Genomic DNA, 57,671 nt, shown 5'->3' with positions numbered 1-57,671 from the left:
TACTTTCTCAGTGATTAGCTTAGAAAGACCTGGGTTACAGAACTTCAACCAACGACGAGGTGTGATACCGTTCGTTACGTTGTGTAGACGAGTTGGGTACATCTCGTGGAACTCTGGGAATAGGTCTTTCTTAACCAATTCAGAGTGAAGTGCTGCTACGCCGTTTACTGCGTAAGAACCGATTACACATAGGTTAGCCATGCGAACCATGCGGTTGAAACCTTCTTGGATGATAGAAAGCTTCGCTTGCTTCTCACCGTCACCAGGCCACATCTTACGAACTTCTTGTAGGAAGCGGTGGTTGATTTCAAAAATGATTTCCATGTGACGTGGAAGTAGACGCTGGATTAGCGACTCTGGCCATGTCTCTAGTGCTTCAGGAAGTAGCGTGTGGTTAGTGTACGCGAATGTCTGAGAACTGATTTCCCAAGCCGCTTCCCAAGTAAGACCTTTTTCGTCCACTAGGATGCGCATTAGCTCAGGGATAGCAATTGTTGGGTGCGTATCGTTAAGCTGGATAGTCTCTTGCTTTGGTAGATCCGCTAGCGAGTAACCTGCTGCTTCGTGGCGACGTAGGATGTCGCGTACAGATGCTGCTGAGTGGAAGTACTGTTGCATTAGACGCAGTGTTTTACCTTTCTCGTGGTTATCGTTCGGGTAAAGCACTTTAGTGATGTTACCTGCGTCGATCAGCGCGTGCTGAGCTTCGAAGTAGTCACCGTTGTTAAAGCTTTCTAGTGAGAATGGTGCGATTGCCTGACATTCCCAAAGACGTAGAGGGTAAACCGTGTCTGATTCGTAACCTACGATAGGTAAATCCCAAGGCATTGCTTTTACAGACATGCCAGGAACCCATTTACGAACTTCTTTACCGTTCTCGTTTACCACTTCAACGTGACCGTAGAAGCCGATTTCTTGCGCAAGCTCAGGGCGAGCTACTTCCCAAGGGTAACCTTCAACACCACGCCATGCGTCTGGTGCTTCTTGTTGACGGCCGTCTTTGAACGACTGCTTAAATAGACCGTATTCGTAATGCAGGCCGTAACCTACAGTTGGGAATTCTTGAGCCGCACATGAATCCATGAAACATGCTGCTAGACGACCTAGACCACCGTTACCCAATGATGGGTCGCGTTCTTCTTCTAGAAGGTCTGTTAGGTTGTGACCTAGCTCAGCCATAGCTTCAGTGATCTCTTCGTAAAGACCCATGCTGATTAGGTTGTTACCAGTCAAACGACCGATAAGGAATTCTAGTGAAAGGTAGTTAACGCTTTTCGCTTCTTGGATGCGAGCGTCTGCTTCAGTAGCAAGCAAATCACACGTTGTAAACTCAGCTAAAGCGCGACCCATTGCTAGGTACCATGCGCGGCTGTCTGCATTTTCAACCGTGTGAGCGTAAGTAACAGATAGGTGTTTCTTTACGCTTTCTTGGAACGACTTCTTGTCAAATTGTTTCTGTTGAGTAGGTTTCATTAAGAAATTCTCACGTCTTTTAGTAATTCATCTGCCATACATCGTGCATTTCCCTCTGTGAATAAACATCCTCCCATTTATCCTCCCTAGAAGGAGGAGGGGGTAGGGCGTAGAGGGCGTAAGGTTGCAAACTTAGTGATCCAAATCGCAACACAGCAGCCTATAACCCTATTCTTAGTGATTCGGATCACAGCCAACTTTGAGAAAGGTTAAATTTTGTTCATGACGTTTTTTATTCGACAACTCTCATCTGATGTAAAAACTGTCTTAGTGATCACATTAAGCCTTTTAACATCGATAAATTTTCCGTAATAGATGTGCAACTCTTTCTACATGGGATCAATACCACCGGCTTTTAAGTGACCAGAATCACAAATACAGGGCGTAGTTGGTGGCATTTGCAGCAACCCTTGAGAATTAGGAAGTGGATCAAAGTAACAACCGATTCTGTTGTCGTAACATCGCAAACGACTCACCAGCCTGTACACTTTTTACACAAACTAGAATTTAGTGGTGTGAGTCAGTTTCTAGTTTCGCTAGCTCAAAAAATTTAAGGACAGAATTAATAATGTGGATTCCATCTAAACTTACTCGCCCTGGCCGCTTGCATAATGCGATCGTCCGTCCGCGAGTGTTGGACTTACTACAACAAGCGCCTTACTACAAATTGGTATTGTTCCGCTCGCCTGCTGGTTACGGAAAAACCACCATGGCAGCACAATGGTTGTCAGATAAACCCAACGTAGGTTGGTACAGCATTGATGACAGTGATAACGACGGTTTTCGCTTCGTTAACTATTTGCTGCAAGCTTTAAACAAAGCCACCAACTACAACTGCTCTAACGCTCAGAAATTGGCTGAGAAACGTCAGTTCTCTTCTTTACGCTCTTTATTCAGCGAAGTTTTCGCTGAGATGGCGGATTTTCAGCACGAGTGTTACGTCGTATTAGATGATTATCACCTGATCACCAACGACGAAATCCATGAATCGATGCGCTTCTTCTTAAAGCACATGCCAGACAACCTAACTGTTGTTGTCACAAGCCGTGCAGCTCCGCCGCTGGGGACGGCGAACCTGCGTGTACGTGATTTGATGATCGAAATTGGCAATGAAATGTTGGCATTCGATACTGAAGAAACCACGCGCTTCTTCAATCAACGCATTGCCGACGGCATCGATGAAGACATGGCAAACAACCTACGCACCTATGTGGAAGGTTGGCCATCAGCGCTGCAGCTTATTGCGCTGCAAGCTCAGCATCAAAACCGCACATTGGCGCAAACCGTAGAATCTGTTTCTCAATTCAATCACGCTCACCTTTGGGATTACTTGGTCGAGGAAGTTTTTGATCTCTTAGATAAAGAGACACGTCACTTCTTAATGCAGGTGTCGGTACTGGACCATTTCAACGATGAGTTAGTGTTTGCACTGACCCAGCGTGAAGACGCTCTTGGCATGATTGAATCACTCAACCGCTACGGCTTGTTCATCTACCCACTGGAAGGTGAGCAAAACTGGTTCCGTTTCCACAACTTGTTTGGCGAGTTCTTGTCGCATGAGCGTCAAGCGCGTATTCCTCAACAAGAAAAAGACCTTCACCGCAATGCCGCGGTTGCTTGGCTAAAGCAGAAAGCACCACATCAGGCGATCCACCACGCTCAAAAATCTAACGACACTGATTTGATCGTTGAAATTTTGAATGAGTTCGGTTGGAAGATGTTCAACCAAGGCGAGTTAACAACGCTAGAGTCTGCCATCAACCAACTTGATAAAGATCTGCTGTTCAGCCATCCGAAATTATCGATGCTACGAGCTTGGTTAGCGCAGAGCCAACACCGCTATAACCAAGTTGGTAAGCTACTAGCAGAAGCAGAAGAAGAGCATAAAAAGCGTAATATCGAACTCGATACGGGCTACCAAGGTCAAGCCAATGCCCTACTCGCTCAGGTCGCGATCAACAGCAACCAACCAGAGCACGCATTGGAACTTGCCGAGCTTGCGCTTAGCCAACTTGACCCAACCGTATACCGCAGCCGTATCGTGGCGACATCGGTCGTTGGTGAAGTTAACCACGTATTAGGTAAGCTCGACCGCGCATTGCCAATGATGCAACAAACCGAAAAGCTGGCTCGCCAGTATCAGGTTTACCACCAAGCCTTATGGGCAATCCTGCAGCAAAGCGAAATCATGATTGCGCAAGGTTACGTTCAAGCAGCATTTGAACTGCAAGATTCAGGCTTCCGCCTGATCGAAGACCAGCAGCTTCAGCACGTACCTCTTCATGAATTCTTGCTGCGTATTCGCGCTCAAGTTTTGTGGTGCTGGAACCGTTTGGATGAAGCAGAAGAATGCGCGTACAAAGGTTTGCAGATTCTGGAGAACCACTCGCCAAGCAAGCACTTACATAGCTACTCAATGTTGGCTCGTATTGCGATTGGTCGTGGTGAACTGGACAAAGCAGGCAAATTTATTGAGCACATCCAGCACTTGATGAAGCAATCGACTTACCACGTTGATTGGACAGCCAATGCCTCACTTTCTCTGATCTTGTTCTGGCAAGCTCGTGGGAACACAGAAGCGATTCAAGAATGGTTGAATACCGCCGTTCGTCCTGAATCAGCATGTAACCACTTCCAGCAACTGCAGTGGCGTAACATTGCTCGTGCTCATATCAACCTTGGTCAGTACGATGAAGCACGCCAAGCTTTGGACTTCCTACAAAGCGAAGCGCGACGTACGAACCTAGTGACAGACACAAACCGAAACTTAGTCGTAGAAGCGGTATTTGCTGCGCGTCAGAAAGATGAAGAGCAAGCCAAAGCATTACTAAAAGAAGCACTAGTGATGACTAACCAAACCGGTATGGTTGGCAACTTCCTTATCGATGGTGCAACCATTGGCGGCTTGTTAGAGAAGCTAAGCCTTCGTCACGAACTGGGGGATTTGGAACGTCACCGTGCTCAGCAGTTAATGAAAGACATTTCATCTAACCAGCGTAGCCGTTCTATTCACTTCGATGAGGACTTTATCGAGAAACTAGTCAATCACCCAAATGTGCCTGAGCTAGTTCGTACTAGCCCACTGACTCAACGTGAATGGCAAGTTCTTGGTCTGATCTACTCTGGCTTTAGTAACGAGCAAATCGCACAAGAGCTGGATGTGGCAGGCACAACGATTAAGACTCACATTCGTAACTTGTACCAGAAGCTCAACATTGCCAATCGTAAGGAAGCAATCGTGACAGCAGAGAACTTGTTGCAGCTGATGGGTTACTGATCAGGCTAAATAAATTAGTGCTAAATACTAGGGTTGACGTTATGCGTCAGCCCTTTTTTATTGCTAATTAAGCGTTGAAAAGTGCAAATTGCAAAGCACGTAGGAAACGTTGTACATATATACCCAAGTAACCTCGAGATGCTAGGTTCAGCGAGAATGACTTGGTTTGTAGACGCGGCGGCGATTTAAAGGTCTAGTGGGTCTAAATCAAGAATCGGCAACAAAGTATACAAGCCAAGTCCCTTACTATTTGTAAAGAGTGCCCTTCGGGAGCGTGTCATTGACTCGCTTTTTTATTAAACCAATGGTTGCATCAAACAACTTGGAAAGAGCTAGTGTTTTCCTTGCTCCCGAATCAATGACAACGCTCTGAATCCTGCATCTTGAAGTCACTTGGGTATATTACAGGCAAAAAAATAGCCAACCGCAATTAAGGCGATTGGCTTATGTATGATGTGAACAATGTGTATTCACTAACAACGTCAGTTGGCTAGGTGACCCTCGGCTTAAGAAGGGTCGAAAAGAATTATGCATTAATCATGCCAATTTGAAAAGCATTATTTTTGGGCACAAGATCTCATATCAAATCTTGTTGCAGCCTTGATTTTTGCATTATGCAAAGCCAGAATGCAAAACGCAGTTGCAAGACGCAATCTAGTCACATAAGTGATAAATAAATCATCAATTAGCCAGATTCACGAGATTTATTGTTTAATTAGGTTAATTTAGACAGTGTTGAGCGATTTATATTTCACTTTATTCACCCCAACAAATCTCGTTTATCGCCCTGTTTTTATTTGTAGGAAATCACTAAAGCTCTTCTGTTTCTCTGATAAGCAATCATTTCGATATCTTCCGAAACACTATTTCATACTTTTTTGACATCAATGTTTGTATACTCACTGCCATCAACATGACTTAGTACTTGAGAAATGAACTATCTAATCACCTACTTTAAAGGAATGGCCATGGGTGCAGCCGATGTTGTCCCTGGCGTATCAGGCGGCACCATTGCATTCATTACCGGCATTTACGACACGCTGCTAGAAAGCATTCGACGTATTAACCCATCACTTTTCTCGATTTGGAAAAAAGATGGCTTCAAAGCCGCATTTAACCATATTAACGGTTTCTTCCTGATTTCACTGTTTGCGGGCATTTTCACTAGCATCGCAACATTGGCAAAACTGATCAGTTGGCTATTAGAAACTCACCCGATTCCAATTTGGTCTTTCTTCTTCGGCCTGATTTTGGTGTCGGTCTACCACATCATTCGCCAAGTAGAGAAACGCGATGCGATTCGCTTTGTTGCTCTCTTGATTGGTATTGGCTTTGCCTACAGCATCACGGTACTCAAACCACTTCACATGGAGCCAACTGCAATCAACACCATTCTTGCAGGTGCGATTGCGATTTGTGCAATGATTCTACCGGGCATCTCAGGCAGCTTTATTTTGCTGTTGATCGGTATGTACGCTCCTGTGCTAGGCGCAGTGAAAGGGTTCCAAATTGATATCCTTGCCTTGTTCCTTGTTGGCTGTGTGGCTGGTCTATTGTCTTTCTCTCACCTGTTATCTTGGTTACTGCGCAAGTTCCGCGATTTAACGTTGATGTTCCTAACAGGCTTGATGATCGGTACGCTACCAAAGATCTGGCCTTGGAAGGAAACGCTGACATGGCGTACGAACTCAAAAGGCGAGCAAGTGCCATTGCTAGAGCAAAACCTGTCACCGTTTGAGTTTGAGCACATCACGTCTCAGCCATCGCAACTGGTGTTAGCTGTGATCATGATGCTAGCAGCTATTGCTCTGGTACTTGGTTTAGAAAAGTTTGCGGATTCAAACAAGTAAATCAAAACCACCATTTCATCATTTAAGAAGCGGAGCCATTGGCTCCGCTTTTTTTATTTACGCCTTACAAACGATAAGTTTCAAGATAGTGCACAATTTGTTGAAGTTACGAGTTTTCGTACATCCCATCTGTGCTAGGATGCAGACAATGTTAAGTGATAAATACTGAATCTTAATGAAAGTGTTACAAATCGCAGGGATAGCCGTTGCACTGGTTGCTGGCTTTTACGCGCCTACCCTGATCAAAAACTTCTCTTCAGCGCCCGAGCCTAAGTCGCTCGATGAATACTGTTTCCTCTCTACTGAACCTTGCATCCAACATGATGTTGCGATGACGCTTAGCGTCGATACTGCTCAACCTCTGATCCCAGCTCAGCTCGAAGTCGAATGGCAAGACAGCGAAGCCGATCAGCTTGTATTAAGTTTGGTTGGTCGAGAAATGGAAATGGGCGAGCCAAAATTCATGCTGAAGAAAGTGGCGCCGGGTAAATTCGTGGGCGATGTGACATTGCCCGTTTGTACACAAGATTCGATGACGTGGGTTGGTGAGCTTTCCGACGGTAAAGACACCATCTACCCAGCCCTCAAAATGCAAAGATAAGGAATTGATATGAGCCGTAATTGGTCTCTCTTTCTCGTGGTTGCTTTTGTCCTCGGCTTTGGTACCAAAACGTATCTAGATGGACAAAAAGACGTAGAGAAAAAACAGCAAGTCACGACCGAACAAAGCGTGTTGTTCGGCGAAGGTAATAAACCTGTCGATATCTTCGATACCAGTGATGATCGCATTCGCATTGTTTACTTTGGCTTTACGCGTTGCCCAGACGTGTGTCCGACCTCATTAGCCATGCTAGCAGGCGCACTCAACCAAATCGACGATGCGCAAAAAGCACAGTTGCGCCCGATGTTCATCTCGCTTGATCCAGAACGTGACGAAGCAGATGCATCCGCCAAATATGCGCACTACTTCCACCCGATGATTGAAGGTCTATCAGCGCCACTTGATGTGACTACCCCACTTGCTCACAAGTACGGTGTTATTTTCCGTAAAACAGAGCTAGAAGGCTCAGAGCTGAAATACACACTCGACCACAGCTCTTACTTTTACTTCTTGAAGCCTGACGGCACACTCATCACTAAAGTGCCACATACCTTAACGCCTGCGCCAATTGTCGAGGCGATAACCAAACTGACTGCAGAAGGAAAAACCAATGAAAGCTAAGCATGCAATCAAAACGTTAGCCCTCTCCGCCCTACTTCTAAGCCCTTTGGCACAAGCAAACCTCAATGTCATGCCACACGAGCCGTATGCACGAGCCATGGCGCCTGGTGCTGTGACAAGCGCTGTGTTTGTGACCTTTGCTAACCGAAGCCAAGAGGACATCAATATCGTTGCAGCAGAAACCCCTGCGGCAGGTAAAGTTGAGCTGCACGATGTGATTAAAGAAGGCGATGTGATGAAGATGCGTCAAGTAGACCACATCACACTAACTGCAAAAGAGACTACCGAGCTAAAACCGGGCAGCCTGCATATCATGCTATTCGACCTTAAAAAGCCGCTTAATGAAGGCGACGAAATCGAAGTGACAGTGACTTACGACAACGGCCAAAAGCAAAGCTTTACCGCACCGGTCAAAAAAGTCATGGCAGGAATGAAAAAGCACGAACATCATCACTAGTGCTTCTTCACTTCATCGATTCAAAGCTCCTCCAACGTGAGGAGCTTTTTTATTCCTCTCTCCTTTCTCTAAGCAGTATTCGCCAAACTATCAATGCATGATTTTGTGTCCTAAATCAGAGCGAAGCAACCGCAGCTGAGATATAAACAAGGCTTTGCTGCCAAACGAGTTTCTCGCGATGTTAAAAGCCCTTTCTCGCGTCTTCAAAATGCTGACGCACGTGAATCCAAATCTGGAACAAGATGTCGACACCATCATTGACGCTATCGGTGGCATGGATAATTTGGTGGAAACCGGAGCTTGCGCGACAAGGCTACGCCTCACACTAAAAGACACTGCAATCGTGAATCAAAAAGCATTGAAAGCACACGGAGCACATGGCGTGGTGATCATCGATGAGCGACATATCCAAATCATCTACGGCGTAAAAGCCAATACCTATTCACAAGAGATGGAAGAACGTCGAATAAAGCATTTATACCCAAGTGACTTCAAAATGTAGGGTTCAGAGCGTTGTCATTGAAGTGAGTTCAAGAAAAACAACGCCGTGTAATAGCCAGCTATTTCCAAGTTGTTTGACATAGAAATCGCTTTAATGACACGCTCCCGAAGGGCGAGTTGACTTGGCTTGTATACTTTGTTGCCGATTCTTGATTTAGACCCACTAGACCTTCAAATCGTCGCCTCGTCTACAAACCAAGTCATTCTCGCTGAACCAATCATCTTGAGGTTACTTGGGTATATCACTCTAAAAAAACGCAAAGGAGTTGTAAGAGTCGAATCACAGCCGCTATACTCCGGCCGTTAACTCACCAACTAAGAGGAAATATGATGTTAAATATAGGACTAACTGTAACATATGATATATAGTGATTAATACCTAACTCATAACGATCACATATTGAAGGTGCACATTATATGATTTCAGTTAGTTCCACATCAGAATTTAAGATCAAGGGTTTGGTATATCCTAACTTCCCTCTGTTGCTTTGGTCTCACACAAATGAAGATATTGGTACTGAGTCAGGCGCTCTCTTTTGTGAAGGTCATCAGTTCTTAGAATTTTTGTTAATTAAAAGTGGAAGAATTAATAGTAGAGAGTCATGGAAGACCTATGCGGCACACCTAGTAAGTTTCTTCACCTTCATTGAGGATAATGGGCTGGATTGGACTGATATTGCCGATGATGGCATTACTGAAATGATTCTAGCTGTCTACCGTGATGCCTGCCTTGATGACGGGATGAAGGCTAACTCTGTAAATCAACACCTCCGAACCATTGTGCGCTTCTATCAATTTGCGGTTGGTCAAGGTTGGGTGTCAGAACTTCCTTACTCACTGGTTAGTATTAAAACAAGCAAAAACAAGAATCACTTTCTTGCACACACCAAGAATGATTCTGGCGAAGTTCAAAGCCCTGACATCATGCTAAACACGCCTAAAAAGCTTCCAAAATTCCTGTCAAAAGAAGAAGTGCAGGAACTTTTAAGTGCCATCAAAAACCCAGTAGTCAAACTCATGACAAGGCTCTGTCTACAGACAGGAATTCGAAAGAAAGAGTTACTCCTGTTTCCATTGAACCTGATGCGTAAACCAGTAGAAGGTAGAGCCATCTACAGGGTTGAAATTAACCGAACCAAGGGTGAAAAAGAGCGTGTCATACACATTCCTCACCGCCTTATGAAAGACCTGTGGAATTACACTCAAACCACTCGCCACGAGCAAGTGATGTCACACGGTACAGATAAAAAAGGCAACCCTGTATTCCAGAGTGATTTGTTATTCCTCAACACAAATGACAATAAAGAATGGGCGCTAGGCTCTGGCTTCAATAAGGCTCTGAATGATTTAGGGTTAGATTTTAAGGTAAACCCTCACAAATTGCGTCATTCCTACGCATGTCACACGCTAAAGGGTTTGCAAGAGCGTAAGCAAGGCAAATTTGAACCGCTGATGTATCTACAGAGAAGGCTTGGGCATTCAAGCATCACTACCACTATGATATACCTCGAAATCGTGAATGACTTGATGGACGATTTGGCGCTGGAATATCAAGACCAAATCAATGAAATTTCTGTTCAAGAGTTATGCGCATAATAAACATGTCGTAAGCCAATATAGTTTGACCACAAGTGGGCACACCGAAGGTGAAGTGTTGATAAACTCGAATTTGGACAATTATCATTTTCGGAAAATCGAATATTAGCAATTTATGAATAACTCTATGTATAGGAAACCACTCCCGAATTCATTATTACGGTTGATTTAAAACACCGAGCCCTCATATTCTTAAAATCCACCCACAACGCTACCTTGGCTATGCAAATCAAACGAGACTTTGACTACTACCACAACCTTCACAACCTCATTACCCACGCCCTGCTTCATTTGCTGTGTCAGGTATCCGCATCTTCCCGTTTTGTTCCAGTAACATCACGCAATGACATACTGATAAAGTACCTTAAGCCAAAGCTCAACGATAAGTCGTTATCGAATATCAAAAAAGACATCAAACTAATGCTCAGCGTGGCAAGAAAAAAAGGTGGGAACCTAGAAATGAAACTGCATCAACTTAATTCACAGTCGAAGCATGCAAAACTCGTCGGTGCTGAAAAGCTTTATAACCTACTCGTACACCTTTATGACGTAGAGGGTATCGAATCAAGACTGTTTGAGGAGGGTAGTGAGGCGGAGCCTGGGATTCTTTATATGCTAGAGGAACAAGTCGAACACGGTTTTGACCAAGAACACAATCAAGTCACCCCACTATCGATGCTTATCCAACTAGAGCGTGCACCAGAGCTTATCAATTCGATTAATGCTCACGGCCTATTTCTTGCCGAAATGAAAGAGTGGAACAGCGAGATACATCAAGCCCACATCTTAGTACACCCTGCTTAAAAAACTGGCTACCGCTCATTTAAACCTCCAATCATTCATCCCACATGAGCTGGCTTCACCAGCTAGCTCATGTGGGACAAAAATGAGTTTTGGGGAATAGAATGTTGGGAATCCGTGGATAACTAAAAATATTGTCAACGCCAGTTTAAAATTGACCCACTTATCGACGTTATCGCCGAAGTAAAACTGACCCACCCACGTAATTAACTTCTGTTTTCTGATTGATTTTCTAGAACCGTAGGTATGGTTCCAGCCGCCTTCTTTCCTCGTAGTCGGTAGCTTTCTCCGCTGATTTGTACGATGTGCGAGTGATGAAGAAGCCTATCCAGTAATGCCGCCGTTAGTGTCGTATCGTCAGCGAACGCATTTGACCATTGAGAGAACGGCAAGTTACTGGTTACGATAATGCTACCTTGCTCGTATGCGTATTTTCATCCAAGCAGATCACCCAATAACATCCATCGAGATCGCTTAATACCATTCATGGAGATCACCAATTACCATCGATGAAGATCACTTTTCAGTGTCGATGTTATTACCTGATCTCCATCGATGTTATTTTCTCCCGCCTCATAGATGTGTGAAATCCTATCCTAAATATCGTTATTTCGATTTTTTAGGAACAGTATGCCTACACCATCTATCACTATGAGAAAACTTAAAGAAATCCTGCGCTTAAAATACGGTGCAAAACTTAGCCATCGACAAATAGCTCGAAGCTTGTCGATCTCTGCATCCGTTGTCTCTCGGTATGCTAACAGAGCCTCACAACTTGGTATTTCCCAATGGCCTCTGCCAGAAGGCTGGGACGATGCCACGCTGAACCGAGAGTTCCTCAAAACAACAGTGACCCCTAAAAAGTATGCGTCACCAGATTGGGCAGATGTTCATAAGCAGCTTCGCTCTAAAACGATGACACTTCTGCTTTTATGGGAAGAATACGCCGAACGTAATAGCGATGGTCACTACAGCTACAATCACTACTGCCGCTTATACAAGGCTTGGAGCAAAACCATGTCGCCTTCGATGCGTTGGGTTCATAAGGCTGGCGAAAGGCTATTTATCGATTACTGTGGCCCGACTATGGACGTTGTCGATCCTGATAGCGGAGAAGTAAGAACGGCTCAAATCTTCGTGGCAACGATGGGAGCTTCAAGTTACACCTATGCCGAAGCCACTTGGTCGCAAGGGCTTGAAGACTGGGTCATGAGTCATGTTCGATGCTTTGACTACCTGGAAGGTACCCCCGAAATCGTGGTTCCTGATAACTTAAAAAGCAGTACAACAAGAGCATGTCGGTATGACCCCGATATTAATCCTACTTACCAACAAATGTTGGCACATTATGGTGTCGCAGTGATGCCAGCAAGGCCAAGAAAACCTAAGGATAAAGCAAAGGTAGAAACTGCCGTCCAAGTCGTAGAGAGGTGGATAATGGCTAAGCTCCGTCATGAAACCTTCTTCAGCCTGAGTTCACTCAACTACCGTATTAAGGAGCTCTTGGTCGAACTCAATCAAAGACCGATGCAGAAGCTAAAGAGCTCTCGATACGAACTCTTCACCCAGCTCGATAAACCTGAGCTTAACGCGCTCCCACAACAAGCGTATCAATACACCTACGTAAAAAAGGTGCGCGTTCATATGGACTATCATGTAGAGCTCGAAGGGCATTACTACTCAGTACCATATCGCTTACTGCGAGAGCAGTTAGAAGCGCATATAAGCGGTGAACTGGTCACGCTTTACCATAACGGTCAACTTGTCTCTAGCCACCCAAGAAAACGGCAGTTCGGTTACAGTACATTAGAAAAGCACATGCCAGAAAATCACCGTCAGTACGCACAATGGACACCGGAACGCTTCTTAAAATGGGGGGCAGTAAGTGGTGATTCGACAGTAAAACTGATGAACCATATCCTCGATAGTAAAGATCATCCGACCCAAGCGTATCGTTATCTTATGGGGTTAATGCAACTACATAAACCTTACGGTTATCACCGGCTGAATGACGCGTGCAAACGAGCGTTAGCGACCGGTGTCTATCGACTCAAAGGAATTAAATCAATCTTAGAGAAAGGACTCGACCAGAGGCCTCTCCCTCAACCTACTTCAGATCATCTAGCGGATCTAGAACACTGCAACGTACGAGGCAGTGAGTATTATCACTAAGCACAGGAAATCGATATGCAAGCCATACATAACCAACTGACCCAACTGAAGCTCTCGGGCGTGAAAAGCGCTCTAGAGCATCAGAATGAACTCCCTAGTACTTACCAAGAAATGAGCTTCGAAGAACGGCTTAGCTTACTGTTGGATGAAGAACTGACACAGAGAGAGAATAAAAGGATCGCGCGCCTGCTTAAGCAGGCGCACTTCAGGCTTCATGCTGAGTTAGAAGAACTGGATTACCGCTCAGGAAGAGGGCTAGAGAAATCCGTGATACGAAACTTGGCAAGTGGTCAATGGTTAAGCAGGAAACAAAATATCCTTCTTACAGGAGCGACAGGATGTGGAAAAACTTACTTAGCTTGTGCTCTAGGTCGGCATCTCTGCCGACAAGGCCATAGCGTTTACTACTTCCGACTAAAGAACCTCTTAGAAGAGTGTTATCAAAGTCATGCTGATGGTAGTTATCCCAAGCTTCTCGGAAAGCTTGCAAAGAGCGCGCTCCTCATCATCGATGACTGGGGGCTAGAGCCACTTGCTGCCGATCAGCGGAGTGACTTACTGGAGATCATAGATCAGCACTATCAAAAAGGTTCAATCTTGCTCATCAGCCAGCTCCCAATAGAGGAATGGCATAGGATGATCGGAGATGCTACTCACGCAGATGCGATCTTAGACCGTCTCGTTCACGGAAGCATCAAAGTGAACTTAGCGGGAGAATCAATGAGAAAAGTCTGTAGTCAGTTGACGGAAGGAGATCAGTAAATGTAAGTTAAAAGAGGGTCCTATGACGCCGGAGAAAACTGATCTCCATCGATGTTATTACCCGATCTCCTTCATGTTAATACGCACTCGTATCGTTTAGCGATGACATTGAAGAACAAGTTCGCTTCTTCTCTGCCGAACGGTAGATACCCGATCTCATCGACGATAAGGAGCTTTGGCGCAAGCACGCTTCTCCTCAAGTAACTTTCAAGTTTGCCCTGAACTTTCGCCGTAGATAGTTGAAGCATTAAGTCTGCTGCTGTGATGAACCGTGTTTTTAAGCCTTTTTGTACGGCTATTTGGCCAAGGCTCACGGCAAGGTGGCTTTTACCAACACCACTTGGGCCAAGTAGTACGACGTTTTCTTTTCGCTCGACGAACGCCAACCCTGTTAGTTCCTTGAGCTGCTTCCGTGGGGCACCCGTTGCGAACTTGAAGTCATAGTCATCGAACGTTTTCTCCATAGGGAAGCTGGCGAACTTAGTCAGCGTTGCTCTTGTGCGTTCAGCTCTCGCTTCAAGCTCAGCGTTTAGAAGTGATTCTAAGTAATCGGCTAGGCTCAACTCACGAGTGCTAGCGACTTCTGCCAACCTCGGCCATTCCTGAGCCATTGCTTGTAACTTCAGCGTTGCGCAGGCAGCTTCGATGCGATTCATTTGAAGGTTCATACTCGCACCTCCAACAACGCGTCATATATTGATAGAGGATGTTGGAGGCTCTCAACTGGCATGACATTATCACCCATTGTTAGCGATGCTATCGGGCGTGTCGGCAACGGAAGAGGTTGAAGTGTAAAACGTTCTTTCTCTAGAAGAACTTGAGGCTTTTTGCCTGTTGTGCCGTGCATTCTCTGGTGAGCGACGGTTTCTAACCACGCGCCGATATGACCGTTAAGGACATCGGCTGTGATTTTCAGACCGTGTTGTTTAAGTGTCGCAGCAAGCGGAGTGACGAAGCTACTTTTCAAGTAAGAGTTAAATCGCTCCACTTTCCCTTTGGTTTTTGCGCGATAAGGGCGGCAAGCTCTTGGCTTAAAGTTGTATTTCTTGGCGGCGGTGAGCAGCGCGGGGTTCCAGCGGTGCTCACCTTCACCGTATGCATCACGCTCTATCATGATGGCTTTCGCATTATCAAATAAAACCTCTTTAGGGACTCCGCCGAAGTATTCAAACGCTTCTTCAAGACCGTCTATCCAGTCTTCTTGACGCTCTCGTTCACTAAAGCGAACGAACGTCGCTCTGCTATAGCCAAGAGTGGCTACGAAGGCTTTCACACGTACGCCGTAATGAGTGATGGTCGTGAAATCGACTTGCATCTGCTCACCTGGCAATGTTTCGAACCGAACCACAGGGTCGATAGGCGCACTGGGTTTGTACTGTTTGATGTGCTCTTTGAGCATCGTTATACCGCCTTCGTAACCGAGAGATTTTAGCTCACGTAGTAAGACGGTTGCGGGTATCCAATAAGGCTTTGCGGCTTCAATGCGAGTGCGCAAGTAGTCGTGGTAAGGCTGTAGTTTGGTTGGTCGAGATTGCCGTTCTCGATACACAGGCTCTTTACTTCTGTCTCGAAGATAAGTGCGAACGGTATTTCTAGAGATACCTAAATCTCGCGCGATGCGGCGGATGCTTTGCCCTTGCTGATGTAAAACGTGTATTTCCACTAGTTGCTCCTGATTGATCATAATCCGCCGCTTTGTCCATTTTACGAACGGATAGTTTGCCTCAGGTGGGTCAATTTTAAATCGGCGTTAGTGGGTCATTTTTACATCGGCGCTGACAATATGGAAAAGCTTTTGCTTTTGCAGTGTTATACCGAAGTCAATCACCTGCGTATTTTCATCCTAGCAGAGCAACCAATAACCAGAACTCCTTTATGTTAATACGCAATCACCTAACTTCTGCCTAAGAATAACATAGAGACAAACTTAGAAAGCAATCACAAAACACCAATATGCACTTAGGTTTATATCATGCGTGATTGTACACTATCCAAGCCTCATTACTTCTACTAGATTGACGACGAGGGAAAATGAATGAAATCCCCCCAATTACATAGGATGTGTATAATGCTTGCTAAAAAAAGCTTGTTCTCTAGTCTGGCTGTTGCGATGTTGATACCGTCACTCGTCCATTCATCAGACAATGTGCTATTGTTAGATAAATCATTTGCAACAACTCACAATAGTTATTCCGGTAGTCTAAAAGGCTATGGTAACAGCGGTTCCATTATTCAACAGTTAGACAATGGAGTTTATGGCCTTGAGTTCGATATTTACCCCAAGTACGATATGGGGGGAGTTGGACACGACGGCGTTGGAGACGAAGTTTACCACCAATACAATGCTAATCCCTTTTCGTATGATCTGCGAATCTGGTTTAACCTGATTAACGACTGGTCCAACTTACATCCATTGCACCCTCCTTTGTTCATTACGGTCGATTTTAAAAATAGCGATGGCTGGACTGAGCCAGGTTTATCTGATTTTCTCGATGGGGTGAAAAGCGTGTTTGGTAACAAGCTTGTTACCCCAAATCATGTCCCTGCTGTCTCAGAGATGACCATTACTGACGCTAAAGGCAAAGTCTTTATTATTTCGAACCATGCTAAATTTTATGACGACGGAAATCGTGGTTTATACGATAAAAGCAACGATGTCCAATTTTTATATGGTAACCATCGAGAGTTCGCTAACTTCAAAGGCAGTGACACCTCGGCAACATCGAAGGTAAAAGACAATAAATCCAAGCGTTTTTCACGGGTGTATAAATGGGATAAGTACGGACACCGATTTTACGACGATAATATTCAGGTAACGTTTCCCGCTAGCGACTACCCATTCTACAGTCAGTATCAAAAATTGCTTCAGCGCGAGCATCAAAATGTCTGGCGCGAACAAGATTTTGCGACCTTCACTATCAAACACAGTAGCAATTATGATCAAGGGCGTGAGCCAGCTGTATCGATCAACTCTCGAGTTGGCGGTAATCGTGTCGTAGAAGTCCACCGCTCACAAAATAATGACGGTTTATGGTACCGGTTGGGCACACTGGATAAAGCTGAAGACGGCATTAACTGGAAAGGGCATGGGCGATACTCTTCGGGGGTTAGACCGAATGTATCCCTTAACGATAATGGTATGATTGTGGCTGTACATAAATCGCAAAACAATAACGCTATTTGGTTGGTGGTGGGTGAGGTCATCAATGATGACATACGATGGGAAAGTCCTCAAAAATCACCTTTTCAAGGATACTATCCAGACGTAGCTTTAACTGATGATGGTCAAATTGTTGTGGTGTTCAGTGATACCGATTACGACAATATATATTATGCTGTTGGTACTTTGACAAGTGATAGAACGATCGATTTCCCTGATGTCCATCACTCGGTGGTGAATGATGAAGGCAGTTCATTGAGCCGCCCCCAAGTCGATGTCAATGACTCCCACCAACTTATCGTCAGTTGGGAACAAAGCAAGTCGGGAGAAAGGGAGGGGTGGACTCGTATCGGTCATTTAGACGCAAATAAATTAGATATTGAATTCAATGTTGATTCTTCCGTAGAACGTGCCAGTATATCAAACCGCGTTCGACTGGCCACTACCTATCCGTTTATTTACGACACTGCCCACTTCCCTTCTGTCGCGCTATCACAAAACGGCAATACTGTCACCACACATCGTTCACCGAGTGGTGATAATTTGTGGTATCGCGTAGGGAAACGAGGGCGATCGACGCAAATTCAGGACATAAGTGTCAATTACACCAAGGGGCGAGAAGCGAAAATCGACATGAACGATGAGGGTTATACTGTTGAAGTACATCAATCTCAAAATAACAACGGCCTATGGCTATCTATAGGGGAGCTTCAGGAGTAGAAACGGCTGTGCTGCCCACCTTATCATGGGAGGGCAGCGCTAACGAACAATGCTTTCGTCCAATGACAATGGAACTAGTGGTACGTTCTGCTCGATTGTTGCCGATTACAGGCATCAAGATAAGTTTTGGACAAGAATGAGTTAGTGAGTTTCTTAACTTAGTAGACTTCGGATTATTTCTAGTACGGTAACGTTCCAAGCACCGAAATTAATATCTGGATATTGGGTTGTTTTGTTTCATTAGTAACAGAATTTAATAGCTCACTCGTAGAGTGAGCTATAGTTATTTTCTAGCCTGCCTCAGTAATTCGGCTGCGCGCCTGCGCAGTATTAAACTGAGTATTGCTTGCGAATGGCTTTTTTAACAGGGCAACGCTGGTTACGACCATTAAGACTAACCAAACCATCGCTTAAGAGCTTACTAGTCAGTTTTTCTTGGCGATCCTTTGCTTCTTCCCAATCATTGAAATCTTCTACACGAGACTTCCACTGCTCAGATTCCGTTATATTTGCTAATTGGGTCATGAGGTGATTACGGTTTGCATAAGACTTCCAACTTGAGTGCGTTGCTGGCTGGGACGCACTGCGACAAGTAATATGAAAAACCGTCTCATCAAATACATTTTCTACTACCTGAATGTCCAACTGAACCATAGTATCTACCTCCTTGTGGTTTGTTAACGGTGGCTATTAGAAAGCTTTCATGGTTCGTCTGTCAAGCCTGTAACTAATTGTTGTAAAAAATGGATATTTACAGGACGTTCAAATGTATGCTTTGACGCTAACAAAATTCAGTCAAGTTAGAGATAACTGTACAGAGGACTCTACCGCGCCTGACTTGAAAATGGACATTTATTGCTTAGTGTAAACACCAATTTCCTGAGAGTTTTTTGCTCAAACCAATATAAGCCCCACTCATAAAGATGACTACTTATTCACTTTGCAGATGGCTCAATTATTCTGAATGACTAATAGCGCACTTTTAATAATCCACATCTTCAATCGTTATATGCTGGGCACCAAGCAATGATCCATAGCTCAAGGTTTCACCACAATGAGGACACTCAAACTCTTCATTGGCCTCGATACATTCATCTTCGCTCGAGTTTGACTTTAGAAGTGGCCTTAGTAAGGTTAGTGGATGGTATACAGAAGAAGTGGTGCTGGTAATTAAGAAGATGCTTGACGGTTGGTTGTGGCTACTCTAGTCTCGCTTTCCTTCTTGGCGCCTTTTTTAAATCCGCCCAAGACTTTCGATGAGGCACCTTGAGGAAGAACAGAGGACGTTTTGTTCTCTTTGGCGGCTTTTGTACCATTCTAATGCAGCGATTGGCAGGATTTGCAAAAGCCGCTTCTTGCTAATAGGTAGTATTCATCGTTTAAGGCTTTGTTTATATATCTTTCGCAATGTAGAACGATTCATTCCAAGCATTCGTGCGGCCTGTGCCTGATTGCCTCGGGTATGCAGCAAGAGCACTTCGACAATAGTGCACTTCACTTCTGGTAGTAATTGGCTGAGATCGGGCGCTGCATGCTTTTTATCTGCAATACCTGTCAATTCAAGCTCTTGTTTCACACATTGAACCACCTCATCCCGCGTTATCAAGGTCGTCATACTTTTTCCTCTTACTTTTTTCTTCTTTGAACGATGTATAGCAATGTGCGATTAAGAACCCTTGTTGAGTTTTGTAAGGCAAACCAGAATTACCAATGTTGATCCTTTTTCGCCAGACTACAAGTGTCTCTAATGAGCTCGCAGCGTTCATTTTTCGCTGTATTTTTTCGAAGTATCCGTCAAAGCTCATGAATTAAGCGCAGCTGTATAGAAAATGAATAAGCTCGGAGTCCGAATTAACGGGAAAGTTCCCTAAATCTTTTGTTAATTGGGATGAGAGTAAGATCACAGCCTTTGTAGGCAGAGTGCTCATCCGTGCCATAGATTAAGATGATTTCTCTTACCGCGATAGCTAATAGCCTTATTGTTACCTGAGTCACACTTTTACAAGGTCTGACGTGCAAGGTTAAAATCACAAAATAACGAACCCTTCCTTCGCTTTAAAAGCCCTAAAAGTGCTTTGAAAAGGAAATATCGTGCAATTCACTACCGCGAATCACTTTTTCACTGCATAAAGAATAAGCGCCTTGATTCATTTCGATTGTTAAAATCCAAAGTTATTTGGTTTATGGAAACAGCAATGAAATCGTCGCAACTTGATGCTTCAAAAGAGGTCTACCCACGAATCGGTAAAGTCTATAAAGTTCACTCAGATAAATCTCGCGTTAAAGTCAATTTTCACGGGAATCCAATCGGTCAGCCTATATGGGCAGTCATAGGTCGAGCGTTTAAAGCTTCTGACATAGATCTCGCTATTGATAACCAATTGAACTGCCAAATCAACTTTATGGATGGCGATCTTAGCCTTCCTATCCTTGTTGACATCTTCACCTCTCTACTAGAGGAAGACCTATTGATACTCCGAGCCAAAAACATGGTTGTTCAAGGCGATGAAAGTGTCGTCCTACGCTCAGGGGAGACTCAAGTATCAATGACGGCTAAAAGTGGCACGGTTAAAACCACCGCCCAAACCATCAATACTTCGGCAGATAAATTACAAAAAATTCAAGCGACCAAAGTGCGTTTAAACTGATTGAAAAGGAAAAAATTATGGCATCAACCATCGGCGCTAATGGGCTGAGTATCGTTCATAAAGGCTCAGGAGGTGAAGCGAACGCTTCTGTACCGGACGTTTGTTTAACCAAAGTCGGAAAGCCTGTCGTTCCTATTCCGTACGGCAATAACGCTAAATCCGCCGATTTGGTGGACGGCTCAACCAGTGTCACTGCCGATGGTGGCAACAGTATTGCTTTGCAAGGCAGTAAGTTCTCAAAAAGTACTGGTGATGCCGCTGGCGATAAAAAAGGCGTGAGTTCAGGAACCATTGAAGGAGAAGCGCAGTTTGTGACGTCTTCTCCGAATGTCCTTATCGAAGGAAAAGGAGTGGTACGCCAGAGTGATCAAATGACCATGAACAATGGCAATACCATGTGTTTTGGCGTACAGAACCCATCTTTCTCGGTCGAAGAAGATCTTGAAGAGACCTTTATCATGGACGTTTGTGTGCGTCACCCAAACGGTCAACGGCTGGTGAATGCGCCATTTAAACTCAGTGATGAGCAAGGCTCGACGGTATATGAAGCCACTTTGGATGATAAAGGGCGCAGTGATGCCGACCCGCTCAAAGGGGGGAAAGTCAAGCTGCTGGTCGAAGAGAGTCAAGACCCGTTTGTGGTGGCTCCGATTCGTCGCGAGAACCCTCGCCATGTAGACAGCCAGTCGGATGATGATTTTTTCAATATCGCTTCCAAAGGTCAGCGCGGCTTTTGGCAGCCAACCAGAATTGAGACCGTTGGCACGGCTTGGGGCAGTATTGGTCAAACGTTGAGTAGCGATCGCTATTTCCAAGGCATGGTCAGTGCCGAGGTCATTCAGCACTTTACCCATTATCACCCAGATACGACATTCGATGTATCAAAGACCTGTGATGCGCTCATTGGCAACCTTGATCAACCCTTGCCGCATACCACCGAATCGCTGCTGGCTTATACCCTGCCTCAAGTATTAGAAGAAGGAGAATTGCTGTCGGTACTGCTGAGGCTAGCACCGCATGAGACCACTGACCGAATGCTGGCGTACATACGTGCGCGAGGTAAAGGCAACCCACAAACCTATTTGGCTGACTACGATTGGCAAGCAGCAGAAAAGAGCATCAATAGTGAACTAGACGCGCTGCTTAACAAGCTGAAAAGTCGGTTAACCTTCTTACGTGATGAAGCCAGCAAACTGCAATACGCGTACCTGTCTGAGGATGTGTTCGATAAGCACATCGATACGTTAAGCTCGTACATGAAGTTACTACCCGACCTCATTTCTGGTGTGTTCAATAAAATGCAAACCAAAGCCAGCGAGCTTCTGGCGAACACAGATAACGTAAAGGTCATCAAAGCGGCAGACGACTTACACTCGATTGAGAGTGAATCGATTGAAGCCGTTGTCAACACCACGAAAACCATCGACACGGTCGAGCCATTCATGAATGAAGTGGCTGGTGTGATTGAAAATGTCATTCCGATTTATCCGGTGCGTTATGGCTACGCAAACTTCTTTGATGAAGTGATGCCAGCGCAAGCCCCGCCAAGCATGTTAGAAATGAATGGTGCTACCGGGCTGAAAGACACCGGTGGCTACCTGCTTCGCCTTCTGCGTGAGGGTTGGTTGTACATCAAAGAAGAGAGCGAAGAAGAGACCGCTCCTTTCCACATATTCAAATATGCGCAAACCCAAACGCCGACCGGTGTGATTGAAAAGTTTGAGAAATACTATTTCACCAATGAAGAAAACGCTCAAGAGGGATTAACGCTCGATACCTCATCGGGCTCCACGTTCTATCCTTTTGCGTTTGTGACGCCGAAAGCGAAAAAGATCTCCATCGTTTACTCTGAGCACGAATGGTCTGCCGCCATCATTGATAACATGAACAACGATGAAGAGTTGCGCAAAAAGGCGATGCAGCAGGTGGATTTGACTGCGCAACAAACCGAGTTTAGTCAAGCGGCAACACAAGACAACCTCAGCGCCTTGGTGGAAGATTACCGCAATAACGATGAAAAGTGGTTGGCAGACAAAGACAGCGCGAAGCCGATGCCTCATGGCCTTGATTTGGCAACCACCACATTAAGTTATCATCTTGATGCTGAAGGCATTGTCGAAACCATGCAAAAAAGCCATAGCGAGCATAAAGATGGCGCTTTGGTGGTTTTGTTTGACCCTGTTGGTCGTCAGCGCGATATCTCCAAAGTTATCTCGAAAAATGTCGCTGAGCAACAAGCCTATGTTAATGTCAACAAATACCCTTTGACGATTGGTCAGTACGCACAGTCATGTATTGAGAGTGATATTCCAGAAGTCAAGAAAGCAGCGGAGGAGAATCTAGCGATAGAGGAACTTCGAGAATACTTAAAAAAGAATAAAGAGAACATAGACAAGTGTAAAAGTGAGCGTGAGAAGCTACTTGACTTAATGGACTACTTTGTAGCGGGTAAAGGCGCTGAAGATGAGATTGGCTCGCTCACTTGCTATCTAAGACACTACTTTGATATTCGTCAGCAAGGCATTATCGACCCTGCTGCTGAGATGGGTAAATTGCTGCTCCTTCTAGGGTCGCTTTTTGAAGGCGTAACCGCAAGTGAAGAAGGCATTGAAAACATGGATAGATGGGTTGGTGAAGCCTTTCATACAGAAGAGCTCACCCCATTAGATAAGGTGTGGGGAGTTTCTCTAAAGGCCATTCAGCTCGTATTTCTTCAGCCCCAAGATCAAATAAATTGGCATCATGCTGTTCCTCCAGTATTAACTTCGATAGGTAATTACTTGGCTCGTATACAAGCTGAGTTCACTTATGGCACTAAGTTACTGGGAAATTCTGGGTTAGAGTGCTTTTATAGAGCAACCTTACCATCATTATTTGATGCCTTATTAGGGGTTCGGTTTACGGGGAATCGACTCAACATGGCGCTCGATGACATCGAAAACTTAATCGATAAACAAACAGGTCAAAAAAGCTCAATCAAATCAAATGTGCACTTTGGCGAAAAGCTTCTCAATTGGTCTGAAATGAAAGCAAACCAATCAGAGCAACGTATTTTTGAATTACTGGAAGCAGAGCCAACAGCATCAGCGCCTGAATGGCTCAAAAAGCTGGCCGATAGGCTCCCTACCAAAACACTTCTCCATTTCGCACAAGAAAGTGCAGGTTTAGGGCTGACCTATTGGTCGTATCAAGCAAATGTGAATACCATCAATGATCTTTTGGCTCAAACACAATTCGATACACTCGACCCCGTGAATGATGACAAAGAATATACATATCGCACGGTAAAAATGTTGTCCACGCTCGCGGCGATCAGCGCAGACAGTATTACTCTCAGCCAGTACAGTGCCAAGGGAGTAAATATTGCAGCACGTGAAGCTGAAAGGGCGCTTCTTGCCCTTCAAAAGCAGTTACCGAATATGAGTAAGCAGTTAGCTGAAAAGCTCGGAGTGCGCAGTTTACAAGCTTACAGTCAGCGTTTAGATACGCGTCTATCGGCAGCGCCGATAAAAGGACTTGTTGTCGGTGCAAACGTGGCAATGTCATTTGTTTACTTCTGGGATGTTTTTACTAGTTATAGGTCAGGCAATAAACAAGCTTCTCTGGGCTACCTGACCGGTGGCGTCTCCAGTCTATTGGTTGCATTTTCGGCCGTCGGGGGGCCTGTTGGAGCCGTATTGCTCTTCGTTGGTCTTACAGGGCTTTTATTTAGCGCATATCAGATAGACCGATTTGGCAAAAATAGTTTTGAAAACTTGCTCTACAGCTCTTTCTGGGGAACAAGTGAGTATTACCCGTTTTGGAATGATTTTAAAAAGCAAGAAGACATTGATACTGTTCAAGAGAGGCTGGATGTTATCACCGCTGTGACATCTGATAACATTAAGTACTTTGATGCGGCATTGAACATCGAGTCTCAGGAGTTTTTAAACTATTTTTACGCACCCAAACTCACTATCGTGGACAGCAGTATTCGTCCTTATGGCTCAGAGCCGTATCGATACAATCTCAGTTACGTATTCGTCTTGCCGGATTTTAAAATGAACGTATCTCAACTGCATGGCTCGATTTATCGTGAACTGGATGATACCAAATACGCGGCCTACTCAGTACCTGAGCCCGATAAGGCCATGACCGAAACCTTCAGGAGTGCGTTGGCGGCGGCATTTGAAGATAGGACATTATGTATCGCCAAAGAAGACGGTCTGCATGTCACGGTTAATGTCGAGTTTTCGCATCCGGCTCGTCTGATCTGGTGTTACGAACCGACACCAAACACTGTGGTGCCAAAACGTTATTTAACTAACAGCGGCTACATAAGCACGAGTCAAATAGGCATGCTTGATGAAAAACCAAACACTACACCTTGGGGAAAATAATGAACCGCGGCTCTCGAGGAATATTCACAACAAAAGCGCAACCTTTTTCAAAGTGGTGGGCGCAATTTCGAGCAGAAGTGATCGTTGTTCCGATGAAAGACCCACTCGAACCTTTTATGAGGGTCAATGATAATCTGTTGACGTTAAGGACTGGCTACCATACTCGCCGCAATACCATTATCGTCCCATGGATGCTGATGCTAACCGTATTGACTCTGTATTTTATCTACGATTCTCGCTACCAATATGATTTTGAAGCTCACAAGGCTCAGGCTGCGCGTATGATTGACTTCCACAGAGACAGAACCCCCGATTACAAACGATGGATTCTAGATGCTCAAAAGACTGGTGATACAGAAGAAGAGACACATTATCGCCGAAGGCTAGCTGAGAATGAAAGCCAAATTCAAGGCTACAGCATCTATTTTGAGCAAGACGGTGATGTGTCATTGTTTACGCATATGAGAGCGCTGAAGCAACTTGGACAGCTAGATCATTTCCTTTTCGGTATTGGCCTTTTTTCTTTCATGGGCGCTTTATCTTTAGGTATGTGGTTGCTTTTCTTGCTGAAACCTCAAGACGCGGAAGTTTACTTTGATCGAAACAGACAAATTGTCTACTCGTGGCGACATGGAAGGGTTGGCGCGGCGTCATTTGACAAAATGGGTATATTAGAAAATCACCTTGGTTTAAATATCGTATTGCAGTTTGAGAACAAAAACCTGACAGGCTACCGACCGATGGGGATCGTGGGCATTGATATCGGAAAGCATTCTTTTCATCGAGAGAGTGATATGACTTACCCATTAGCTCAAATCTTAGCGTTTATGGAGCATGGCAAAGAAGCTGTGATTACAGGTGAGTCATTTACAAGGGAGCCAGCAAAATACTTCTTACGCAAGGATAAAAAGCCGGATAACTTTGAACAGCGTGTTGAAGCGGCCCTCGCAGCTCAAGATGATCTCGTTTCCCACTACCAAACGAACCGAGTGAGAGGTCATGCGATTTAAGGTTTGAGAGTAATCTCATTAAGGTTAGTTAGTGCGGCAGGACTAACTAACCTTTATTTACTCTCCAAAATACATATTCACAATACCTAAATATAAAGTCACACTTAATATTATGGACATGTGTGGCGTGTATAGACAATAGCCACACGTGTCGTCATGCTCGAAAACAATAAAGGGGCAAAGGTGTTTTAGCTGACTTTCCCATCTGACTGTGACTTTCTCATCTGACTTGATACAGCCCAAAAGCGATCAAACGTTGTCCTCTGACAAAAACAAAAAAAGAAACTTGTAACAACATTCAAAGCAACCTATTGTGTATAAAGTTACAAAAATCAAAGGACACTATTGTGCCGAAGAAAAAATCACGCAAGATCGACCTAGATAAGTTCGTATTGCCGCACGTAAAGGAAGACACTATTCAGGGTACTGACAATCTAGAAGTTGTTCGACCCATCAGTGCGGTAGTGAATTTTCCTGCCTTGGGGTCGAAAGGTGGCAATGGGTATAGTTTCGACTTTGCACCCTTTTATGGTCAGGGGTTTGATGATCTGGTTAATCGTGCCTATTACACAACTAAAGCCTTGCTGGACTCTGCCATCTCAAGTGGAAGCTCTCAAAAGACTATTCTAGCTTATTCATATGATGGATTTAAGATTCTAGCAGGCTACCTTCCGCTTTATCGTCAGCATAAAGATCATGATTTATCTCAAGCAGATATATCAGTAGAGCTAATGGACAACTTTCGTATCCACTTAAAGACGCTTAAGAAAAAAAATGGCGATGGCAATCTATCCTACACTAGTCAAAAAAATCACTACACCTTGGTAAAATCACTTTTACATGCGATGAAAACCCAAGGGTATTGGGATGCCTCACCTGAGTACGTGAGAAGCTGTTTTAAACCCAACCCCTACCCAAAATCAAACCAACGTGGCGGTGGCGGCGCAAGTCCCTTCACTCAGCATGAGAGAAAACAACTTGTTATTACCTTAAAGCAAGCCATTCCACCTATCATCAATAAAGATCGAGAAGCGCCATTGACAGCGTATGAGTTGACGGTAGTGGTTTTGGCGATAGCGATGCAAACAGGGATTAATACCAGACCTCTTTTGGAAATGTCGGTGAACGCCTTGTCTGAGCACCCATTGAAGGCAAACAGACGATTGTTGACCGTCTTTAAACGTCGGGGGAGTTCAACTCAGTTACACAATTTACGCAAGAGTGAAGAAGTTGATATTATTCAGGGCGTTAAATTGGATGTGGCGCTGCTTATTGAAACCGTCACTAAACTCAATGCCTCAACCAGAGAAGCGCTAAACACGGATTTATTGCTCACCTATACCTCTACTCGTAATCGTACCGCTGGAACAGCCACCTCACTGTCAGAAAATGTGCTTTATTACTACACAGAATCATTGATTAAGGAGTACAACCTAAAAGATGAAGATGGCAACCCAATCACGGTGAATGCAAGTCGCATCCGCAAAACCTTTGTGAATGGCATATACGAGCTGTCAGGCGAGGATTTAGTCGCGGCAGCACACGCTGCGAGGCATCAACACCAAAGTACCACAGACCATTACCTGCGAGCGCCAGAAGAGGCAAGAAAGAATCTTGGTCGTGCCGCTGAAATCAGAGTGGTCAATATCTTGAATGAGGACGAAGAAAAAACGCCAATGGGTACATGTAAGGACACCAAGTATGGTGATAGAGCGCCCAAGGATGGGAGAATATGTACTGATTTTTTGGCGTGCTTCCGCTGTAAATCTTTTGTTATCACGCTGGACGACCTTTGGAAACTCTACAGTTTCTACTGGGCGATTATTCGCAACAGGGATAGCTTTGGTCGCAAGAACTGGAAAAAGTATCTCAAAGACATTCTGAGAGTGATTGACGAGCATATAGAGCCGCGATGCATTGAATTAAATGCGCTGCCACAAGTTCAAACCATGAAAGAAAAAGCAAGAACAACACCGCATCCCTACTGGAAAAACTTAGACATGTTGAGGGTTGGAAAATGATAAATGTCCAGAATACGCTAAGCGCAAAAGAGCTAGAAAAGCAAAAATGCCCCACGCTAGAAATGCTGGGCAACAACCCAACACAGGTACAAATTGAGGCGTTAACGGGCGTCGTTGCCTACACCACCCTCGAAGATGGTCAGTGCCTTGTGTACGCTCGATTTGAAGAAGATGAATGGGAGTTGACACCTGAAGAGTTCACTAAAAGTGCTAGGCTTAGTGAACATATCCTAAGGTTCAGCTCAATCCAAAGTCATACTCTGAAATCACTGGCGAAATGGGTGATGTGGTCGAAGCGCCAAATGGGGTTAAGAGGTAGTTCTTTGGCAGTGGCTTGCAAGCATGTTCGGTCATTTCTAACGTGGGTAGAGTCCGAGCCACTTCGCTCTCAGCGGGATTTTGATGCCTTTCTGGCTCAGGAATATGTTCAGTATGTCGATGGGGTAATGGTTAAACGTAAAGGCGAGTTGCAACCCCTAAAGCCAACTTCAAAAATACCAAGGTATTTCTCACTGGAAGCGATATATCGCCACGGCAGAATGTTTGCTTGGGTTAAGGGGCATCCTTGGATAAGCTCAAGTGCTCATGAGCAAGCAGGAGCGCTTGGCGAAGGAGCCCCTCGAAAAACAGCAGAAGGTAAAACCCTAATCATCCCCGATGAGGTGCTAAAGCCACTGGCGACTTACACTAAGGGCTATCTAGACCGAGCAACGGAATTGTTAAACCTACGCGATAAACTTGACGCTTTTGAGCCAACAGCTAAAAGTGTGAGAGATCAACCGACACAAAAACGCGAATACCTGCAAAGTATTTCTGATGAATTTGATAAGCTCAATGATTTCAATGACGCCTTACTCTTACTCAGAGATAGCTGCATCTTCTGGCTTTTGTTTACTACAGGAATGCGTATCCACGAAGTCTTGAATATCAAGCGTTCACTGCGTGGGAAAGGTGGCAGAAACTACCGCACAGAAACGAAAGACGAGGAAACGTTTTACTACATTCAGTCTCGCTCGGATAAAACCCATACAGGCGAGACGGAATGGATAGCACCTAAAATAGCGATTGATGCGATTAAGATTTTAGAGCGCTATTCAAAGCCCTATCAAGCCAAGCTCGAAGCAGAATTGAAAGAAGCGAAAAGTCAGGGCAATTATAAGGAAATGGCGCGTCTAAGCGAGATTAATAATCACCTGATTTTAGCCAAGAGTCCTCGCAAGAAAGGCGCTCCAATTACCATACCATCAGGTACGACTATTACTGGACTTAGGCTAAAAAACCTCTGCGCAATGGCAGGCGTTGATTGGAACTTAACCGCCCACCAACTAAGGCGCACCTTTGCAAACTACGTTGTGCACAGCGAACTTGGTGATTTACGAGCGCTGAAAGAGCACTTTAAGCACTGGTCAATCACGATGACCGCCCTCTATGCTGCAAATGATGATTTAGACCAAGAACTGTTTGAAGAACTCCTACGTGAAAAGCTGTTCGTAGAAGAAGAAATATTTTCGGATTTTTTCAATTTAGACCATCCAATTACAGGCGGTGCAGTGGCAGAGAAAATCAAAGAGTTCAGGTCAAATGAGGAAAACATTAAAATCTATGGCAGCCATAAGGAAATGGCTCGTGCAATGAAGCTGCCAATTCGCTCAACAGGTATTGGTTGGTGTACCAATGACGATGATGGCTGTATGGGTGGAGGTTGTGATGAATGCGACCACGGGATCGTAGATGAACGAAACGTCAAACATTGGGAAGGTATGTTAATTCAACAGCTTGAACTTGTTGACCTCGATGACATTGGTGATGCTGGTAAGAAGGCTGCTCAGGACGGCTTAGTGCGTGTAGAGAAGGTTCTCACCGATTTGGGTTATGACTATGCAGCCATGAAAAATGAATTGAGCAACAATAATCAAATTAAGTCAATATCATCATTAGACTGAATGCTGTAACAACTTTCAAGCGGGATAAAATGGCAAAGAAAGCAACCAATAAAAATAAACTAAATCAGATGTCTATTGGTGACATCGATGGCGTTGAACTTAAGATGGGTCGAGGGGGCGCTCGCAAGGGCGCAGGGCGACCAAAAACAAAACCAGACACCAAGGTAATGCGGGTGCCAGTTGATCTTGTAGAAGAGGTTCAGCGCATAATTGATGACTACAGGGCGAGGTTAGAGAATGAGCAGCAAAAATGAATCACCTAGCCATAAAAAGGTGCGATTGGCTATCGTAGCCATTGAGAAGGGTAAGCCTAAAGACCCTAAAAACAAGAAGCTGACAATGTCTTCTGTTGCGCGAGAAGCTGGCGTTAGCCGAGCGTTAATTCAACGTGATATGCCTGATTTATACCAACGTGTGATGGGTAAGTCAGGCTCAGACCAAGCGAAGGACAGAATAGAAACCTTACGCGCAAAGCTCAAAGAAGAGGAGAACAAGCGCAAGGAGCGAGACGAGGAAATCGCTGAGTTGAGGGAAATGTTAGCTAATAATGCCTCGATAAATGCTACGCTTATGAGAGAAAATAAAGAGTTAAGGTCAAGATTGGGGTTAACGGATAATGTCACCTCATTATTTACATAAGAGTTTGATTTTAAATAATTAAAACCTTGTTGTTAGGGAGCTTTATGACACCGCATGGTGATAAAAAGTGTAACAAGAAAAAATATCATACAAATCAGTCACTCACTCACTGTTACATGAAACAAGGTATATTTAAGCTCTGATTGTAATGAATAACACTAACTGGGCAGTGAAAGGGTAAACGTCCAACTTTTTTCTCGTGGCTAAGCCACAACTCCTCCCTTCCTTGCCCGGTTTTCACCGGGGTCAGCTCTATGCGAATTAGACCCTAATGCGATTTGTATTAAGGCGCTTTGTAGCGTCTGGGATAATTCAACAATGAATAAAACACATTCTTTTTGTGAAACACTACTAACTCAACATAACCCATTAAAGCTATTAGGTTGGAAACCGTTTTTTCAACAACAACTGACGTTAGACGATTACGAGAACACGCTTTTCGCGCGAGTGATTGCTCACCATCGTAGTGGTTACGTTGTGGTTAGCGAACAAGGTGAAACTCACTTACCTATCCATACCTCGTTACCCAGCATGACCGTTGGTGACTGGGTGATACTCAACCACCAGCAGCAGTTTTCTCGTTTACTTGAGCGCCGCAGCTTATTCAGCCGTAAAGCCGCTGGCAGCAAGGTCGCTGAGCAACTTATTGCCGCCAACGTGGATACGGTCTTTATCGTTTGTTCACTCAATCACGACTTTAATCTCAGCCGCATTGAGCGCTACTTGGCACTCATCAATGAAGCCGATGTAGAACCTGTGATTGTGCTGACAAAAGCCGACTTATGTGACGACGCTGACGAGCTCAAAGCTCAGGTACAAAAGCTCGATCCACTGCTTATGGTAGAAAGCGTTAACGGTCTGGACGAGTCAGACGTCGCCAAGTTGATGGGTTGGTGTGGCGAAGGTCAAACCGTCGCCTTTATCGGTTCTTCTGGGGTAGGAAAATCGACCTTAGTCAACACCCTACTTGGCGAGCAAGAACAAGCGACTGGCGGAATTCGTGAAGATGACAGCAAGGGTCGACATACGACGACCTCGCGCTCAATCCATCTATTGCCTTCCGGTGGGATCTTAATGGACACACCGGGAATGCGAGAGATCCAATTGGCAGATTGCGAAGCAGGCGTGAGCGAAACGTTCGCTGATGTTGAAGCACTAGCAGAAAACTGTCGATTCAGCGATTGTCAGCATCAAACGGAGCCGGGTTGCGCGGTTCAAGCCGCAATTGAAGATGGCACATTAGAGATGCGCCGCTTTACTAACTACCAAAAGTTACTGCGAGAACAAGCCCACAACGGCGCGACTCTCGCGGAGCAACGAGCTCAGAGTAAACAGTTCGGAAAAATGGTACGCAGTATCGTTGGCGAAAAGCGCAAACACCAACGAGGTTATTAACTTGTTGCATTTGCGTAATCAATAGAACAAAGGAGGCTAACGCCTCCTTTTTTAATAACTTAGTGAAAAACCATCATTCATACTTGGCGACACAAATCAACATAAAAGACCAATAACAGCAACATTGTGCAAACATTTAAACTAAGAACAAACTAAAACTAGACACAAAATATTACCAAGCTAAGATATGTGATATTCAGCAAGAAAATAGCTGGATTTATAAAAACAGGATAATTGATAATCAGGACGTCTTAGCAACACAACAACAAGGTTCAGCCCCTTCATTCGAGGGAACATTACGCCGTGTAATGACTGAAACTTACGCTGCTGCTGAGGCAAAAATTGCAGGAATGATGTATGCAAATGCAACACAACAGTCTCGTTGCCCGATACGCTCGCGGTAACCTCGTTCTCCAGATCCTCGTCGGTATTGTTTTGGGTATTCTGCTTGCGACTATCTCACCAAGCCACGCTGAAAGCGTTGGTATGCTGGGTAGTCTGTTTGTCGGTGCTCTTAAAGCGATTGCTCCTATCTTGGTATTCATTTTGGTTGCGGCTTCTATCGCCAACCAAAAGAAAAACCAACACACTTACATGCGTCCAATCGTCATTCTTTACCTAGCGGGTACCTTCTTTGCGGCGCTAACCGCAGTAGTACTAAGTTTCCTTTTCCCGACCAATTTAACGCTAGTAACGGGCGCTGAAGGTGCAACGCCACCACAAGGCATTGCAGAAGTTATCCAAACCTTGCTGTTCAAGCTGGTTGATAACCCAGTAAACGCACTAGTAGAAGCTAACTACATCGGTATTCTTGCTTGGGGTGTAGGTCTTGGTCTTGCACTTCACCACGCATCAGCAACGACGAAAGCGGTATTCGAAGATCTAAGCCACAGTGTTTCTCACATTGTTCGCTTTATCATTCGTCTTGCGCCTTTCGGTATCTTCGGTTTGGTTGCATCTACATTTGCAACAACTGGTTTTGGTGCACTAGCGAGTTACGCTCACCTTCTAGCGGTACTACTGGGTTCAATGTTTATCATTGCGCTAGTGGTTAACCCAGCGATCGTGTACTTCAAAACAAAAGAAAACCCATACCCATTGGTGTTCCAATGTCTACGTGAAAGTGGCGTAACGGCATTCTTTACGCGTTCAAGTGCTGCGAACATTCCAGTGAACATGAACCTATGTAAGAAGCTAGACCTAGACGAAGATACGTACTCAGTATCTATCCCACTAGGTGCGACCATTAACATGGCGGGTGCAGCAATCACTATCACAACCCTTACGCTAGCAGCGGTACACACTATGGGTATCGACGTTGACCTAATGACAGCGGTACTACTAAGTATTGTTGCAGCAGTATCAGCATGTGGCGCATCAGGTGTTGCAGGTGGTTCTCTACTACTAATCCCACTAGCATGTGGTCTGTTTGGTATCTCAAACGACGTAGCAATGCAGGTTGTAGCGGTTGGCTTCATCATTGGTGTGATTCAAGACTCGGCTGAAACAGCGCTAAACAGCTCAACAGATGTTATCTTCACTGCGGCTGTTTGCAAATCAGAACAGAAGAAAGCTCAGTAAGGCTTAAGCATCTGTAAGATATACGCATCTTTGATGTAAGAAATAGAAAGGGGAGCCAACGCGGCTCCCCTTTTTGTATCCTGTTAAGGATGACCTACAAACGAACCGTCTTCCCAGTTCGCATGGATTCTAACGCAGCGTCCGCTAACGTCAGAGCAATCTCACCATCTATGCCAGAGCAGCATGGCGCTTCGCCTTTCAGCACTTCAACAAAGTGTTGCCACTCTGCTACGTAAGCACGCTCATAACGCTCTAAGAAGAAGTACTTCGGTGTTGCGCCTGCTTGGCCTGTTTCTGTACTGCGGCTGACTAGATTTTCAGTTAGATTCGCCACTTGCAGCATACCTTTCTCGCCATGCACTTCGAGGCGTTGATCGTATCCGTAGCCAGAGCGACGACTGTTATGAATCGTTGCCATCGCACCAGAAGGGAATGTAAGCGTCACCACACTGGTATCGATATCTCCCGCGTCACCGATGGCAGGATCTACCTTGCAGCTGCCATGTGCAGTAACTGCGATGGGATTTTCCCCTAAGATAAACCGCGCCATGTCGAGGTCGTGAATCGTCATATCACGGAACATGCCTCCCGACGACTTACTGTATTGCGCTGGCGGTGGCGCAGGATCGCGAGAGGTGATAATTACGCTTGCTGGTTCACCAATTTGACCATCATCCAGCGCTTTCTTAAGGCTCAAGAAATGCGGGTCAAAGCGGCGATTAAAACCTAATAGGAAAGGCACTTTATGCTGGTTTACTACGCCCAAGCAATCACGTACTCGCCCCAAATCAAGGTCGATTGGCTTCTCACAAAAAATAGCTTTACCTGCTTTTGCTGCTCGCTCAATCAAATCCGCATGAGTATCGGTTGAAGAGCAAATGCACACCGCATGAACGTTGTCATCCGCCATCGCTTCTTCCACGGTTTGGCGTTTTGTCTGCGGATATTGCGCACAAAACTGATCCGCATAGACCTCATAAGGTTCTATAAGCGAATAAATCGTAGTTTCTGGTGAACGTTCGATATTGACCGCATGCACTTGACCAATTCGACCCGCTCCAAATAAAGCAATATTAAACATAGGAAATCCTTTCTGTGTCGCTTAGTCGAATTGACGCTTCATGCCCGCCAACATATCTGCGGCGATGTCGTAGTAATCCCCTTCCCACAGTTGGTCATTGAGGAACTCACCAGAATAGAAGCCGTCGTAACCTGTTTGGCGAATTGCATCGACCCATTCTTTTAATGGCACTTCACCTTGTCCTAGTAAGTAACCACGCAGAGCGCGCTCATCTGGCCAAGCCTCGCCCGGAGCAGGGCGCTTACCATCAGACAAGTGCACGTTGTAAATCAGCTCGGCATCGATATTTGCCACTTGCTCCAACGTTGCACCGCGACATGCCCATAGGTGCCATGTATCCAGAACAAAACCAAAGTTGTCGCGGCCGACGGCGTCGTAAAGGCGGAAGTAATCTTCCAGCTTGGCGATTGGAGTCCAAGCCGCGCCTTCATATTGGAAACGGATGCCATAGCTCTTACCAATGTCGGCAATCTGGCGAATGTTCTGCGCCGTGAGTTCGATGTTTTGCTCTTTGGTTAAGCCATTTAATGCCTCAAAAGCATTGAGCTGGATGGTAGGTGCACCCACGGCTTGCGCAAAACGGCACAGCGTCTCTGAATCTTGGAACAGTTGGCGTTGGCTGGCTTTATCTGTCACTTCAACCGCACCAATGATGTCGATCGCCGTTGGAACAATGCCAAACTCATCCATGCGCTGTTTGAGTTGCTCAGCGGTGAAGCCAGCCTGAATGTAACGCCAGAGTTTTTCGGTGTGGATTTCGAGCCCTTGATAGCCAGTTTCTTTGGCGAGTCGGACATCAGATAGGATATTGCTGTGCAGGGAGCACATGCCATGTAGAGCAAAACGCATCAGATTTACCTCTTCTCACTGCCCTGTACATTGCAGGACATAAGCCGAATTCAGCTCGAGCAAACCCGCAGCACAACCGCTAAGTTGCACCTAATCAGTGGACAAAGGTATGGAAAAATCTGCGCGCTTTACTGCTTATTCGCTCGCAGGATCGCGTCCCTATTCGAGATTACTGAGCGATGAAATTACTTCACTTCTCGACAAATCAGACTCACCGCAACCGCCTGCGCCAAATACATGGAGCTGCTGAGCGAACGGAAGCCCATCAATTCGCCTTCTTGTACTTCAAAACAGACATCCATTTTGCTGCCATGAGGCGTCATTTGGTTGTCAGTAATGCAGACAATCGGCACGTTCTTTTTGCAAGCATCATCAATCAGTTGGCTGGTTTCTTCCGCGTATGGATTGAAGGTGATAGCAAACAGAACGTCTTTATCGTTCATTCGTCGAGTTAACGGAGACAACATGCCACCGTGATCATCCAAGAGCACGACACTCTTGTCAGATTTCATGAGGGCGTACCAAAGATAGAAAGCCACTGGATAAGCACGGCGAGTACCCTGAATGTAGATGGTTTCTGCACCATCCATCAGAGCCACTGCACGTTCCAGCTTTTGAGGAGAGACCGACATTTGAAGCTGTTCTAATGCTTCAATGTTCGCGTGTCCGAAATCTTGGAAGATGGCTTGAGGCGAGTCATGCGGGACGTCCTCCATCTCACGAGCTTTACGAACGCGCTCTTTATAATCTCTCGGGCGATTCAAATATTGATCGCGAAACAGTACTTGCATAGAAGTGAAGCCATCAAAGCCCATCGCATTAGAGAATCGACTTAAGGTCGACAGGGGTACGTTGGCTTGCTTGGCAATGGTCGCCATGGTTTCTACCGCCACCAGCATCGGCTGGTCGGTTACGAAATCCGCGACTTGCTGCAAACGCCCGCTCAAACTGTCGTAACGCTTTGCGATTAACTCTTTTAGTGTGTCTAAATCTGCAGGTGCTTTCACTTCAACATCCATAGTTATACTGCTCTCCTATCAATGAACGCTTGGAGATAGAGGCCCCTTATAGTAACAAAAGGGGCCGCTATTTTAAGATAATAATTCAAAGTTTCGTACCGCTTCTTCTTTCACATAAGGCATCGCCTTTTGCATGAAGTAAATACGGTCAAACTTTTGCGGTTCCTGATTCATGTAATCGCGAAGATTATGACCCAGAGCCTGACGCAAGCAGGTGCCAATATTGAACTTGGACACGCGGCTTTGCTTGAGCTTGAGCATGTCTTCATCGCGGATACCACTCGAACCATGAATCACCAACGGCACCGCCACAGCATTTGCGATACGGTCTAAGCGACCAAAATCGATAGTACAAGTTGGCTCGGTTAAGCGGTGAACGTTGCCGACGGAAATTGCGACACAATCAACGCCACTCTCTTCTGCAAAGCGCGCCGCATCTTCCGGTTCTGTGTAAATAGATTTTATGTGGTCGCGACCTTCTTCATAAGGCACCGAACCAATTTCACCCTCAACCGATGCTCCTAACGCATGCGCCACTTCAACAACTTTCTTGGTGCGAGCAATGTTCTCGTCCAACGTCAGTTGCGAGCCATCAAACATCACAGAACTAAACCCGGCTTTAAGCGCGCGAAAGACGATGTCTTCTTCGTAAGTGTGGTCAAGGTGAAGCACAACAGGCACTGTGCTCTTGTGCGCCAGATTTAGGAACATTGCCGCAGCGGTTTCGACGCCATAAAAATCCACCACGTCTTTGTTACAAGCCAGAATTACCGGTTTGTTCACTTGCTCTGCCGCTTCAACAACAGCACGTGCATCTTCAAAGCCGAACACATTAAAGCAAGGGACAGCGTAGTTAGATGCCGCAGCCTCCGGCAATAGGTCATTCAAATTTACCAACATGATGATTCCCCTACTTAAATTTCGCGATCATGTCTTTGATGCCAGGGATCGTTTCCACTTGGTATTCGTGGTGCGGATCAAAGTGCTGAATCAAAGATTTCTCTGTTTTGCCAACGATGATGGTGAAGTAATACATTTCGTAGCCCGGCGCAGCCACACTTGGGTGATAGCCTTTATCGATGGCAATCACAGAGCCCGTGCGCACGTGGTAAACCGGACCAAAGTCGTCTTCGTGCTCGTATAGGAACTGCGCACCAAAGCCGAAATCTGGGTTGAAGCGGAATTGATACACTTCTTCGTAAAGGGTTTCTTTGCTGCCGTCAGGCTTAACACGATCTTCATCGTGCTTGTGTGGAGGGAAGCCAGACCAACCGCCTGCCCCAACGGTGAATAGTTCACTCACCAATAAGCGACCACGTTTGTCTGCATTGGATTGACCAAGCACGTGTTTGATCTTGCGGTGAGTTTTGGTGTCATCCGAACCGTATTGCACCATGTCTACGTTCTCTTCGCGCACACAGAAAGGCTCCAGTGACGCTTCAAACTTGCCACCCGCAATCATGACGTCAGCTTTGTCACTCACACATTGGATGGTCGCGCGGTAGCCAAGTGGTACGTAAACCGCTTCTGGGTTGCCGTCCCAAACTGACTTACGCTTACCAATGTTGTCGAACGTTTCGCTCTCGCCGTCTTTCGTTACGGTGATGCTGCAAGTACCGCCAGCCAATACGATGACAGACTCATACCCTTCAATAACATGGTCAAAAGTTTCGTTCTGATTCAAGAACACTTGGTTGAAGTAACATAGCGGCGTTACTTCGTCGTTCGCACCAATAATTGGTTCATTCTTGTTATCAAATGGTGGAATGTGTTTTCCCATTTTTCTTTTCTCCTCACAGTTCGTTTGATAACGAGACTGTCCTATCCTTCTGAAAGTGGCTTAACAAAAAAGCCGGGCCACGATGGTGTGTACGCGCACTGTTTGGTTACCCTCAAGTGACATACCGGCCCGGGAGACCAAACGCGCAGCAATGTGGTGCCCGAAAGCACCAAACCGTGCTTAACTTCGCGTCTCAATAAAATCGAATAGTTGTTCCTTGGTTGGCATGGCTTCTGTGCAGCTGTGACCGCTGACATTAATCGCCGCTGCAGCCGTGCCGTTGCGTACGCCCTCTTCTAACGAACCGCCAGTAACTAGCGTCCAAATCAGACCGCCCGCAAACGAATCACCAGAGCCAAATGGTTTATTAGCTTCCACTCGGAAAATGCCTTGCTCGAACTTATGACCAGCACGGTCGTACACTTTCGAGCCATGCTCACCGGCTTTTACCACCACCACTTGAGTGTTCTCTGTTAAGAAACGAGCCGCCGTTTGGTCATCATCGGTGTTGCCCGGAGCAATGACGGTTTCCATCATGTCGAACTCTTCACGGTTACCAATAACGATGTCTGAAAGACCTGCGGCAATGCCGTAGTAAATCGAAGCATCAGTATCCGTGCGCCAAGAGTAAGGACGGTAATCAACATCCATCACCACTAAGGTATTGCTACGGCGCGCATGCTGCATCGCAATCAAAGTAGCTTCACGACTTGGGCTTTCCGACAAGGCCGTACCCGTGACTACCAAGACTTTTGAGCTAGCGATGTAAGCTGGGTCGATCTCTTCTGGTTTGATGGTCAAATCCGATGCGTTGTTACGGTAGATAAGCACGGTGCAATCTTTTGGCTTCATCTCTGTGAATGCCACCGAAGTACGCGAACCAGAATCATCGGTTCTCATGCCGTCAAGGTTGATGCCTTGCTCCGTCATGTAACCCTTGACGTAACCCCCGAATGCATCGTCAGCCACGCAGCCAATAAAGCCGACCTTACCGCCTAACTTGGCAATGCCCACCGCAATGTTTGCTGCTGAGCCGCCAACGAATTTGTTGAAGCCAGAGATGTCCGCCATGTCGGTTTTAGCTTCGCGAGCGTAGAGATCTACGCCCGCACGTCCTAAAACGATGGCATCCAATGGTCGATTTGTTTCAAGTGCAATGTTTGTCATCGTCTGTTCCTATTATTTGTATTCAACCCAAGCGGCGTTCTGGTCTGCAGATTCCACACACTTCTCGCATAGGCGCACGCCTTCGATACCTGCGTCGATACCTGGGAACCAAATTTCAGATAGCGCTTGTTGGTCATCACGGTCAGCCGCATCGAATGCCAACGCGAAACGGTGGTATAGGTTCGCCCATGATTCGAAGTAACCTTCTGCATGACCACCACCAACACGGTTAGAAGCCACACCCGGTGCATCTTGGTATAGGTAGCCCATGCCACGCTCTAGAATGCGTGGTGCTTCACCTTGGACTTCAAAACGAAGTTGGTTTGGTTGCTCATCCCACCATTCGATGGACGCTTTCGAACCGACGATGCGGATTTTTTGTTGGTGCATCGAACCTGCATTCACTGCCGATGCCCAAAGCGTACCAACTGCGCCATCTTTGAATTGCATCATGATATGAGCGTTATCTTCGAGCGGAGCACGTGACTTGATGAAGCTTTGACGCATGCAAGACAGGCGGTCGATTTCAAGACCTGTCATCACTTCACACAGGTAGAAAGCGTGTGTACCCACATCACCCAGAACATAAGTTGGACCAGAGACTTCTGGGCTGACACGCCATTTCAAACCTGGATCGTTTTTCTCGTATTCTTCGTTGTGGAAGCCGTGAGCAAATTGCATGTTCACAACACGAATCTCACCCAGATCACCACGCTTCACCATTTCACGAGCTTGCTGGACCATTGGGAAACCGCTGTAACCGTACATCACGCCAATCACGCGATTGCGCTCTGCTGCGATCTGTTTGAGCTCTTCTGCTTCTTCCGTCGTGAAGGTGATTGGTTTTTCACACACCACGTGTAAGTTAGCTTCCAGTGCTGCTTTACAAATTTCGTAGTGAGTTGAGTTTGGCGTTGCGACCGAAACAGCTTGAATGCCATCTTCGCGTTGCGCTTCTTTCTCAAACATCTCTTTGTAATTTGCATAGCAACGGTCGCCATCTAGACCCAAGTTCTCACCGAAATCACGACAACGATCCGCATCCAAATCGAATGCACCAGCGACCAATTTGAACAAACCATCGCGCTGCGCCGCATTACGGTGCGAGTAACCGATCTGACTGCCACGACCACCGCCGACCATTGCCCAACGGATTGGTTGCTCAAAATGACGTTCTTCATTAAACATGTTTGACTCCTTGATAGGCTCTTGTTTAAGAGCCTATAAATCGAATTGTTGAAATCTGTTTTAAAGCTGGATGTTTTGATACATAAATCGGTTTGGGCTTAAACGCCGGCACGTTGCGCTGCTCTGCCTTCTTCCCATGCCGCCACTTTCTCTGCGGTGTCGTCATTGCGTGTCACTTGAGGAAGACCCACTTCCCACCAGCAATCACACTTAGACCAAGCCATTGGCGATACTGGATCGATGTCGACCACAATCACGTAAGTACGGTCGGCTTCTTTAGCGCGTTGGAATGCGTCATCAAACTGGTCGATTGAGGTCAACTTCTCACTGATTGCGCCTTGCGCTTCGGCATGCTTAGCAAAGTCCACGCGAGCTACCTCGCCATCAGGACGGCGACAGTCTTCCAATAGGTTATTGAACGACTCGTTACCCGTATTGTTTTGCAGCTTGTTGATCACTGCGAAACCACCGTTGTCGCATACCACAACAATCATCTTGTGACCCGTCAGAACTGACGAGTAGATGTCTGAGTTTTGAATCAGGTAAGAGCCATCGCCGACGAGCACAACCACATCGTTATCTGGGTTCGCGACTTTCGCACCCCAGCCACCTGCGATTTCATAACCCATGCAAGAGAAGCCGAATTCAATGTCGAACTTACCAATTTGGTAGTTCTGCCAGTTCATCGCGAGCTCTGCTGGTAAGCCACCCGCTGCCGTAAGTACGGTGTCGCCCGGCTGCATAGACTTGTTGAGCTTGCCAATCACTTCTGCATAAGAAGACGTACCGTCGAGTAGGTCGCCTGGTTGAGGATGAGTACGACGATGCACCACGGCTTTCCATTCATCTGCTTGCGCTTTCGCCGTTGCCGCCCACTCGTCACTGCTACGGAAATCGCCCAGTAGGTTGGACAGCTCAACTAAGCCACGTTTTGCGTCTGCTTTAACTGGAATAGCACGATGTTTAATGGCATCAAAACGTGCGGTATTGATGGTAACTAGCTTCATATCTGGGTTCTTGAACACCGACCAAGAGCCTGTCGTGAAGTCTTGTAAGCGAGTACCCACAGCCAACACCACATCCGCATGCGCTGCCATGTAGTTTGCAGAGTCTGAACCTGTCACGCCGATTGGACCTGCGTTTAGAGGATTGTCTTGCAGCATCGTGGCGCGACCAGCAATGGTCTCAACCACTGGGATGTTGTGTTTTTTCGCAAAGGCAGCCAACTCGTCCGTTGCTAGTGAGTAATGCACGCCACCGCCAGAGATAACCAAAGGTTGTTTCGCGCTAAGCAGCGCCGCTTTTGCATCTTCTAGATCAGCCACTTCTGGCTCTGGACGACGAATGCGGTGTACTTTTTCTTGGAAGAAGACTTCAGGGAAATCGTAAGCCACGCCCTGAATATCTTGTGGTAAGCCGATAAACGCTGGACCACAGGTTTCTGGGTCAAGCATGGTGTCAATTGCCTGAGGCAATGAATGCATCAATTGCGTTGGCGAGATAATGCGATCCCAGTAACGTGTTAGCGGTTTGAACGCATCGTTACAAGTGATCGAAGGATCGTAGAAATTCTCTGGCTGTTGAAGCACAGGATCTGGCAGACGACTGACGTAAGCATCACCAGAAATCAAAAGCACTGGTAAACGGTTTGTGTGTGCGATACCTGCTGCGGTAACCATATTGGTTGCACCCGGACCAATCGAACTGGTCGCGATACCGATGCGACGACGTAAGTTCGCTTTGGCATACGCGATTGCCGCTGTTGCCATCGACTGCTCATTTTGACCACGCCAAGTCGGAATTTTGTCTTCGATATTTTTTAGCTGTTGACCAAAACACGTCACGTTACCGTGACCAAAGATGGCAAACGCCGCACCAAACAGCTGTTCTTTTTTACCATCAATTTCAATCATTTGTGCGGCTAGGTACTGAGCTAGCGCTTCTGCAACAGTTAGGCGTACAGTTTTCATTGTCTTCCCCGGTAGTATCAATCATTTTTGTAGCCACGTTGTCTCCGCGGCTTGATACAGGGGAGACGAATCTCCCCTTCCTTGCTTGTGCTCTTATAGGCCGTATTTCTTCGCGTAGCCTGTGATGTTCTCGTAAGCGGTTTTCGCGTACGTCAATGGGTGTGCTTTCGCTGGGTCTTGCTCTGCTTCAACCAGCAACCAGCCTTGGTAGTTACGCTCTTTCAGTGCTGCGAATACGTCGTCGTAATCCACGTCACCTGTACCAGGAACAGTGAATACGCCATCAAGTACTGCGTTTAGGAATGATTTGTCTGCATCACGCGCAGCTTTCATTACTTCTAGACGAAGGTCTTTAAAGTGCATGTGACCAATACGATGACCCCAACGCTTGATCATGGTCACTGGGTTACCACCACCGTAAGTGATGTGACCCGTATCTAGGGTTAGGTAAACGGCTTCGCCAGTGAATTCCATCATGATGTTGATGTCGTCTTCTGTTTCACAGATGGTGCCGACGTGATGGTGGAAAGACAGTTTGATGTCGTGCTCGTTAAGCAGGTATTCCGCAACTTGAGTTAACTTCGCGCAGTAGGTTTTCCACTCGTCCATAGTAAGGATCACGCGTTGAGAAAGTGGCGTGTTGATGTCGCCGTGAACCGTGTTGCTCACTTCACCGAACACCATTGCTTTACAGCCAGCAGCCTTAAGCAATTTGATATGCTCTTGCATCGCTGCGATTTCTTCTTCCGCTGTCAGCTTCATGAGATTGCCGCTGTACCAGCCAGAAGCGAGCACTAGGCCATGTTTTTCTAGTAGAGGGATTAGAACTTCTGGCTCACGTGGGTACTTAGTACCTAGCTCTGTACCAGTGAAACCAGCTTCTGCCATTTCACTTAGACACGTTTCCAATGGGATATCGCCGCCTAATTCAGGCATGTCATCGTTGGTCCAAGTCAGTGGGCTAATTCCATATTGCACGTTGCTCATTTTTATTCTCCGACAATGTTTGCGTTATTTAATAAATGTCGTGAAGTAAAAGCGTGGTTTTTATAGATGCTTTTCTTTCACCGATTTCGTTTCACTGGAAATTACATTAGCGAAAAAAAATTTAAATGAAAAATATTTTTCACCAGATGAAATCGATGTCATCAAATTGTTAAATCATGAAAAACCTCAGCAACCACGTGCCTTTCAAGCAAGTTTGAGCTAGATCTCATTTTATTTTTATCTTTAATTTTCAACAACTTAATCACAAAAACCAAAATGAAAAATGTTTTTCATTTTTTGATTTGGGTAACACTTTAGGATAAAAAACGAACAGACAACTAGTCGAATGACAAAAGACTAAATATGATAAATGCAACCGACAAATGAAAAATAATTTTCATACATCTAATAAACATTAAAAGTCGGCAATATAGATACCCAATACTCGTACCCTACAAAACAGAGTATTGGCCGCTACCCAACTTGATCTTATTCGATGGTTAAAGGAAAGCTTGGGGATCTAATAAAGGAAAAAACAATGGAAGCTACATCCAAGGCCGAAGCTCGAAAGCACAATCTTGCCTACATCGTTAGGATTTGTTGTATCGCTGCGCTCGGAGGCATCTTATTAGGTTACGACACTGCTGTTATCTCTGGCGCAATTGGTCCAATCCGCGAATACTTTGGATTGTCACCAGCTCAAACTGGCTGGGCTGTATCCAGCGTAGTATTAGGTAGTATCATCGGTGCGGTCAGCGCAGGCTGGGCAGCCCTTAAATACGGCCGACGCAACACCCTCTTTATCGCCGCCATCCTCTTCATTATTTCCGCTATAGGCTCCGCCCTCGCAACCGACTTCACCTTCTACACTGTTCTACGCATCGTTGGCGGGGTCGCTGTTGGCCTTGCTTGTGTGGTATCACCAATGTACATGTCAGAAGTAGCGCCAAAAGATTATCGAGGTCGCGCGGTGAGCATGTTCCAGCAATCGGCAGTTATTGGCCAGACTGGTGTGTTCTACGTTAACTACCTCATCGCAAAAGGCATGTCAGAAGCTTGGCTAGTAGACATGGGCTGGCGTTGGATGCTCGGCTCAGAAGTGATTCCTGCCGCGCTTTTCGCAATGTTGTTGTTCCTCATCCCAGAATCCCCACGTTGGCTGGTATTAAAAGGCAAAGTCGCCGAAGCAAAAGCGACGCTCTCTCGAATTTCTAACCCAAAACACGCGGATCGTTTGATCAAAGAGATCCAGGAGTCGTTAGTGGAAAGCCATGGTGCGAAGAAGAACAAGGTCAGCCTGCGCTCGCCATTGCTGTTCGCAATTTTGGTTATCGGTACGTTTGTCGCGGCAGCTCAGCAGCTAACCGGTATCAACGTGATCATGTACTACACTCCTGAGATCTTAAAACCAATCACAGGCTCTACTGAAAACGCGCTATTCCAAACGACGTTCGTGGGTATCGTATTTATCGGTGGTAACGCCTTGGGTATGTACCTGATCGATAAAGTCGGCCGCTTGCCACTGATGAAATACGGCACCATTGGCTGTGCATTCGGTATGTTCATTGTTGGCTACGTGCTTTACCAGCAAACAGAAGGTTACGCGGCGTTATTCGCACTGTGTCTGTACGTAGTGTCGTACGCGACATCTTGGGGCTGTGCATGTTGGACGATGATTTCAGAAATCTTCCCGAACAGTATTCGCTCTCGTGCCATGGCCATCGCGGTCGGTGCACAATGGTTTACTGGCTTTATCGTGACGCAGTCTTTCCCAATGCTCAATGAAAACGCCTACCTACAAGAGAACTTCAACGGTGCCTTTGCCTTCTGGTTATTCGGTGTGTTGTCGCTCATTTGTATGTTCGTGGTCGTCAAGTATGTGCCTGAAACCAAAGGCGTCAGCTTGGAGAAAATGGAAGAAGCAATGGCGAAAAAACTGGGTAAAAAAGTATCTGGAACTGCGACTGAAGCACGTGCATAAGATAACTTAATGTTTTACAAAGGGAACAGGTGTTAGCACTTGTTCCCTTTTGCTTTTGGAGGCAAACCTCATGCTCGATAAAATGGCGTTCTTTGTCTACGTGATCCGTTCTGGGTCTATCTCCTCCGCTGCGCGAAAATTCAATATTTCGGTCTCTGCCGGAAGCCGCTGGCTGCAAGAACTGGAACAACATTTCGGTACTACCCTATGCCACCGCTCGAACCGATTATTGGAGGCCACTCAAGCAGGGCAAACCTTATATGAAGAGTTCTCTCCTTTAGTCGACAGTGCCGAGCGTATCAGCCGCAAATTAGAAGACTTCCAAGACAGCGAAAAAGGTCATATCAATATTGCGTGCACGCCCGTGTATGCCAATCACTACCTGATGGATAAAATCGCCGAGTATTCCAAGCTCAACCCAAAGGTGACCTTCAACATCAACGTCACTCCTTGGGCATTGGATCATGCCAGTACTTGTGACCTGATGATCAGCGCTAACGCTAGCTTCCAAGGCTACCGTGAAAAAGATTTATTACTGGTGAAACGCGAGCTGATGCAGTGCCCGTTTATCGTCGTGGCTTCGCCTCAATATCTAGAAAAGCATGGCTTGCCCACGCATCCAGAAGCACTACGAGACCACGCTTGCTTGATTGCAACCACACTGACAGGCAGCAATGATTGGATCTTCCGTCAAGGAATGGAAAACATGGTGCTGAAAGTGCCAAAAACAATTGAAGTGAATGACAGTGACTTATTGCTCAGTGGCAGCTTAAAGGGTGCAGGCGTCGCGTACTTACCGCAATTTGTCACGACAGAAGCAGTAGATAAAGGCGAATTGGTACCGCTATTGGAAGAGTATGAGACCAGTATTTGGAGTTTGAATCTGTACTATCATTCCCCAAAAACCGCCTCTCCAGTGGCGATAAAATTCAAAGAGTTCTTATTAGAAAAGCCTTGTTAGGACGGATTGGATTTAAAACAATAAAGTGCTGACGCCATCGAAAGTCAGCTTGGCGCCTGAAAGAAACAAGAACAAGTAACAGAGCTGATAGATTCTTTCCTGACTGACGCGATGCAAAAGATACACACCCATCTTAACGCCAACAGGCGCGAGTGGAATCAACACTAGCGCTGTCATCAAGTTAGTCGAATCAAACTCACCAAGCCAAATGTAAGGCACGAGTTTCGCTACATTCACTATGCCGAACAATACCGCCATGGTCGCTATCAGGGTGATTTTAGGTAGTTTCAATGGGAGTAAATAAATACTCGCGGGACCGCCACCAGCATGAATTGCAGTACTGGAAAAGCCGCTCAGAGTGCTCCAAATCCAAGCACCTAACTTCCCTGATTGAGATGGTGCTTCACCACTTAACCAATACTGAAAACAGAACAGCAAAGACAGCACGCCAACGGTGATCTTCAACCCCGATTCTGGTGTGATACTCAGAAATAAGCCCGCGAATACCACCCCAAGCAAAGCCCCAGGCAGCATGGTTTTAAGCACTCCCATATCGGCATTTCGGTAATGATGACGCACCGCAAAGGCATCCATTACTAACAGAATGGGCAATAAAATCGCCGCCGCTTGTGTTGGCGGCACCACCAGCGCCATCATAGGAACGGCCAAAATGCCCAGCGCTCCACCGAGCCCACCTTTACCAATGCCATAGATTAACACCGCAGGAATCGCCAAAAGATAGAACCAAGGATCGCTGAGCATCATCGTTACCTTTTTAGAATTGAATATCGAACTACGCCACAATCTGAGCGAGATAATCACGACTGCGTTTTAAATCTCGGGAAACCTGGCTCACATCTGCCGTACCGTGTTCATGCTCGACCACGATCCAACCTTGATAGTCGGCCGCTTTAAGTGCACTCATTACTTGTTGCAACTTGATATCGCCATCCCCTAGTGGCGTAATCAGCCCTTTGCTGTACGCATCGACCCACTCCAACTTATCGCGGATAGCTAACCTCAATTTATCCGTCGAGACATCTTTGACATGAATATGCTCGATGCGCGTTCGGTACTGACGGATAAGCCCCAGCGGATCCATCCCGTCTAAAAACGCATGCCCGATATCAATGCAAAGTCCGAGCTTGTTCGCTGGGATCTGGCTCATGACAAAATCGATCTCGTCTTTATAACTGATGTAACCGCCAATGCCCGGATGAAGCAAACAGCGCAAACCATATTGGCTAGCCACGCTAATGATGCGTTCGAGGTTGGCAATCATGGTTCGTTTACTTTCCATTTTCAAACGCGGCGCAGTGACGCTTTGCCCGATATAGCCATAACGCTCCGCATGAATGCCTTCCATCACCAGCAAGTTCTTTACACCCAATGAATCTAAACGCTGACAAACGGTGTCGACTTCTTCCAAAATGGCTAGCATGTTTGCAGAATCGCAAAATGGCACTTGTACCTTGCCTGCGCACACCTGCAATCCACGTACGCGAAACGCACTTTTCAGCAGTTCAGGATCTTCAGGGAAGAAGCCATCCGGCCCCAATTCGATACCACGAAAGCCACTGTCACTCGCATCCATTAACACCTTTCCCCAGCTTGGGTTGGTCGCATGAGATGCCTCTTCCACTCCCCAGCAACATGGGGCGCAAGCAATACGATCAAGCATGTGTTTTTCTCCTAAGTTGATTTCCTTTCACCTTAAGATTGGTAAGGGTAAAAGTTCGTGATTTGCGCCTCGTTTGTACTTTGCATTTTCGCAAAGCGGCTTTGAATTCCTGGCTATATCGCGAGCACATCGCACTCCCTACACTGGTTGTGACAGAACGATTACGGAGTAAACAGCGGTATGGAACGAATCTTTATTGTGGCGGCAAAGCGCACCCCAATTGGCAGCTTTAATGGCTCGTTAGCGTCATTGTCTGGTGTGGAACTGGGTGCTCATGCCATCAAGGCAGCTTTGGAGCAAGTGGACATTGCCCCAGAACAAATCGATGAAGTGATTGTGGGCAACGTACTAACTGGAGGCGCAGGCATGGGACCGGGACGTCAAGCCGCAATGAAGGCAGGCATTCCAGAATCCGTTCCCGCTTACACCCTCAATATGATTTGCGGCAGTGGCATGAAAGTCATCATGGACGGTGCAAGCCACATCCGAGCGGGCGATGCTGAGTTAGTGCTTACTTGCGGTATGGAGAGCATGTCTAACGCACCTTATGTCTCTTCTGGCCAGATTCGTCGCGGCTACCGCATGGGTCATCAACTCCAAGAAGACAGCATCATCAAAGACGGTTTGACGGATGCCTTCCACAACTACCACATGGGTGTTACGGCAGAAAACATCGCCAAGCAATTCCAAATCAGCCGAGAAGACCAGGATGCCTTTGCCTTACAAAGCCAACGTAAAGCAGTCAGCGCGATAGAAAGTGGTCATTTTGAAGCGGAAATTGCGCCAATTACGATTGTGGATCGCAAACGCCAATTCGAAGTGAAAAACGACGAATATCCGAAAGCCGACAGTACCTTTGAAGGCTTACAAGCGCTGCGCCCTGCATTCGATAAAGAGGGCAGCGTTACCGCAGGCAATGCATCCGGTATTAACGATGGCGCATCCGCAATTTTGCTCGCTTCCGAAAGCGCAGTGAAACGCCACAACCTCAAGCCACTAGCAGAACTCGTCGAATACGGACAAGGTGCTATCGCCCCAGAGGTGATGGGCTTAGGTCCGGTGTCTGCGATTGCCAATACCTTAGCCAAAGCCGAAATGGCGATTGAAGATATCGACGTGTTTGAGCTTAACGAAGCCTTTGCTGCGCAAGCACTTGGCGTAGTTCGCTCCCTTACCGAGCAACACAATATCGATGAAGCGTGGCTGCTAGAACGCAGCAACTTAAGTGGCGGTGCCATTGCACTGGGTCACCCAATCGGCGCATCCGGTAACCGCATTGTGACCACCTTGGTTTATCAACTGCAACGCACACGCCGCGATTACGGCTTGGCATCACTTTGTATTGGCGGCGGCATGGGCACGGCGTTGATTTTAAAACGTTGCTAGAAGGAATCTCTCATGGACACAAAAAACATAAAAAAAGCAGCCACTACAGAGCAAATTGAAGACCTGCTACACGACGGCATGACCATCATGATTGGTGGCTTTATGGCGACGGGAGCCCCAGAGCGTTTGATTGACTTGCTGATCAAAAAGGACATCAAAGACATTACCTTAATCAGTACCGACACAGGCTCACCGGGTCGTGGCTCTAGTCGACTTATTGCAGAAAAACGCGTGAAGAAACTGTATGCCTCACACATCGGCACCAACCCCGAAACGGGCAAACAAATGAACGAAGGCACACTTGAAGTGGAGCTTGTTCCTCAAGGTTCATTGGCAGAGCGCATTCGCAGTGCTGGCGCGGGTTTGGGTGGCGTACTAACACCAACCGGGCTTGGCACCATCGTCGCAGAGAACAAACGCGTGATTGAAGTTGATGGCAAACAATATCTCTTGGAAATGCCACTGAAAGCCGACCTAGCGCTGATTCGTGGCTCTAAAGTTGATCGTCGCGGCAACGTTTTCTATAGCAAAACCACCCAGAACTTTAACCCTTTAATGGCCACTGCGGCAGAAACCGTGGTGGTGGAACCAGAGCAGATTGTGGAATTAGGCGACATTGAACCCGAAGCCGTGCATACCCCAAGTTTGTACGTCGATTACATCTTAGTGGAGGACAACTAATGACTGCACAATTAGATAAAGAAGTCGTTCGCCGCCGCATTGCATGGCGCGTTGCTCAAGAGATGCAAGATGGCGACATCGTTAACCTAGGGATCGGCCTACCAACGCTGGTTGCCAATGAAGTAGACAAAGACGTCGAGCTATTACTGCAAGCGGAAAATGGCTTAATTGGCATTGATAAACTCGCTTCTGAGGCAGAAATCGACCCTGATCTGGTCAATGCCGGCGGACAGAACATCACAGCAATCGCGGGATCATGTTACTTTAACAGTGCCGACTCTTTTGCCATCATTCGCGGTGGCCACGTGGATTCAACCGTGCTTGGTGCGCTGCAAGTCGATGAGCGTGGTAACCTCGCCAACTGGATCATTCCGGGCAAAATGGTCCCGGGAATGGGCGGTGCAATGGATCTTGTGGTCGGCGCAAAGAAAGTGATTGTCGCCATGGAACACACAGTGAAAGGCAACCCTAAACTGCTCAAGCATTGCACTTTACCGCTGACCGCCGTGGGTCAGGTGGATTTGATTGTTACCGAGATGGGCGTGTTCGAAATCACCGATAAAGGCATGATGTTAACCGAACTCGCGCCGGAGTTTTCCGTTGAAGAGGTACAAGCGGCAACGGAAGCTCAACTGATTGTATCGCCTAACCTTATTTCAATGCCGACACCAAATTAACGCTAAATGCAAGAGGAGCAATATGCTCCTCTCTTCATAATTTGATCGTTCTTCAATTTTGTGTCAGGTTTTTCTGAAACACGCAGTTTGCCCTTAAAATTCCCTCAAACCATGCGTAGAATCCCGCCCTGTTATGCGCATGGTTGAGTTGTATTTAGGGTAAAAACCAATGAGATTGTTGTCTGGATTCTCGTCGAAAGAGTGGCTGCTAACGGCTGTCGTGCTCGGAGGCTTAACCGCGTATGCCGTTTATCACTCCAACCAACGAACTTCTGATGCCCGCACAGCCGCCATTCAAGTGATCTTCGCCGACATGCAGTATCACGTTTCCATTCTCAATCAGAATGCGAAAGCCTTTAAGCAAGACCAAGGGGCCGACCAGTGCGTCTTAACCGCCGCTGGGTATCAAGAGTTTTACAATGGCTACCCAGAAACCCAAAGTGAGTGCGGTGAGCAGATCAGCTTCTTCGATAACCTAACCATCACCGACGAGATGAAACAGACAGATTTAGTCTTCATCGAGAACAACCAATACTCCATGGTTGGGTATGGAAATGACGAATCACCAGAAGCCCTCATGGCAGGCAAATGCTACGCCTACTACCGAATGGATGGCAAAGGCGCGGATGGACACAGCTTTAAGGTTGATACCTCTCGCTGTTAGGGCAGACTTAACGCTGTGTAGAACAGGCTATAGAAATCAAAAAGGGAGCTAAGTGCTCCCTTTTTACTACTTACAGCCTGAAATTACGCTTGGCTGAGTGTTACTTCTTCTAATGGGAAGTGCGCGCTAGGCTCAACGAACTCTTGCTGTGCTGCGATGGTTTGCAGTTCCCATTCGCCCGCTTGGTAAGTTGCGTTAAGTACACCGTAGCAAGCATCGTGGCAGTGTTGGAACGCTTGTTTTGGCGTCCAACCTTTCAATAGACCAGCGGTGAAAATCGCCGAAATCAAGTCGCCAGCGCCTACGGGTGCTTTAGCAAATTCAAAATGTGGACGCTTCGCTAGGTAAGTGCCTTCTGACGTTGCAAGTAGCATGTTGAAGCTATCATCTGACAGGCAGTAAAGGTGTTTCACCAACACCACTTTAGGGCCTTTTGCTAGCGCACGCTGACAAGCGTTGATTGCGTCATCCAACGTGTGAATTTCCATCTCTGCAAATTGGCTTAGCTCGAACTGGTTAGGCACGATCACATCCGCCATTGGCATGAGACGATTCAACAAGTTTTCTGCGATACCCGGCGCAACAATACAGCCTTTGTCTGGCGCGCCCATCACTGGGTCACACACGTAAAGCGCTTCTGGATTCGCTTGTTTAACTTTGGTGACGGTATCTTCTACTGCCAGACATTGCTCAGCACTGCCTTGGTAGCCAGTCAGAACGGCTTGGCACTTCTCTAGCGCGCCAATATTGCCAAGACCACGAACTAATTCGCTGATGTCATCAGCCGAAAACGCACGACCCGTCCAGCCTTCTTGATACTGGGTGTGGTTAGAAAATTGAACCGTGTGAATAGGCCACACTTCGAAACCCATGCGTTGCATTGGGAAAACGGCACTGCTGTTACCAGCGTGACCAAAAGAAACATGAGATTGTATAGAGAGGATACCTTGCATAGTACCAGACCTCTTCTTGTTGTTATCAATAGTTCAAAGACAGCGGCGAGCGCCAGATTTGCGAAACCAGTAGTGTATCCGACAAACCAAGATTCTCTAACTCAATTCTAGCCTTCTTCGCTGGAATCGTTTGGAGAGCTGGTTTTCAGAACCATTTTCTTAATTTCCATTTTGTCTTTATTGAGCGCAATTTCGAGGGTGTCCCCTTCCCTTATCCCGAGCTCGCTCAGGATCACGCTTGGAATGACTACGACGGTATCGTCACCGATCTTAACAGGTTGGCTAATCATCTTTCGTCCCCCAATTGTCGAAAATGAGTTTTCACGTTATGAGTGGGGTTGTGTCCTCAACTTACCTAGTGTTTCAAATCAAAAGGTTATGGATAAAAGCAAAAGAGCCTTCCACACCGCGTATGGGAAGGCTCGATTGAAAAAACTAGTTCACGAGAGGTTCATGCTTAGAAGCAATCAGACCGTACGCACTCCAACCTAGGAAGGTAACGATTGAACCCCACATCATGGCTTCGTAGCCAGAGCCGTACAGCGCATAAAAGCTGTATAGAGAACCGACTAGCGCAATGATATTCGTTGTCTTCATTTCGCGCTCAGGCACGTGCGCCACTTGCTGCATGATGAAGATTGCGCCCATACATAGGATGTAAGGAATAACGTTCGTCACTACGGCTAGGTTAACCAGCGCTTCAAATTGCTCATTCAATGTTGGCGAGATAGTCATTAAAGAAAGCACAGATTGGATAACCGTGATGGCCACCATACCTTTGATTGGTGTGCCGCGTTGATCAACTTGTGAGAACAGTTTCGGGAAGAAGCCTGCGTCTGAAGATGATTTGAATACGGACGCGATAGTGAACTGCCAACCCAGTAGTGAACCTGCACAAGCAAGAACCGCCATGCCCGCAACTACTTTACCAGCCGTAGAACCTAGCATCACTGTCCATACTGTTGAGAATGGCGCTGTAGAGGCAGCAAGTTCAGAGTTCGCTACGATACCAGAACAGATGTTGGTTGAAACAATGTAAACCACTGCAGCAATCAGCGTACCGCCCAATACTGCGATTGGTACGTTCTTCTCTGGGTTTTCTACCGCTTCTGAGTTCGCACAAGCCGATTCAAGACCAAGGAATGCCCAAAGTGTCATCGCGATTGACGCACTTACCGCTTCACCAAATGGTAGGTGGTGCGGGTTCCACGCTTCTACATACATGCTTGGGCTAAAGTAGAACCAACCAACAATACCCAAAGAACACACAGGAAGGATAACGCCCCAAACCGTAAACGAGCCGATTTGACCGGTGATCTTCGCACCACCAAAGTTAGCGAAGGTACAAATCCAAAGGATAGCGATGGTGTACAGACAGGTCTCGACTGGCGACAAAGTCACTTCGAAGAAGGCCGAGCCATAGCCTACACAGGTAATCGCAATCGCGATGTTGGCAATCAACAGTGACAAGCCGTAGGTCCAACCCGCCATAAACGCGCCCGATTTACCAAACGCGTACGACGCATAGCCATTCATACCACCGTCACGTTTACTAAAGCGACCACACTTTGCAAATACATAGGCAAGAGCCAATGAACCCGCCGCAGTAATCAGCCAAGATAGAATCGAAATCGTGCCCACTTGCGCCAGCTTACTTGGCAGCATAATGATGCCCGAGCCAGCCATGTTAATGAATGTCAGAATGGTTAGCTGCACCACCGACATTTTTTTGGTTTCAGTACTCATAAATTATTCTCCACGAATAAACGGTTCGCACCGCGACAACCAAGCCACGATGCGAACGGGGTAGATTAATCTTTAAGGGCGTAGCAATGGGCGGTGGTGCGGCCATTGACGTCTTCTAGGTACACACCTTGAATCTCTGGTGCGAAGCCTGGGAATCGGTTGATGCCTTCTTCTAGAGATAAGAAGTAATCGACCACTTGTTGAGTCCAGATTTCGCCCGTGATCACACAGATAATGCCTGGAGGGTAAGGAAGCGCACCTTCTGCTGCGACACGACCTACCGCTTCTTTCAGAGGCAAGTAATCACACTCACCACGGAAGTATTTGCGTGTTGCCACATCTGGTTTGTGCACCATGGTTGGGAAGTATTCGCTACGGAACATCGCTTTTTGTAGCTGTTTCACGTTCAGCTCTTTGTACATGTCATGCATTTCCTGACATAGCTGACGGATGGTGTAGCCGCGGTAGCGTTCTTTGTTCGCTTCGTAAACACGAGGAAGCACGATGTTTAGCGGCGCATCATCACGAATGAATTTCTCGAAGCGGTTAATTTGCGCCACAAGATGACGGATCTTACCCATGTCCTCTGCTGGAGTGAGAAGGAACAAGATAGAGTTCAAGTCACACTTCTCAGGGATGATGCCGTTCTCACGTAGGAAGTTAGCCAATAACGTTGCAGGAATACCAAAGTCTGCATAGCTACCATCTTCAGCAATACCTGCTGTAGTGAGTAGCAATTTACATGGGTCAACGAAGTACTGACCTTCGCCGTAGCCTTCAAATTTATGCCAGCTTGCGTCTGGCTCGAACATGAAGAATTTCTTATTGGTTGCGATAAGATCGGTGTCGTAACTGCCCCATGGTTGGCCATCAACTTGGTCCGGAATGAACGGACGAATCAACTCACAGCTTTTCAGGATTTCTTTACGTGCTTCGATACCTGTCTTAACCGCATCACGCCATAGGCGCAGACCCGCTTCACCATCGTGGATCTTCGCGTTCACATCCAATGCAGAGAACAGCGCGTAGAATGGTGAAGTTGACGCGTGCATCATAAACGCGTTGTTGAAGCGTTTGTGGTTACAGTAGCGAGCTTGACCTTTGATATGGTGGTCTTTTTTGTGGATTTGCGAGGTTTGAGAGAAGCCTGCTTGTTGCTTGTGAACAGACTGAGTCACGATCACACCCGCATCTTCTGGTTTCAGATCCAGTAGCAGTGGAGAACAGTCTTTCATCATAGGAATGAACTGCTCGTAGCCTACCCATGCCGAGTCAAATAGGATGTAGTCACATAGATGACCAATCTTATCCATCACGTAACGTGCGTTGTAGATGGTACCGTCGTAAGTACCTAATTGGATGATCGCAAGACGGAAAGGACGTTCATCACGAGCACGCTCTGGTGACACTTTCGCGATTTGAGCACGGATGTATTCTTCATCAAAACAGTGCTCATCCATACCACCAATAAAGCCCCAAGGGTTACGTGCCGTTTCTAGGTAAACTGGCATACCGCCCGCTTGTATCAATGCGCCGTGGTGGTTTGATTTGTGGTTGTTACGGTCAAACATCACCAAGTCACCTTCGGTCACTAACGCGTTACAAACCACTTTGTTTGAAGCCGAAGTACCGTTAAGTACGAAGTAAGTTTTGTCTGAGTTGAACACTTTTGCTGCGTGCGCCTGAGCTTGGTGAGCAGAACCTTCGTGGATCAGCAAGTCACCTAAATCAACGTCCGCGTTACACAAGTCACTACGGAATAGGTTTTCACCGAAGAAATCGTAGAACTGTTTACCCGCTGGGTGTTTTTTGAAGAACTGACCGCCTTGGTGTCCTGGACAGTCGAATGCAGAGTTGCCCATTTCCACGTAGTGAGTCAATTGTTTGAAGAAAGGTGGAAGTAGACGACATTCGTATTTGGTGACAGCCTCATTGATTTGGCGACCGTAGTATTCAATTGACTGTCTTTCCAAATCGATAACGCCGGTTAACCATACGTAATCTTCTGCTGAAACTGGATTTTCATCTGTTACTAAGAAAACCGGAATACCATAACCCGTTTCAGAAATAATTTTGTGTAGACCAGCCTTAATATCTGCAGAAGTAATAATTGCAGCGCCAACGTCGGTTAATTCGACGTGCTCAAGTGGTTTTAAAGTTCGGTTAAATTGCTCATCCAAAGATTCAGATAATAAACTGAAGTCTTCTGGCATGTAATTACTAACACCGATAATTAAACGTTTCATTTGAAATATCTCTTATTTGTTCTGTAAAGACGACAAGCACAGATATTACAAGTGAAATTAATATTTAAAATTCAAAAAACAAATTTCGTGATTATTCGTTCATAATTAAAACTCTTATTTTCTCGAAATAAAATTTCGCGATCTTTATCACTTTCCTTTCGATAAGCCAATGATATTGAATTTTGGTTTAAATTGAATTCAGGTGAAGAATTATGTGACCTCACCAGTTATTATTAAAAAAGGAATCAAAAGAAAATAAAATTTTGCGATTTTCATCACTCTATATTTGACAGGATTGATTTAATAGCAATAACAAACACAATAAATACGCTTATATTTAACAATTTATAAACCATAAACAAAAAGCCATCAACATTTCTGCTGATGGCTTTTCACGTTATTGTTTTTTCTTTGGTGCTTTCTTCGATAAACGTAGAGAACCAATCTAATCAAACAAATGGCTATCGAGTTTAACGCCGTTATTCGACCACAATTGATACCGTTTCACCGCGTTACCAGACGAATACATGGTGTGCTTGCAGTCCATACATTCGACAAAATACAGGCCACTCATGCCAGCCATCACATGTAGCCTTCGGCTGTCACAGCGCTTACACGACAAGCGTTGCACCTTACTGTTTACATCAACACGGCGAGCGAAGTTAAGCGTTTCATGGGAGCACAAGGCATCCATCGCACTGTCTTTAAACGGGTGCTCACTGAGCAAGTGATTGATGGCGTAATCGTACACCGGGGGAATCGATGTTTTGCCGTTCTCTATATTGGTTATCTTAGCAACGGAAACACCCAACAAAGATGCAAATTCCACTTTGCTGTATTCCAAGATAAACCTTGAAGAGATGAACTTATCTGCACTAATGATTCTCAACATACACAAATCTCTAATGGACATAAAAAGAGCATGACGTTGCCCCTTTATGTTGAAAAGGATAATAACAGGTTGCTTCTTACTGTATTTATACGCAGAGTGTGCGCTATTTTTATTTTTGGGTATATTGCGCTTAATTCAGTTAAAGATCAACAGAC

General features: G+C 46.1%; 46 protein-coding genes and 2 pseudogenes (1 of these 48 only partly in view). 26 read left to right on the top strand and 22 right to left on the bottom strand.

Annotation, left to right across the window (positions count from 1 at the left end; translation table 11 throughout):
- A protein-coding gene (locus ACLIIY_RS20840; RefSeq protein ID WP_009706505.1) for a glycogen/starch/alpha-glucan phosphorylase crosses the window boundary here: on the bottom strand, positions 1–1,473 show its 5' portion. 981 nt of this gene lie to the left of the window's left edge; only the first 1,473 of its 2,454 coding nucleotides appear in the window; it begins with the start codon at positions 1,471–1,473; the stop codon falls past the left edge of the window.
- A 568-nt stretch (positions 1,474–2,041) separates the two neighbouring features.
- On the opposite strand from ACLIIY_RS20840, the gene malT reads away from it, so the two are divergent.
- The 8 genes from malT to ACLIIY_RS20800 all read left to right on the top strand — a co-directional run bounded on the left by malT (position 2,042) and on the right by ACLIIY_RS20800 (position 11,180).
- Complete coding sequence (malT, locus tag ACLIIY_RS20835) at positions 2,042–4,750, top strand: HTH-type transcriptional regulator MalT (protein WP_009706506.1); 2,709 nt, start codon at positions 2,042–2,044, stop codon at positions 4,748–4,750.
- A gap of 932 nt (positions 4,751–5,682) precedes the next feature.
- Positions 5,683–6,600: a DUF368 domain-containing protein gene (locus tag ACLIIY_RS20830; RefSeq protein ID WP_005437870.1), complete on the top strand. Its 918-nt coding sequence runs from the start codon at positions 5,683–5,685 to the stop codon at positions 6,598–6,600.
- 175 nt (positions 6,601–6,775) lie between these two features.
- On the top strand, positions 6,776–7,201 hold the full coding sequence (locus ACLIIY_RS20825; protein WP_005437869.1) for a hypothetical protein: 426 nt from the start codon (positions 6,776–6,778) through the stop codon (positions 7,199–7,201).
- Positions 7,202–7,210: 9 nt separating this feature from the next.
- Positions 7,211–7,822: an SCO family protein gene (locus ACLIIY_RS20820; RefSeq protein WP_434529291.1), complete on the top strand. Its 612-nt coding sequence runs from the start codon at positions 7,211–7,213 to the stop codon at positions 7,820–7,822.
- Complete coding sequence (locus tag ACLIIY_RS20815; RefSeq protein ID WP_122071549.1) at positions 7,812–8,279, top strand: copper chaperone PCu(A)C; 468 nt, start codon at positions 7,812–7,814, stop codon at positions 8,277–8,279. Before ACLIIY_RS20820 ends, ACLIIY_RS20815 begins: the two co-directional genes overlap by 11 nt.
- 178 nt (positions 8,280–8,457) lie before the next feature.
- Positions 8,458–8,781 (top strand): glucose PTS transporter subunit EIIB, encoded by a 324-nt coding sequence (locus tag ACLIIY_RS20810; RefSeq protein ID WP_039988027.1) that lies wholly within the window; start codon positions 8,458–8,460, stop codon positions 8,779–8,781.
- A gap of 416 nt (positions 8,782–9,197) precedes the next feature.
- A complete protein-coding gene (locus ACLIIY_RS20805) occupies positions 9,198–10,376 on the top strand; it encodes a tyrosine-type recombinase/integrase (protein ID WP_045410222.1) in 1,179 nt (392 codons plus the stop codon).
- A 222-nt stretch (positions 10,377–10,598) separates the two neighbouring features.
- Positions 10,599–11,180, top strand: coding sequence for a DUF2913 family protein (locus ACLIIY_RS20800; RefSeq protein ID WP_050910054.1), 582 nt, complete (start codon positions 10,599–10,601; stop codon positions 11,178–11,180).
- A 203-nt stretch (positions 11,181–11,383) separates the two neighbouring features.
- Here ACLIIY_RS20800 and ACLIIY_RS20795 read toward each other — a convergent pair.
- A pseudogene (locus ACLIIY_RS20795) lies at positions 11,384–11,602 on the bottom strand (ATP-binding protein); the annotation flags it as partial.
- Positions 11,603–11,807: 205 nt separating this feature from the next.
- Here ACLIIY_RS20795 and istA (ACLIIY_RS20790) point away from each other — a divergent pair.
- Together istA (ACLIIY_RS20790) and istB (ACLIIY_RS20785) are read left to right on the top strand one after the other, a co-directional pair.
- Positions 11,808–13,349 (top strand): IS21 family transposase, encoded by a 1,542-nt coding sequence (gene istA / locus ACLIIY_RS20790; RefSeq protein ID WP_434529290.1) that lies wholly within the window; start codon positions 11,808–11,810, stop codon positions 13,347–13,349.
- Positions 13,350–13,364: 15 nt separating this feature from the next.
- Positions 13,365–14,111 (top strand): IS21-like element helper ATPase IstB, encoded by a 747-nt coding sequence (istB, locus tag ACLIIY_RS20785; RefSeq protein ID WP_408739888.1) that lies wholly within the window; start codon positions 13,365–13,367, stop codon positions 14,109–14,111.
- Positions 14,112–14,197: 86 nt separating this feature from the next.
- On the opposite strand, the pseudogene istB (ACLIIY_RS20780) reads toward istB (ACLIIY_RS20785), so the two are convergent.
- Together istB (ACLIIY_RS20780) and istA (ACLIIY_RS20775) are read right to left on the bottom strand one after the other, a co-directional pair.
- Positions 14,198–14,779, bottom strand: a pseudogene (gene istB, locus ACLIIY_RS20780) (IS21-like element helper ATPase IstB); the annotation flags it as partial.
- Positions 14,776–15,795, bottom strand: coding sequence for an IS21 family transposase (gene istA / locus ACLIIY_RS20775; RefSeq protein ID WP_434529289.1), 1,020 nt, complete (start codon positions 15,793–15,795; stop codon positions 14,776–14,778). The pseudogene istB (ACLIIY_RS20780) and the gene istA (ACLIIY_RS20775), both read right to left, overlap by 4 nt.
- A 384-nt stretch (positions 15,796–16,179) precedes the next feature.
- Between istA (ACLIIY_RS20775) and ACLIIY_RS20770 the strand changes: the two genes are divergently transcribed.
- A complete protein-coding gene (locus ACLIIY_RS20770) occupies positions 16,180–17,991 on the top strand; it encodes a hypothetical protein (protein WP_050910053.1) in 1,812 nt (603 codons plus the stop codon).
- A 330-nt stretch (positions 17,992–18,321) separates the two neighbouring features.
- On the opposite strand, the gene ACLIIY_RS20765 is transcribed toward ACLIIY_RS20770, so the two are convergent.
- Positions 18,322–18,645, bottom strand: a complete 324-nt coding sequence (locus tag ACLIIY_RS20765; protein ID WP_122071552.1) for a hypothetical protein — start codon at positions 18,643–18,645, stop codon at positions 18,322–18,324.
- Positions 18,646–19,363: 718 nt separating this feature from the next.
- Complete coding sequence (locus tag ACLIIY_RS20760) at positions 19,364–19,606, bottom strand: helix-turn-helix domain-containing protein (RefSeq protein WP_086369808.1); 243 nt, start codon at positions 19,604–19,606, stop codon at positions 19,364–19,366.
- A gap of 580 nt (positions 19,607–20,186) precedes the next feature.
- On the opposite strand from ACLIIY_RS20760, the gene ACLIIY_RS20755 reads away from it, so the two are divergent.
- From ACLIIY_RS20755 to sstT, 9 genes are all read left to right on the top strand, one after another.
- Complete coding sequence (locus ACLIIY_RS20755) at positions 20,187–20,639, top strand: hypothetical protein (RefSeq protein WP_240998266.1); 453 nt, start codon at positions 20,187–20,189, stop codon at positions 20,637–20,639.
- Between the two features lie 17 nt (positions 20,640–20,656).
- Positions 20,657–25,018 carry a PAAR-like domain-containing protein gene (locus ACLIIY_RS20750; protein ID WP_434529288.1) on the top strand — a complete coding sequence of 1,454 codons (4,362 nt, stop codon included), beginning with the start codon at positions 20,657–20,659 and terminating at the stop codon, positions 25,016–25,018.
- Positions 25,018–26,028 (top strand): hypothetical protein, encoded by a 1,011-nt coding sequence (locus tag ACLIIY_RS20745; protein WP_434529287.1) that lies wholly within the window; start codon positions 25,018–25,020, stop codon positions 26,026–26,028. Before ACLIIY_RS20750 ends, ACLIIY_RS20745 begins: the two co-directional genes overlap by 1 nt.
- Positions 26,029–26,375: 347 nt before the next feature.
- Entirely contained in the window at positions 26,376–28,049 is a 1,674-nt protein-coding gene (locus ACLIIY_RS20740) for a hypothetical protein (RefSeq protein ID WP_230854091.1), read from the top strand.
- Entirely contained in the window at positions 28,046–29,992 is a 1,947-nt protein-coding gene (locus tag ACLIIY_RS20735) for a site-specific integrase (protein ID WP_188046955.1), read from the top strand. The genes ACLIIY_RS20740 and ACLIIY_RS20735 overlap by 4 nt, the downstream gene beginning before the upstream one ends.
- A 29-nt stretch (positions 29,993–30,021) precedes the next feature.
- Positions 30,022–30,246 (top strand): hypothetical protein, encoded by a 225-nt coding sequence (locus tag ACLIIY_RS20730; RefSeq protein WP_045410191.1) that lies wholly within the window; start codon positions 30,022–30,024, stop codon positions 30,244–30,246.
- Positions 30,230–30,631 carry a hypothetical protein gene (locus ACLIIY_RS20725; protein WP_045410188.1) on the top strand — a complete coding sequence of 134 codons (402 nt, stop codon included), beginning with the start codon at positions 30,230–30,232 and terminating at the stop codon, positions 30,629–30,631. The genes ACLIIY_RS20730 and ACLIIY_RS20725 overlap by 17 nt, the downstream gene beginning before the upstream one ends.
- Before the next feature lie 318 nt (positions 30,632–30,949).
- Positions 30,950–32,026, top strand: coding sequence for a ribosome small subunit-dependent GTPase A (gene rsgA / locus ACLIIY_RS20720; protein WP_434529286.1), 1,077 nt, complete (start codon positions 30,950–30,952; stop codon positions 32,024–32,026).
- A 363-nt stretch (positions 32,027–32,389) separates the two neighbouring features.
- Entirely contained in the window at positions 32,390–33,607 is a 1,218-nt protein-coding gene (gene sstT, locus ACLIIY_RS20715) for a serine/threonine transporter SstT (RefSeq protein ID WP_038894685.1), read from the top strand.
- 94 nt (positions 33,608–33,701) lie between these two features.
- Here the strand turns inward: sstT and iolG are convergent, their stop codons facing one another.
- From iolG to iolE, 9 genes are all read right to left on the bottom strand, one after another.
- On the bottom strand, positions 33,702–34,688 hold the full coding sequence (iolG, locus tag ACLIIY_RS20710; RefSeq protein ID WP_434529285.1) for an inositol 2-dehydrogenase: 987 nt from the start codon (positions 34,686–34,688) through the stop codon (positions 33,702–33,704).
- Positions 34,689–34,709: 21 nt separating this feature from the next.
- Positions 34,710–35,537, bottom strand: a complete 828-nt coding sequence (locus ACLIIY_RS20705) for a sugar phosphate isomerase/epimerase family protein (RefSeq protein ID WP_005437845.1) — start codon at positions 35,535–35,537, stop codon at positions 34,710–34,712.
- Between the two features lie 185 nt (positions 35,538–35,722).
- On the bottom strand, positions 35,723–36,556 hold the full coding sequence (locus ACLIIY_RS20700; RefSeq protein ID WP_434529284.1) for a MurR/RpiR family transcriptional regulator: 834 nt from the start codon (positions 36,554–36,556) through the stop codon (positions 35,723–35,725).
- A 72-nt stretch (positions 36,557–36,628) separates the two neighbouring features.
- Complete coding sequence (locus ACLIIY_RS20695) at positions 36,629–37,456, bottom strand: class II fructose-bisphosphate aldolase (protein WP_005437843.1); 828 nt, start codon at positions 37,454–37,456, stop codon at positions 36,629–36,631.
- Between the two features lie 10 nt (positions 37,457–37,466).
- Positions 37,467–38,336 (bottom strand): 5-deoxy-glucuronate isomerase, encoded by an 870-nt coding sequence (locus tag ACLIIY_RS20690; RefSeq protein ID WP_038868950.1) that lies wholly within the window; start codon positions 38,334–38,336, stop codon positions 37,467–37,469.
- Positions 38,337–38,516: 180 nt separating this feature from the next.
- Positions 38,517–39,503, bottom strand: a complete 987-nt coding sequence (gene iolC / locus ACLIIY_RS20685) for a 5-dehydro-2-deoxygluconokinase (protein ID WP_434529283.1) — start codon at positions 39,501–39,503, stop codon at positions 38,517–38,519.
- A gap of 12 nt (positions 39,504–39,515) precedes the next feature.
- A complete protein-coding gene (locus tag ACLIIY_RS20680) occupies positions 39,516–40,691 on the bottom strand; it encodes a Gfo/Idh/MocA family protein (RefSeq protein ID WP_005437837.1) in 1,176 nt (391 codons plus the stop codon).
- A gap of 98 nt (positions 40,692–40,789) precedes the next feature.
- Entirely contained in the window at positions 40,790–42,661 is a 1,872-nt protein-coding gene (gene iolD / locus ACLIIY_RS20675; protein ID WP_005437835.1) for a 3D-(3,5/4)-trihydroxycyclohexane-1,2-dione acylhydrolase (decyclizing), read from the bottom strand.
- Positions 42,662–42,754: 93 nt separating this feature from the next.
- Positions 42,755–43,648 carry a myo-inosose-2 dehydratase gene (iolE, locus tag ACLIIY_RS20670; RefSeq protein WP_005437833.1) on the bottom strand — a complete coding sequence of 298 codons (894 nt, stop codon included), beginning with the start codon at positions 43,646–43,648 and terminating at the stop codon, positions 42,755–42,757.
- 538 nt (positions 43,649–44,186) lie between these two features.
- Here iolE and ACLIIY_RS20665 point away from each other — a divergent pair.
- Together ACLIIY_RS20665 and ACLIIY_RS20660 are read left to right on the top strand one after the other, a co-directional pair.
- Positions 44,187–45,629 carry a sugar porter family MFS transporter gene (locus ACLIIY_RS20665; RefSeq protein ID WP_005437831.1) on the top strand — a complete coding sequence of 481 codons (1,443 nt, stop codon included), beginning with the start codon at positions 44,187–44,189 and terminating at the stop codon, positions 45,627–45,629.
- A 70-nt stretch (positions 45,630–45,699) separates the two neighbouring features.
- Positions 45,700–46,590 (top strand): LysR family transcriptional regulator, encoded by an 891-nt coding sequence (locus ACLIIY_RS20660; protein ID WP_434529282.1) that lies wholly within the window; start codon positions 45,700–45,702, stop codon positions 46,588–46,590.
- A gap of 12 nt (positions 46,591–46,602) precedes the next feature.
- Here the strand turns inward: ACLIIY_RS20660 and ACLIIY_RS20655 are convergent, their stop codons facing one another.
- Both ACLIIY_RS20655 and ACLIIY_RS20650 read right to left on the bottom strand, forming a co-directional pair.
- Positions 46,603–47,352 (bottom strand): sulfite exporter TauE/SafE family protein, encoded by a 750-nt coding sequence (locus tag ACLIIY_RS20655; protein ID WP_434529509.1) that lies wholly within the window; start codon positions 47,350–47,352, stop codon positions 46,603–46,605.
- Between the two features lie 31 nt (positions 47,353–47,383).
- Positions 47,384–48,271 (bottom strand): TIM barrel protein, encoded by an 888-nt coding sequence (locus tag ACLIIY_RS20650; protein WP_434529281.1) that lies wholly within the window; start codon positions 48,269–48,271, stop codon positions 47,384–47,386.
- Positions 48,272–48,451: 180 nt separating this feature from the next.
- Between ACLIIY_RS20650 and ACLIIY_RS20645 the strand changes: the two genes are divergently transcribed.
- The 4 genes from ACLIIY_RS20645 (at position 48,452) to ACLIIY_RS20630 (ending at position 51,679) form a co-directional block, all read left to right on the top strand.
- Positions 48,452–49,657 carry an acetyl-CoA C-acetyltransferase gene (locus ACLIIY_RS20645; protein ID WP_434529280.1) on the top strand — a complete coding sequence of 402 codons (1,206 nt, stop codon included), beginning with the start codon at positions 48,452–48,454 and terminating at the stop codon, positions 49,655–49,657.
- Between the two features lie 27 nt (positions 49,658–49,684).
- A complete protein-coding gene (locus ACLIIY_RS20640) occupies positions 49,685–50,338 on the top strand; it encodes a CoA transferase subunit A (protein ID WP_033005678.1) in 654 nt (217 codons plus the stop codon).
- Positions 50,338–51,015: a 3-oxoacid CoA-transferase subunit B gene (locus ACLIIY_RS20635; protein WP_005437818.1), complete on the top strand. Its 678-nt coding sequence runs from the start codon at positions 50,338–50,340 to the stop codon at positions 51,013–51,015. The genes ACLIIY_RS20640 and ACLIIY_RS20635 overlap by 1 nt, the downstream gene beginning before the upstream one ends.
- Positions 51,016–51,184: 169 nt before the next feature.
- Complete coding sequence (locus ACLIIY_RS20630; RefSeq protein WP_331403923.1) at positions 51,185–51,679, top strand: type IV pilin; 495 nt, start codon at positions 51,185–51,187, stop codon at positions 51,677–51,679.
- Between the two features lie 83 nt (positions 51,680–51,762).
- On the opposite strand, the gene pdxY is transcribed toward ACLIIY_RS20630, so the two are convergent.
- The 5 genes from pdxY to ACLIIY_RS20605 all read right to left on the bottom strand — a co-directional run bounded on the left by pdxY (position 51,763) and on the right by ACLIIY_RS20605 (position 57,516).
- Positions 51,763–52,632, bottom strand: a complete 870-nt coding sequence (gene pdxY / locus ACLIIY_RS20625) for a pyridoxal kinase PdxY (protein ID WP_009706525.1) — start codon at positions 52,630–52,632, stop codon at positions 51,763–51,765.
- A gap of 107 nt (positions 52,633–52,739) precedes the next feature.
- Positions 52,740–52,922 (bottom strand): AbrB/MazE/SpoVT family DNA-binding domain-containing protein, encoded by a 183-nt coding sequence (locus tag ACLIIY_RS20620; protein WP_020195607.1) that lies wholly within the window; start codon positions 52,920–52,922, stop codon positions 52,740–52,742.
- Positions 52,923–53,067: 145 nt separating this feature from the next.
- Entirely contained in the window at positions 53,068–54,378 is a 1,311-nt protein-coding gene (potE, locus tag ACLIIY_RS20615) for a putrescine-ornithine antiporter (RefSeq protein WP_434529279.1), read from the bottom strand.
- 65 nt (positions 54,379–54,443) lie between these two features.
- On the bottom strand, positions 54,444–56,624 hold the full coding sequence (gene speF / locus ACLIIY_RS20610; protein ID WP_005429232.1) for an ornithine decarboxylase SpeF: 2,181 nt from the start codon (positions 56,622–56,624) through the stop codon (positions 54,444–54,446).
- A gap of 445 nt (positions 56,625–57,069) precedes the next feature.
- On the bottom strand, positions 57,070–57,516 hold the full coding sequence (locus ACLIIY_RS20605) for a helix-turn-helix domain-containing protein (RefSeq protein WP_009706527.1): 447 nt from the start codon (positions 57,514–57,516) through the stop codon (positions 57,070–57,072).
- Between the last annotated feature and the right edge of the window lie 155 nt (positions 57,517–57,671).

The sequence above is a fragment of the Vibrio sp. K4 genome, assembly GCF_051122595.1.
Classification (GTDB): domain Bacteria; phylum Pseudomonadota; class Gammaproteobacteria; order Enterobacterales; family Vibrionaceae; genus Vibrio; species Vibrio owensii.
The sequence above is the reverse complement of the archived record's forward strand: the minus strand, read 5'-3'. Positions and strand labels throughout refer to the sequence as shown.

What these genes read in the sequence shown, in the direction of transcription:
- iolG (WP_434529285.1), bottom strand. Translation starts at nt 34,688, where the DNA reads ATGTTTAATATTGCTTTATTTGGAGCGGGTCGAATTGGTCAAGTGCAT.
- ACLIIY_RS20815 (WP_122071549.1), top strand. Translation starts at nt 7,812, where the DNA reads ATGAAAGCTAAGCATGCAATCAAAACGTTAGCCCTCTCCGCCCTACTT.
- ACLIIY_RS20765 (WP_122071552.1), bottom strand. Translation starts at nt 18,645, where the DNA reads ATGGTTCAGTTGGACATTCAGGTAGTAGAAAATGTATTTGATGAGACG.
- ACLIIY_RS20630 (WP_331403923.1), top strand. Translation starts at nt 51,185, where the DNA reads ATGAGATTGTTGTCTGGATTCTCGTCGAAAGAGTGGCTGCTAACGGCT.
- ACLIIY_RS20820 (WP_434529291.1), top strand. Translation starts at nt 7,211, where the DNA reads ATGAGCCGTAATTGGTCTCTCTTTCTCGTGGTTGCTTTTGTCCTCGGC.
- ACLIIY_RS20750 (WP_434529288.1), top strand. Translation starts at nt 20,657, where the DNA reads ATGGCATCAACCATCGGCGCTAATGGGCTGAGTATCGTTCATAAAGGC.
- rsgA (WP_434529286.1), top strand. Translation starts at nt 30,950, where the DNA reads ATGAATAAAACACATTCTTTTTGTGAAACACTACTAACTCAACATAAC.
- ACLIIY_RS20730 (WP_045410191.1), top strand. Translation starts at nt 30,022, where the DNA reads ATGGCAAAGAAAGCAACCAATAAAAATAAACTAAATCAGATGTCTATT.
- malT (WP_009706506.1), top strand. Translation starts at nt 2,042, where the DNA reads ATGTGGATTCCATCTAAACTTACTCGCCCTGGCCGCTTGCATAATGCG.
- iolC (WP_434529283.1), bottom strand. Translation starts at nt 39,503, where the DNA reads ATGACAAACATTGCACTTGAAACAAATCGACCATTGGATGCCATCGTT.
- ACLIIY_RS20680 (WP_005437837.1), bottom strand. Translation starts at nt 40,691, where the DNA reads ATGTTTAATGAAGAACGTCATTTTGAGCAACCAATCCGTTGGGCAATG.
- ACLIIY_RS20800 (WP_050910054.1), top strand. Translation starts at nt 10,599, where the DNA reads ATGCAAATCAAACGAGACTTTGACTACTACCACAACCTTCACAACCTC.
- ACLIIY_RS20725 (WP_045410188.1), top strand. Translation starts at nt 30,230, where the DNA reads ATGAGCAGCAAAAATGAATCACCTAGCCATAAAAAGGTGCGATTGGCT.
- sstT (WP_038894685.1), top strand. Translation starts at nt 32,390, where the DNA reads ATGCAACACAACAGTCTCGTTGCCCGATACGCTCGCGGTAACCTCGTT.
- speF (WP_005429232.1), bottom strand. Translation starts at nt 56,624, where the DNA reads ATGAAACGTTTAATTATCGGTGTTAGTAATTACATGCCAGAAGACTTC.
- ACLIIY_RS20690 (WP_038868950.1), bottom strand. Translation starts at nt 38,336, where the DNA reads ATGGGAAAACACATTCCACCATTTGATAACAAGAATGAACCAATTATT.
- ACLIIY_RS20805 (WP_045410222.1), top strand. Translation starts at nt 9,198, where the DNA reads ATGATTTCAGTTAGTTCCACATCAGAATTTAAGATCAAGGGTTTGGTA.
- ACLIIY_RS20695 (WP_005437843.1), bottom strand. Translation starts at nt 37,456, where the DNA reads ATGTTGGTAAATTTGAATGACCTATTGCCGGAGGCTGCGGCATCTAAC.
- ACLIIY_RS20735 (WP_188046955.1), top strand. Translation starts at nt 28,046, where the DNA reads ATGATAAATGTCCAGAATACGCTAAGCGCAAAAGAGCTAGAAAAGCAA.
- pdxY (WP_009706525.1), bottom strand. Translation starts at nt 52,632, where the DNA reads ATGCAAGGTATCCTCTCTATACAATCTCATGTTTCTTTTGGTCACGCT.
- ACLIIY_RS20700 (WP_434529284.1), bottom strand. Translation starts at nt 36,556, where the DNA reads ATGGATGTTGAAGTGAAAGCACCTGCAGATTTAGACACACTAAAAGAG.
- ACLIIY_RS20755 (WP_240998266.1), top strand. Translation starts at nt 20,187, where the DNA reads ATGAAATCGTCGCAACTTGATGCTTCAAAAGAGGTCTACCCACGAATC.
- ACLIIY_RS20810 (WP_039988027.1), top strand. Translation starts at nt 8,458, where the DNA reads ATGTTAAAAGCCCTTTCTCGCGTCTTCAAAATGCTGACGCACGTGAAT.
- ACLIIY_RS20635 (WP_005437818.1), top strand. Translation starts at nt 50,338, where the DNA reads ATGACTGCACAATTAGATAAAGAAGTCGTTCGCCGCCGCATTGCATGG.
- iolD (WP_005437835.1), bottom strand. Translation starts at nt 42,661, where the DNA reads ATGAAAACTGTACGCCTAACTGTTGCAGAAGCGCTAGCTCAGTACCTA.
- istA (WP_434529290.1), top strand. Translation starts at nt 11,808, where the DNA reads ATGCCTACACCATCTATCACTATGAGAAAACTTAAAGAAATCCTGCGC.
- ACLIIY_RS20620 (WP_020195607.1), bottom strand. Translation starts at nt 52,922, where the DNA reads ATGATTAGCCAACCTGTTAAGATCGGTGACGATACCGTCGTAGTCATT.
- iolE (WP_005437833.1), bottom strand. Translation starts at nt 43,648, where the DNA reads ATGAGCAACGTGCAATATGGAATTAGCCCACTGACTTGGACCAACGAT.
- ACLIIY_RS20830 (WP_005437870.1), top strand. Translation starts at nt 5,683, where the DNA reads ATGAACTATCTAATCACCTACTTTAAAGGAATGGCCATGGGTGCAGCC.
- ACLIIY_RS20645 (WP_434529280.1), top strand. Translation starts at nt 48,452, where the DNA reads ATGGAACGAATCTTTATTGTGGCGGCAAAGCGCACCCCAATTGGCAGC.
- ACLIIY_RS20745 (WP_434529287.1), top strand. Translation starts at nt 25,018, where the DNA reads ATGAACCGCGGCTCTCGAGGAATATTCACAACAAAAGCGCAACCTTTT.
- istB (WP_408739888.1), top strand. Translation starts at nt 13,365, where the DNA reads ATGCAAGCCATACATAACCAACTGACCCAACTGAAGCTCTCGGGCGTG.
- potE (WP_434529279.1), bottom strand. Translation starts at nt 54,378, where the DNA reads ATGAGTACTGAAACCAAAAAAATGTCGGTGGTGCAGCTAACCATTCTG.
- ACLIIY_RS20760 (WP_086369808.1), bottom strand. Translation starts at nt 19,606, where the DNA reads ATGACGACCTTGATAACGCGGGATGAGGTGGTTCAATGTGTGAAACAA.
- ACLIIY_RS20655 (WP_434529509.1), bottom strand. Translation starts at nt 47,352, where the DNA reads ATGCTCAGCGATCCTTGGTTCTATCTTTTGGCGATTCCTGCGGTGTTA.
- istA (WP_434529289.1), bottom strand. Translation starts at nt 15,795, where the DNA reads ATGATCAATCAGGAGCAACTAGTGGAAATACACGTTTTACATCAGCAA.
- ACLIIY_RS20660 (WP_434529282.1), top strand. Translation starts at nt 45,700, where the DNA reads ATGCTCGATAAAATGGCGTTCTTTGTCTACGTGATCCGTTCTGGGTCT.
- ACLIIY_RS20770 (WP_050910053.1), top strand. Translation starts at nt 16,180, where the DNA reads ATGCTTGCTAAAAAAAGCTTGTTCTCTAGTCTGGCTGTTGCGATGTTG.
- ACLIIY_RS20650 (WP_434529281.1), bottom strand. Translation starts at nt 48,271, where the DNA reads ATGCTTGATCGTATTGCTTGCGCCCCATGTTGCTGGGGAGTGGAAGAG.
- ACLIIY_RS20705 (WP_005437845.1), bottom strand. Translation starts at nt 35,537, where the DNA reads ATGCGTTTTGCTCTACATGGCATGTGCTCCCTGCACAGCAATATCCTA.
- ACLIIY_RS20605 (WP_009706527.1), bottom strand. Translation starts at nt 57,516, where the DNA reads ATGTTGAGAATCATTAGTGCAGATAAGTTCATCTCTTCAAGGTTTATC.
- ACLIIY_RS20665 (WP_005437831.1), top strand. Translation starts at nt 44,187, where the DNA reads ATGGAAGCTACATCCAAGGCCGAAGCTCGAAAGCACAATCTTGCCTAC.
- ACLIIY_RS20825 (WP_005437869.1), top strand. Translation starts at nt 6,776, where the DNA reads ATGAAAGTGTTACAAATCGCAGGGATAGCCGTTGCACTGGTTGCTGGC.